The following is a 41,153-nucleotide window of genomic DNA, read 5'->3' on the forward strand; positions in this document are numbered from 1 at the left end:
GTCGGCGTTCATCTCGCCCAGACCCTTGAACCGCTGGACGCCGTCGTGGGACCGCGGGTCGCGCTTGCCCGCCGCGAGACCGGCCTCGATGGTCTGGTCCCGTTCCCGGTCGGAGTAGACGTAGTCGTAGTCCGTGCCGGTCTTGTTCCACTTGATCTTGTACAGCGGCGGCTGGGCCAGGTAGACGTGCCCGGCCTCGACCAGCGGCTTCATGAAGCGGAACAGCAGGGTGAGCAGCAGCGTGCGGATGTGCTGGCCGTCGACGTCGGCGTCGGCCATCAGGATGATCTTGTGATACCGCAGCTTGGTGATGTCGAACTCGTCGTGGATGCCCGAGCCCAGCGCGGTGATCATCGCCTGGACCTCGGCGTTCTTGAGGACCTTGTCGATACGGGCCTTCTCGACGTTCAGGATCTTGCCGCGGATCGGCAGGATGGCCTGGAAGCGGGGGTCGCGGCCGCCCTTGGCCGAGCCGCCGGCCGAGTCGCCCTCGACGATGTAGATCTCGGACTCGCGCGGGTCGGTGGACTGGCAGTCGCTCAGCTTGCCCGGCAGGGACGTCGTCTCCAGCAGGCTCTTGCGCCGGGTGAGGTCGCGCGCCTGGCGCGCGGCGATCCGGGCCCGCGCCGCCTGGGACGACTTGTTGATGATCTCCTTGGCCTCGCCGGGATTGGCGTCGAACCAGTCCTTCAGGAAGTCGTTGCAGGTCTTCTGCACGAACGACTTGGCCTCGGTGTTGCCGAGCTTGGTCTTGGTCTGGCCCTCGAACTGCGGATCGGACAGCTTGATCGAGATGATCGCGGTGAGGCCCTCGCGAACGTCGTCGCCGGTGAGGTTCTCGTCCTTGTCCTTGAGCAGCTTCTGGTCACGCGCGTAGCGGTTGACGATGCTCGTCAGCGCCGACCGGAACCCCTCCTCGTGGGTGCCGCCCTCCGCGGTGTTGATGGTGTTGGCGAAGCTGTGGACGGACTCGGAGTACGCTCCGCTCCACTGCATCGCGATCTCCACCGCGACACCCTGGCCCTCGGCCTCGAAGTAGATGATCGAGTTGTGGACCGGTTCCTTCTTGGCGTTGATGTGCCGGACGAAGTCGGCGATGCCGCCCTCGTAGTAATACGTGACGGTGAAGGGGTCGCCCTCGTCGGTCTCATGACCGGGGCGCTCGTCGATCAGGGTGATGGACAGGCCCTTGTTGAGGAAGGCCATCTCCTGGAAGCGGCGGCTGAGGGTCTCGAAGCTGTACTCGGTCGTCTCGAAGATGGTCTCGTCGGCCCAGAACGTGACGGTGGTGCCCCTCCGCGCCGTCTCCTCGTCCTGCGACAGGGGGGCCAGCGGCACCCCCCGCTCGTACTGCTGCCGCCAGACGTGGCCCTCGGTGTGGACCTCCACCTCCAGGCGGGTGGACAGCGCGTTCACGACGGCCGCGCCGACACCGTGCAGACCGCCGGAGACCGCGTAGGACTGGCTGTCGAACTTGCCGCCGGCGTGCAGGGTGGTGAGCACCAGCTGGACGGCCGGGACCTGCTCGACCGGGTGCAGGCCGACCGGGATGCCGCGGCCCTCGTCCAGGACGCTCACCCCGCCGTCGGCGCGCAGCGTGATCACGATCTTGTCGTTGTGCCCGGCGAGGGCCTCGTCCACGGCGTTGTCCACGATCTCGTAGACCAGGTGGTGCAGTCCTCGTTCACCGGTCGAGCCGATGTACATGCCGGGGCGTTTGCGTACCGCTTCCAGACCTTCGAGAACAGTGATGGAACTAGCGTCATACGACAAAGGGAAGCCTCCTGCCGGGGACACCCACCGTTTGCGCATGCCCCGTAACACGCGATTTTGGTCGAACCACAGGTGAAACACAGGCGGCGAACGCATCATGTCCGATACAGACCGCCACGTTACGGCGCAGTGTCCTGAACCCGGCTTCAGTCTACCGGGTCAGGAGGTGAAAGTTGCCAGTGACCGGCGCTGAGCGCTCATCTGGCGGCCAAACGGACGGGAACACACATCCCCCTACACGGCCCGGGGGGTACTGGCGCGTACGTGGCGCTTGACAAACGCGCTCGGCATCCCCGAAGGGACCTAACGGACACGCCATTGCCCCGGCTTGCGCGCCTGCTGCGGACCGACCACCTTCACCCGCTGGACCGTGCCGTCGCCCAACTCCTCGTTGAGCCTGCGCACCAGCTGCCCGGCCAGCAGCCGCACCTGCTGCGCCCAGGCCGGAGAGTCGCAGGTGACGACCAGCTCGCCGTCCTCGAACGCGCCGGGAGCGGTGTGCTCGGCCAGGTCCCGCCCGACGATGCCCTCCCAGTTGCCGAAGACCCCGCCCACGGCGGCGCGCTCCTCCCAGCCCCGGTCGGCGAGCAGCTTCTTGATGCCCGCCCCGAACAACTGGGGGCCGTCACCGCGCCGCGGATCCCGGGCGGGCCTGGCCGCGCGGGCACGGCGGCGGCCGGGAACGGACTGGCGCTTGGCGGCGTCCGCCCTCGCCTGGGCGAGCGCCTCGCGGGCCAGCTCAATGCCGGTCTTCGGTTTGGCCTCATCCTCCGACACGGCTCACCTCCCCTGCTGCGACGTTATAAGAGGCCCCCGACAGTTCCCCGGGAACGTCCTCGGGCACCGCGGCGGTGATCAGTACCTGCTCGGCGGGGGAGACCATCTCGGCCAGCCGGCGCCTGCGCCCGGAGTCCAGCTCGGCGAAGACGTCGTCGAGGATGAGGATCGGGTCGTCCCCGTCCGAGCGCAACAGCTCGTAGGCGGCCAGGCGCAGCGCCAGCGCGAACGACCAGGACTCGCCATGGCTGGCGTAGCCGCGGGCGGGGAAGTCGCCGAGCTTGAGCAGCAGCTCGTCGCGGTGCGGGCCGACGAGGCTGGTGCCGCGGGCCAGCTCCTGTCTGCGCGCATCGGCCAGACCCGTCAACAGGAGCTCGACGAGTTCTCCACGGTCTGTGGACAGCTCCCCTTCACGGGAGCACCGGTACTCCAGGCCCGCGCCCCCGCTGGGGGCGAGCTCGGCGTAGGCCTTGGCGACCAGCGGAGAGAGCGCGGAGACCAGCTCCAGCCTGGCCCCCAGCAGCTCGGCGCCGACCTGCGCCAGATGGGTGTCCCACACCTCCAGGGTGGCCAGCAGCTCGGCCGAGGCCGGGCGGCGCTGCTGTGCCGCCGATTTCAGCAGGGCGTTGCGCTGCTTGAGCACCCTGTCGTAGTCGGCGCGAACCCCTGCGAACCGGGGGGCGCGGGCCGTCAGCAGCTCGTCCAGGAACCGGCGGCGCTCCCCCGGATCGCCCTTGACCAGCGCCAGGTCCTCCGGCGCGAACAGGACGGTGCGCACCATCCCCAGGATCTCCCGCGGCCTGGGGACGGGCGCGCGGTTCAGCCTGGCCCGGTTGGCCCGGCCCGGGTTGATCTCCAGCTCGATGAGCGCCTCGCGGACGTCCCGCACGACCTTGGCCCGCACGATCGCGCGGGCCGCGCCCTGCCGGACCAGCGGGGCGTCCGTCGCCACCCGGTGGCTGCCGTGGGTGGCGACGTAGTTGACCGCCTCGACGAGGTTGGTCTTGCCCTGCCCGTTGAGCCCCAGGAAGGCGCTGACGCCCGGCTCCATCGCCACCTCGGCGGAGGCGTAGGAGCGGAAGTCGGTGAGGCTCAGATGGGCGACGTACACGGACAGGAGTCTAGGGTCGCGCCCGCCTCACGCGTTCCACAGCCTGTGGACATCCCGGTCCCGCTTCACTGCTTCTTCTCGACGGAGTGGCCGCCGAACTGGTTGCGCAGCGCGGCGACGACCTTCATCGCGGGGGAGTCGTCCTGACGGGAGGCGAACCTGGCGTAGAGGGCCGCGGTGATCGCGGGGAGCGGGACCGCGTGGTCCACCGCCGCCTGGATCGTCCACCGGCCCTCCCCGCTGTCCTGCGCGTAGCCGCGGATGTCGGCGAGCTCGGGGTCCTCCTCCAGCGCCCGGTTGAGCAGGTCGAGCAGCCAGGACCGGATGACCGTGCCCTCCTGCCAGCTGCGGAAGGTCTCCGGCACGTTCTTCACGATGCCGCTGGCCTTGATCAGCTCGTAGCCCTCGGCGAAGGACTGCATCATGCCGTACTCGATGCCGTTGTGGACCATCTTCACGAAGTGGCCGGCGCCGACCTCGCCGCTGTGGACGAAGCCGTACTCGCCCTCCGGCTTGAGCGTGTCGAAGATCGGCTGCGCCCTGGCCACGTCCTCGTCGGCGCCGCCGACCATGAGCGCGTACCCGTTCTCCAGGCCCCAGACCCCGCCGGAGACGCCGCAGTCGACGAAGCCGACGCCCTTGGACCTCAGGTGCGCGGCGTGCTTCTGGTCGTCCGCGTAGTGGGAGTTGCCGCCGTCGACCACGATGTCGCCGGGGGAGAGCAGCTCGCCGAGCCGCTCGACCGTCTCCCGCGTGGGACCGCCGGCCGGGACCATGACCCAGACGACGCGGGGGACGGAGAGCTTGTCCACGAGTTCCTCCAGCGACTTCACGTCGCCGAGGGAGGGATCGCGGTCGTAGCCGATCACGGTGTGGCCGCCGCGGCGCAGCCGCTCGGCCATGTTCCCGCCCATCTTGCCCAGACCTATGAGACCGAGTTCCATTACCGCTCCTTGTGCGGGTATGCGGGTGTGCGGGACCGGGCCTCCGCTCCGGGGAGGACCCGAGGTGCTTCCTTTTGGGAGATCCCTCCAGGCTAGCCGTCCCCGGATCCCCTACCCGGAACTCCGTTCATCGGGCCTCCGTCGGCGACACGGCGGACGTGAGTTCGTCCACACCCTTCGTCCACAGTTCGATCACCCCTGTGGATAACCCGGTTGTCCACAGGGGGACGCGCGCCTACGGCGCACCGCCCGTGGCTGAACGCGCGCCGAACGATCCACAGGGTGGATACGCGCCTGCGGCGCGCTGTCCGCGACCGAGCGATCCGGGATCAGCCGGACAGCCTGACGGGCATGATCAGGTAGCGGTAGCCGGGTGCTCCTCCGTCGTCGAGGGGCTTGCCGGTGAGCACCGCCGGCTTGGTCGGCGTGGTGAACGACAGCCGCGCGATGTCCGAGGCGATCTGAGCGAGCCCGTCGAGCACGTACACGGGGTTGAAGGCGATGTCGATGTCCTCGCCCTCCAGCGTGGCCTCCAGGGCCTCCACGGCCTGCGCCTCGTCGCCGGTGCCCGCCTCCAGGACGACCTCGCCCTGGCGGAACGACAGCCGCACCGGGGTGTTGCGCTCGGCGACCAGCGAGACGCGCTTGAGGGCGTCGACGAACGGGCCGGTCTGGACCTCGGCGTATCCGGCGTACTCGGCGGGGAACAGCGAGCGGTACTTCACGAAGTCGCCGTCCAGCAGGCGCGAGGTGGTCTTACGGCCGCCGCCCTCGAAGCCGATGATGTTCTCCCCCACGCCCGTGTCACCGCCGCCCAGGGAGATCTTCACCTCCGCGCCGGAGGTCAGCGACTTGGCGGTGTCGGCGAGGGTCTTGGCCGGGATGAGCGCGACGCCCGTGCGGTCGGGGCTGTCGGGGTTCCACTTGAGCTCCCGGACGGCCAGCCGGTAGCGGTCGGTGGACGCCAGGGTCACGGTTTCCCCGTCGATCTCCACACGCACGCCGGTGAGCATGGGGATGGTGTCGTCGCGGCCCGCGGCGATGGCCACCTGGGCGACGGCCACGGCGAACTCGTCGCTGCCCACGGTGCCCGCGACGGGCGGCATCGCCGGCAGGGACGGGTAGTCCTCCACAGGCATCGTCTGGAGTGTGAACTTCGCGCTGCCGCACTTGAGCATCACCTTGGCGCCGTCGGTGGTGACGTCCACAGGGTGTGGAGGAAGCGCCCGGCAGATCTCTGCGAGCAGCCGGCCGCTCACGAGGGCCGTACCGGGCTCGTGGCACTCGATCTCGGCCGACACCTGGGCGGAGACCTCGTAGTCGAACGCGGACAGCTTCAGGCGCTCCTCAGAGGCCTCCAGGTGCATTCCCGCGAGCACCGGGACGGGCGGACGGGCCGGGAGGGTGCGGGCCGTCCAGGCCACGGCGTCGGCGAGAGCGTCACGGTCGATGCGGAACTTCATGGACCCGCCTCCTGATCGTCGAGGGTTTCAGGGCTTTCTCAGGGCTGTGGGCGGAGCTCCATGGAGCGCGGATCCGCGGGACCCTGATTGGTACTGATCTTCTTTTCTTTGCTGGATAACTTGTGCAGTCATAGTCATAGGGGCTGTGGAAACCGTGGATAACCCATCCCGCCCCAGCTCAGGAGCCGAGTTTTGTCCACCGCTCCTGTGGGTAGACCTCTGTGGACAACCGGGCGCCCTGTGGACTGCGGAAACCTGTCCACACGACATCCCCAGTTTGATCTCCTGTTGCCCACAGGTTGTCCACAGGTTATCCACACCACCCATATTTCGCGGGGATGAATCGGGCGAAACCAGAGGGAATTGGGTTGTGGGCAACTCCTGCCCCCGACCAAGCTTTCCCCAGGTAATTCACAGGTTCTCCACAGGTTATCCACGAGTTCATCCACAGGGGCCGAGAAACTGCTCAGAAGGCGTCCACAGCGCGTCCACAGGTTTTCCCCATACTGTCCACAGGTTATCCCCAGCTTTATGCACAGTCCGTGTACGGAACGATCTTCGGATGGAGGTCGGCGACCCGGTGGTTCAGCGGCTGCCGCGGGTCTGCTGCTTGATCCGCGAGGTGAGCTCGGTGACCTGGTTGTAGATCGAGCGGCGCTCGGCCATCAGTGAGCGGATCTTGCGGTCGGCGTGCATGACCGTGGTGTGGTCGCGGCCGCCGAACTGCAAGCCGATCTTGGGCAGGGACATGTCGGTGAGCTCGCGGCACAGGTACATGGCGATCTGGCGGGCGGTCACCAGGACCCGGGATCGGGAGGACCCGCACAGGTCGTCGATCTCGATGCCGAAGTAGGTGGCGGTCTGCGCCATGATCATGCCTGCGGTGATCTCGGGGCCGCCGGTGTCGGGGATCAGGTCCTTGAGGACGATCTCGGCCAGCCGCAGGTCGACCGACTGGCGGTTGAGGCTGGCGAACGCGGTGACCCGGATCAGCGCGCCCTCCAGCTCGCGGATGTTGGTGGAGATCTTCGTGGCGATGAACTCCAGCACGTCCGGCGGGGCCGCCAGGCCCTCCTGCACCGCCTTCTTGCGCAGGATCGCGATGCGCGTCTCCAGCTCGGGCGGCTGGACGTCGGTGATCAGGCCCCACTCGAAGCGGTTGCGGAGCCTGTCCTCCAGCGTGACGAGCTGCTTGGGCGCCCGGTCGGAGGAGATGACGATCTGCTTGTTGGCGTTGTGGAGGGTGTTGAAGGTGTGGAAGAACTCCTCCTGCGTCTGCTCCTTGCCCTCCAGGAACTGGATGTCGTCCACGAGGAGGATGTCGACCTCGCGGAAGCGCCGCCGGAAGCTCTCCGCCTTGCCGTCGCGGATGGCGTTGATGAAGTCGTTGGTGAACTCTTCGGAGCTGACGTACCGCACGCGGGCGCCGTCGAAGAGGCTCCGGGCGTAGTGGCCGATGGCGTGGAGGAGATGCGTCTTGCCCAGGCCGGACTCCCCGTAGATGAACAGGGGGTTGTAGGCCTTGGCCGGCGACTCCGCCACCGCGACCGCCGCGGCCTGGGCGAACCGGTTGCTCGCGCCGGTGACGAAGGTCTCGAAGGTGTACTTGGGGTTCAGCCGCGCGGCCTCGATCGTCCCCGTCCCCTTGGCCTGGCCTCCGCTGTTGCCGCCGCCCTGCCAGGGGGCGGGAGAGGAGGCGGCCTCCGGCCGCTCCGGTTCGGCGGGCTGAGGCGACGGGGCGTGGCCGGAAGGGGTGAACGGCTCGGGCTCGGGTCCGCCGAAGGTGTGCCCGACGATGTGGGAAGGACGCACAGGTTGTGGAGGCAGTTGTCCACCGGCCTGTGGATAACTTGCGGAAGCCGAGGTGGGAGGGGTCTCAGCCTGTGGAAGATCTTGTGGACGAACATCCGGCGGGCGGTTGCCGTACCCGCCCTGCGGCCGGTTCTCGTGCCGCTCGAATCCCTGCTGCGGCTCCGGGCGCGGCTCGTACGACGGCTGCTGCGGCACGGAGGGGGCGGAGTAGGTCTGCGGCTGGACGGGCGGGGGCGGCGGCTGCCGGGAGATCTCCGGCTGGACGGTCAGCACCACCCGGATCGGCTGGCCCAGCTCCTGGGAGAGCGTGGTCTCTATGAGAGAGGTCACCCGCTGTTCGAGGGTCTTCTTGGCGAAGTCGTTGGGGACGGCCAGCAGGGCCATGCCGTCGAAGATCCCGATGGGGCGGGTGACGCCGAGCCAGGCGCGCTGGTGGGCGGGGACCTCGGGCAGGGCGTCCACCGAACGGTTCCAGAGGGACTCGAGGTCCTGTCCGTCCACTGTGAAGCCTCCCCCATGCGTATCCTCTACCTCCCGCCCTCCGTCCGCGCGGGGGCTCAAGCCAGAGCTCAGGGGGACCTTTCAGAGCGGGAGTCCCTACTCTCTCACGATCCATCCACAGGTTTGTCCACAAGCTGTGTATAACTCTTCCCATGCAGGTGGGACGGGGGCACCGGTCTCGTCAAGGTGATCGGACACCCGTTCCGTTTGACCCGGTGGGCGGGGAGAACGTAACGTTCTACGGTCGAGTCGCATCGATGGTGGTGACGCGTGCCCGTCAGGCTTCCAAGTGGACGGGCCCCCGCTGCGAGGGACCAAACGTGCCCGCGATGCGATCCTTACGTCAGAGCAGCAGGAGTCAGCATGAGCAAGCGTACGTTCCAGCCGAACAACCGTCGTCGTCACAAGAAGCACGGCTTCCGGCTGCGCATGCGCACCCGTGCCGGCCAGGCGATCCTCGCCGCGCGCCGTCGTAAGGGCCGCGCGCGCGTCGCGGTCTGACGATCGACCCATGCTGCCCTCCGGTCACCGGATGCGGCGGCGCCACGAGTTCACGCTGGCCGTCCGGCGCGGTGACCGCGCCGGACGGCCGTATCTCGTTGCGCACCTCCTACCCGGCGGCAACGACGGCGGGAACTCACTGGCGGGCTTCATCGTCTCCAAGGCGGTGGGCAACTCCGTCGTGCGCGGCAGGGTGCAGCGCCGGCTGAGGCATCTCGTCCGGGACAGGCTGCCCCTTCTGCCTCCGGGTAGCCTGCTTGTGGTGCGTGCCAACCCCAAGGCGGCGTCCGCATCGTCCGAGGAACTGGCCCGGGATCTCGACTCCGCGCTCGGCCGGTTGCTGAAGCAGTCGGGCAAGGGGCAGTGATGAGTCGCAGACCGGGGCCGATCGCGTGGGTGCTGATCGGCTTCGTGCGTTTCTACCGCAAGGTCATCAGCCCGCTGCTGCCGCCGACCTGCCGCTTCGAACCGAGCTGCAGCACCTACGGGCTCAAGGCCCTGCAGACGCACGGCGCCCTCCACGGCTTCTGGCTGACCGTCGCCAGGGTCGCCCGGTGCCATCCCTTTCATCCCGGCGGGTACGATCCGGTGCCTGCACCGCGTACTCGTACCGGCCGTGAGGCGTCCGGCGCCGACCACACGACCCTCGAGCCCTCAGACCCAGACTCGCTAGGAGCAGACCGGTGACGCTTGATCCGCTGTACCGGGCCGTGGCATGGATCCTCGTCCAGATCCACAGCGGCCTGACCTTCCTCGGCATCGACCCCGACAGCGGGTGGGCCTGGGGTGGCTCGATCGTACTGCTCACCGTGCTGATGCGGATCCTGATCTTCCCGCTCTTCGTGAAGCAGATCCAGTCGTCCCGCAAGATGCAGGCGCTCAACCCGCAGATCCAGGCGCTGCGCAAGAAGTACAAGAACGACAAGCAGCGGCTCAACCAGGAGATGATGAAGCTCTACCAGGAGAACGGGGCCAACCCGATCTCCGGGTGCCTCCCGCTGCTGGTGCAGTTCCCGATCTTCATCTCGCTGTTCCAGGTCCTCAACAAGATGGCCCACGCCAAGCCTGGCAACGGGAGCCACGGCATCACGCCCGACCTGGTCGAGAGCGCCAACAACGCCAGCATCTTCGGCGCGAGCATCTCCGACAGCTTCCTCAACGCGTGGGGGGAGTCGATCAGCGGTGTGATCGTCTGCGCGATCGCGGTGATCATCTCCTCGACCACCACCTTCCTCACCATGCGGGCGAGCATGTCCCGCCAGCCGGCCATGGACCCCGACAACCCCATGGCCACCGCGCAGAAGATGATGGTCTGGATGGCGCCGGTCTTCGGTCTGTTCGGCCTGGGCTTCCCCCTCGGCGTGCTGCTGTACTGGGTCACCTCCAACAGCTGGACGCTGGCGCAGTCGCACTACATCTACAAGCGCTACCCGATGCCGACGGCGGAGAACGGCAAGGGCGGCGACGTCAAGAGCACCGCGAAGACCGGCGCCAAGGGCGACGACAAGAAGGCCGAGACCTCCGGCGGCCTGCTGAAGAAGCGCCGCGCCGAGGAGGCCGCCACCGCCGCCGAGATCCGCAAGGAAGGCCCCAAGGCCGTGCGCAAGCAGCCGACGCGGCAGCCCAGGAGCAAGCGAAGCGGCTCCTCCAAGCGTTAGATTGACACTTCCCACCCAGGAAACGGAGACAGCGGTGGCTGAAACCGCAGCAGCCGAGATCGAGGCGCTGGAGCAAGAAGGCGACATCGCCGCCGACTACATCGAGGGCCTGCTCGACATCGCCGACTACGACGGCGACATCGACCTGGACGTCGAGGGCGAGCGCGCGATGGTGTCGGTCGTGGGCAGCGACCTGGACGAGCTGGTCGGCAGGCGGGGTGAGGTCCTGGAGGCCCTGCAGGAGCTGACCAGGCTCGCGGTGCACCGGCAGACCGGCAACCGGACCAGGCTGATGCTGGACGTCGGAGGATACCGGGAGCGCCGGCGCGAGGAACTGAGCAAGCTGGGCCGCGACGTGTGCGAGGAGGTCAAGCGCGGCGGCAAGGCCAAGCCGCTGGCGCCGATGACCCCCTTCGAGCGCAAGATCGTCCATGACGCGATCGCCGCGGCGGGCCTGCGCAGCGAGTCCGAGGGCGAAGAGCCAGAGCGTTATGTGGTCGTCTACCCGAGCTGACGGGAGAACCCGGTTCGCCGGGATCATTCCGGGAGATCGTGGTGAAAGCCCCCGCCGTGCGCGGGGGCTTTTGTTTTGCCGGGATCCCCTCGGAAGAGAGCCGCCGCCGGAAAGATGGCGGCGGAGGCCCTGCGGGTTTCGCGGGCACGCGAGGCATGTGGAACCATCGTTGACTGTGGGGAAGAACCGATGACTGATCAGCCGGAAGCAGTACCGCCGCAGGCGCAGGAGGTCTTCGGCGCGGCCTTGCCCGTGGCTGAACGGTATGTGCGCCTGCTGGCGACCGCCGGAGTGGAGCGCGGGCTTATCGGCCCCCGCGAGGTGGGCCGGCTCTGGGAACGGCACGTGATCAACTGCGCGGTGCTGAGCGAGGCGGTGCCCGAGGGCGCCTCCGTGATCGACATCGGCTCCGGCGCGGGCCTGCCCGGGCTGGTCCTGGCGATCGTCCGCCCCGACCTGGACATCACCCTGCTGGAACCGCTGCTCCGGCGCACCACCTTCCTGGGCGAGGCGGTCGAGGAGCTCGGCCTGGAGAACGTCACCGTCCGGCGGGGACGCGCCGAGGAGGTCGTCAAGGAGTTCTCGGTGGACGTCGTGACGGCCCGGGCGGTCGCCCCGCTCGACCGTCTGGCCAGATGGGGGCTGCCCCTGCTGCGGGCCGGCGGCGAGCTGCTGGCGCTGAAAGGAGAGCGCGCGGCCCAGGAATTGGCCGAGGCCGAGCCGGTTCTGCGCAAGCTGGGAGTGCGTAGGGCTGAACTCCTCCTGGTAGGGCAGGGTAAGGTCGATCCGCCGACGACGCTCGTTCGGCTTGTCGCCGAGCGCGCCCCCGAGCGCGGAGGCAGAAAGAACAAGCGGAAGGGTGACAGGTCGCCGACACGCGGCTGAGTACCCCTCTTCGACTGAAGGAGTCCGCGGTGGAGCCGTCATCAGGCCACGCGTTCAGCATGCAAGGGACAGCCGAGACGGCGTCTGTCGCGCCGCGCATGGAGACGGAGCAAGCCGTGGATTCACGTGAAACCACCGTGCCGCCTCCCGGCCCCGCCAAAGACACGCCGATCACCCGGGCCGCCGCCGCGCGACAGGTGATGGCCCAGCGGGGTGACAAGGAGTGGCCCCGGCCCGCGAAGACCCGGGTGATCACGGTCGCCAACCAGAAGGGCGGGGTGGGCAAGACGACCACCTCGGTCAACCTGGCCGCGGCGCTGGCGATGCACGGGGCCCAGGTCCTCGTCGTCGACCTCGACCCGCAGGGCAACGCCTCCACCGCGCTCGGCATCGACCACCACGCGGACGTTCCGTCCATGTACCACGTGCTGATCGAGGACCGGCCGCTGGCCGAGATCGTCCTGCCCTCTCCGGAACTGCCCAACCTCTTCTGCGCCCCGGCCACCCTGCACCTGGCGGGCGCGGAGATCGAACTGGTCTCCAAGGTCGCCCGCGAGTCCCGGCTGCGCCGCGCTCTGGACGACTACGACAAGAGCCGCTTCGACTACGTGCTGATCGACTGCCCGCCGTCGCTGGGGCTGCTCACCCTGAACGCGCTCGTCGGCGGGGACGAGCTGCTGATCCCGATCCAGTGCGAGTACTACGCGCTGGAGGGGCTCAGCCAGCTGCTCGGCACCGTCGAGCTGGTGACCTCGCACCTCAACCCGACGCTGAACGTCTCGACCATCCTGCTGACGATGTACGACGCCAGGACCAGGCTCGCCTCGCAGGTGGCCGAGGAGGTGCGGTCGCACTTCGGGGACACGGCGTTGAAGACGGTCATCCCCCGCAGCGTCCGGGTGTCGGAGGCACCCAGCTACGGGCAGTCCGTCATGACCTACGACCCCGGTTCCACCGGAGCGCTCGCCTACAGCGAGGCGGCCTCGGAGATCGCCCATCGCTGGGCAGAGGTGGCTTCGTGAGCTTCACTGAGTACGTGCACGTCTACGGGGGTCGAGAATGAGCGCTTCACGTCAGCCGAGGGGCCTGGGCAGGGGCCTTGGCGCGCTGATCCCGACGGCACCCGTCGCCGCGGCCGCGGGTCCCGACCGCGCGGTCGGCGCGGGCGCCGATCTCGAACTGGTGGACGGTGCCCGGTTCGCCGAGCTTCCGGTGAAGTCGATCTCCCCGAACCCGCGTCAGCCCCGCACCCACTTCGACGAGGAGGCGCTGGAGGAGTTGGCCTCCTCCATCTCGATCGTCGGGCTGCTCCAGCCGGTCGTGGTGCGGGAGCTCGGCCCGGAGACTCCCCTGGAATCCGCCCGCTACGAGCTGATCATGGGGGAGCGGCGCTGGCGGGCCTCGCAGCGGGCCGGCCTCGACCGGATCCCGGCCATCATCCGGGACACCTCGGACGACGACCTGCTCCGTGACGCCCTCATGGAGAACCTCCACCGCCAGCAGCTGAACCCCTTGGAGGAGGCGGCCGCCTACCGCCAGCTCCTGGACGACTTCGGCGCCACCCACGAGCAGCTGGCCGCCCGCGTCGGCCGCTCCCGTCCGCACATCAGCAACACCCTGCGTCTGCTCAACCTTCCGCCCGCCGTCCAGCGCAGGGTCGCCGCCAACGTCCTCAGCGCCGGCCACGCCCGCGCGCTCCTGGGCCTGGACTCCCCCGAGGCGATGGAGGCCCTCGCCACCCGCATCGTCGCCGAGGGTCTCTCCGTCCGCGCGGTGGAGGAGATCATCGCCCTGCGCGAGGCGGACGATCCGGTGAAGCCCGTCCGCCGCCCCGTCCGCAAGCCCACGGCCCCCGGCCTGGAGGCTCTCGCCGAACGCCTCAGCGAGCGCTACGAGACCAAGGTCCGCGTCGACCTGGGCGCGCGCAAGGGCAAGATCGTCGTGGAGTTCGCCACCCTCGAGGACCTGGAGCGCATCATCTCCACCATGGCCCCCGACGACGATTCCACCTGATCCCTCCTCCACCCAAGGCCCTCTTCGGAGGGCCTTTCTTTTTGTGCCCTCCATGTTTCACGTGGAACGGAGGATTGCCTGAGGGAGAGGAGTCCACCGAGGGTGTCGCGGAGAGGGCGGCGGGCAGCGAGTCGTCTGCGGAATCGAAGTCGTGAGGCCGGTCCCCGCGCTTCCTTGCGGGAGGCTCTGCCGGTCCTGCCTCCGTCCCGTGCGGAGGCTCGGAGGGTCGGTGCCGGAGCTGGACGGACGACGGAGGCAGGGGTGGACGTCCGACGGGCCGGGGATCTCTTGCCGGTGGTTTCACGTGGAACCAGGAAGTCCGGAGCGGACATTCGCCATCACTCCGGCCATCCCCTACCCGGGGGATCTCATGCGGAGCGGGGAGCCTTGAGTGGACACTCGCCGGTGCTCCCCGGCGGCCGGCCTTGCCGAAGGTTTCACGTGGAACCACAGGCCCGGCCGGACTCCCCGGCTCTGTTTCACATGAAACAGAGCCGGGAGGAGCTCAGAGAGAGGTGAGGATCTGCGGGATGGTCAGGCCGGAGGCGTGGAGGGCCAGCGGGAGGAGGCTGGTCTCGGTCATGCCCGGAGCCACATTGACCTCGAGGAGCTGGGGCACACCTTCGGTGTCGACGATGAGGTCACTGCGCGAGAGGTGGCGTAGGCCCAGGGCGCGGTGGGCGGCCAGGGCGGTCTCCCGGACGCGCTCGGTGACCTCGGGGGAGAGGCGGGCGGGAGTGATGAACTCGGTCTGCCCGGCGGTGTAGCGAGCCGTGTAGTCGTACCGCTCGCCCAGTGGGATGATCTCCACGGCGGGGAGGGCCGTCGGTTCCCCTTCGACCTCCAGGACGCTGACCGCGACCTCGGTTCCGGTGACGAACCGTTCGATGAGCGCGACATCCCCGTAGGAGAAGCAGCCGATCATCGCTGCCGGCAGTTCCTCCGCCTCCCGTACGACCGAAGCGCCCAGCGCGGATCCGCCACGGGTGGGCTTCACGAACAACGGCAGCCCCAGCCTGTCCAGCACCGCCTTCATGACGGCGCTCGCCCCCAGGTCATGGAAGATCGACTTGGGCAGGGTCACCGACTCGGGTGTGGCGAGCCCCGCGTGCCGGAACACCGCTTTCGCCGTCGGCTTGTCCCATGCCAATCGGCAGGCGTCCGGGCGGGCCCCCACGTAGGGGATGCCCAGCAGTCCGAGCACCTCCCGGATGGCTCCGTCCTCCCCCTCGGCCCCGTGCAGCACCGGAAAGACCAGGTCCGGCGGATCCTCCATCAGCAAGGGCAGCAGCGCGGCGTCCGCCTCCCGGATCTCCACCTGCAGCCCTGCCTGCTTCAGCGCGTCCGCCACCCGCCGTCCCGAACTCAACGAGACCTCGCGCTCGTACGACATGCCACCGGCCAACACGATCACCCGTTCCATGGAACAGGACCCTACGCCTCCCCGCCCTCCTCCCTCCTCACCACCTCGACCTCCCGTTCTCCCGAACGGCACCGCCCCGAAGCCAAGACCCCCGGCCACCGATCCCCCGGCCCGTCTTTCCGTACTCCGCTTCCCGCTCCTCGCCGGCCGCCCGTATTCCCCATGGCACGGTCCCTCTACCCTTCCCTCGGCTCCCCGGCCCGGTCTTCCCCGCGTCGGCGGTTTCGTGGTCGGCTCCTCGCGGACCGCCCCGGGCCCGGGTTCCGGGTGCGGGCGGAAGGTGCCGGAAAGAGAGAAGCCGCCCGGGGGCACCGGGCGGCTTCTGGTGGGAAGGCGATCAGCTGAAGGTGTCGCGGAGGGCCAGTTCCTGGTGGATGACGGAGGCCAGGCGCTGGACGCCCTCGCGGATGCGGGCGGGCTCGGGGTAGCAGTAGGAGATGCGCATGTGGCGGTTGCCCTGGCCGTCGGCGTAGAAGCCGGTGCCGGGGACGTAGGCGACGCGGTTGGCGATGGCCAGGGGGGACATGGCCTTGGAGTCCAGTCCCTCGGGGAGGGTCAGCCACACGAAGAAGCCGCCGGCGGGGCGGGTCCAGGTGGTGCCCTCGGGCATCGTCTCCTCCAGCGCCCGGAGCATGGTGTCGCGGCGCTCGCGGTACAGCTCGGCGAAGGACTTCACCTGGTCCCGCCAGGGGTGGGTGTCCATGAACTCGCGGACGGCCAGCTGGGTCAGGTTGCTGTGGGAGAGGATCGCGGACTCGGCGGCCAGGACGAGCTTGGCGCGGACGGCGTGCGGGGCCAGGGCCCAGCCGACCCGCAGGCCGCTGGCGAAGGTCTTGGAGAACGAGCCCAGGTAGATCACGCGCTCGGACTCGTCCGCGCGCAGCGGCCGCGGCGGCGGCGCGTCGAAGCTCAGCAGGCCGTACGGGTTGTCCTCGATGATGAGGAGGTCGAACTCCTCGGCGAGGGCCAGGACCTCGGCGCGGCGGGGGACGGACATCGTCACGCCGGCCGGGTTCTGGAAGGTCGGCACCGTGTAGAGGAACTTCACCCGCCGGTTCTCGGCGCGCAGCCGCGTCAGCGTCTCGCGGAGCGCCTCGGGGATGATGCCCTGGTCGTCCATCGGGACGTGCACGACCTCGGCCTGGTAGGCGGCGAAGGTGCCGAGCGCGCCCACGTAGGAGGGGGACTCGGCCAGCACCACGTCACCCGGATCCACGAAGATCTTGGTGATGAGGTCCAGCGCCTGCTGGGAGCCGACGGTGACGGTGACGTCGTCGGGGCTGGCGACGATGCCCTCCAGGGCCATCACGTCGCAGATGCGCTCGCGGAGCCCGGGGTCGCCCTGGGCGGAGCCGTACTGGAGCGCCTCGGCGCCCCTGGTGGCGACGAGGTGCTGGAGCATCGCGCCCACCGCGTCCAGCGGCAGGGCGTTGATGAACGGCATGCCGCCCGCGAGGGAGACGATCTCCGGCCGGGAGGCCACCGCGAACAGAGCTCGGATCTCGGAGGCCACCATGCCCTGGGCACGGGCGGCGTAACGGTCGAGATGCGAGTCGGTGCGGGTGGTCTCCATTTTCTTCCTCCTGGTGAGGGCACTGGGCCGGGTACCACCGTACGGTACGGGCTACGGTTCCCGGCGCTCGGTATTGGATACGATGCCTGCGGGGTCATTTCGGTTGACTCGATCGATCGAGTGAGCCGGGGAGGCGGCCTGATCGACCGACCACTGACGGAAGGTGTGCGCCCGGTGTCACGTCGCCTTGTGAATGTCACCCTCGACAACGTCGTCGACCTGCCGCGTCGCTGCCGCCACTGCGTGTTCTGGGAACTCGATCCGGTGAGCCGGGAGCGGGCCGTGGAGGCGGGTGCCCCGGAGTTGGAGAAAGAGGCCTGGATCTCGGCGACGCTGCTCGAATGGGGCAGCTGCGGCAAAATCGCTTACGTCGATGATATTCCCGCCGGGTTCGTGCTTTATGCTCCGCCGCTCTACGTTCCGCGCTCGGCGGCGTTCCCGACGAGCCCGGTCTCCGCGGACGCCGTCCTGCTGATGACCGCGCACATCCTCCCGGAGTTCACCGGCGGCGGGCTCGGCCGCATGCTCGTCCAGGGCGTCGCCAAGGACCTGACGCGCCGGGGCGTCAAGGCGATCGAGGCGTTCGGCGACCTGAAGCCCGAGGAGGGCGGCTGCATGGTCCCGGCCGACTACCTGCTGTCCGTGGGCTTCAAGACGATCCGCCCGCACCACCGCTATCCGCGGCTCCGCCTCGACCTGCGTTCCGCCCTGTCGTGGCGTGAGGACGTCGAGGTGGCCCTGGAACGCCTGCTGGGGTCCATGACTCCGGAGGGCGCGCTGCGGCCCGCCTGAGGCCTTCTCAGTGGCTTAACGATTTCGGCAGCCTCTATCCCTTTTCGGACAATGCTCGGTAGGCTCCCCGCACCGATCCCCCACCCCCGAAGAGGTTCCCGCGTGAAAGCACGCCTGACCGCCCTCACCGCCGTCACGGCCCTGTCGATGAGCGTCCTGGCCTCCGCGGCCGCGGCGGAACCGGCGCCCGAGCAGACGACCGCGCGGGCCAAGGCGTCGAAACTCGCCTGGGCGTACGTGTCGAGCGGTCAGCCGAAGAAGTCCTTCTCCCAGAAGAAGGGCGCCGTCCCGGTCGGACGCTCCGGCAAGGCCGTGTACCGCGCCTACTACCGGATCGACCTGTCGGACGCGATGAGCGAGGACGTCGTCAGCTCCGTCCGGCTGCGCGTCCCGGTCAAGGCGCCGAACGCCTGCCGCCGCGGCGGCGCCCCCGCCGTCAGGGTCCAGCAGACCCGGACGGTCCCCGCCAGGCCCACGTGGAAGAAGCAGCCGAAGGTCGTCCGGACGCTGGGCACCTTCAAGCCGAAGTGCTCCGGCAAGGCACTCGACCTGAACCTCACGAAGGCGGCGCTGCGCGTGCTGGACCAGGGCGGCGACAACCTCAGCATCCGTCTGGTCGCCACCGACGAGAAGAAGGCGAAGAACTTCCTCAAGCTCTCCCACTCCGCCAGGCTCACCATCCGGGCCTACAGCAACAACAACGACGACGACGGCGGCGCGTTCGGCGACCCGGGCGCGAACGCGCCGCAGGCCGTCGGCGGCGCCTCCTTCAACAACGGGGGCTGCGCGGTCGGCCCGGACCGTCCGGAGATCGAGGTGGGCAACGCCGCGTTCAGCGGCACGGTCGCCGACGCGGACGGCGGTTTCGTCGGGCTGCGCGTCGAGTGGGAGACGGTCGGGGAGAACGGCACCCAGGACTCCAAGATGCAGTTCTCGAACCCCGGCGAGGGCAGGAACCTCACCGTCGCGCTCCCCGCCGGCACCTTCAAGAAGGACGGGGTCTACCGCTGGCGCCTGCAGGGCTTCGACGACGTCCCGGCCCGCTCCGGCCCGTGGACGGACTGGTGCGAGTTCGCCGTCGACCTGCCCGCCGCTCCCGAGCCCGCCGCTCCCGAGCCCGCCGCTCCCGAGCCCGTCGTCCCCCCCGTCCCCGCTGCGGGGGACGAGGCGAAGCCCGCCTGAGACCGGTCATGCGAAAGGCCCGCCCGGACGGATCCGGGCGGGCCTTCTCGACGCCGGGCGCCTACAGGAACTCGGAGAGCTCCCGCAGCATGACGGCCTTGGGCTTGGCCCCCATGATCTGCTTGACGACCTCACCGTTGCGGTAGACGTTCATCGTCGGAATCTGCATGATCCCGTAGTCCCGCGGGACCTTGGGGTTCTCGTCGATGTTGAGCTTCACGATCAAGATCTTGTCGCCGTGCTCGGCGGCGATCTCCTCGAGGATCGGCGCGACCATCCGGCAAGGGCCGCACCATTCGGCCCAGAAGTCCACGAGGACGGGCTTGTCGTTGTCCAGGACCTCGCTCTGGAAGTCGTCGTCCGTCACTGCCTTCATCGTTCTCAACCCTCCTGAAGGTAACGCTCGGCGTCGATCGCGGCGGAGCAGCCGCTGGCCGCGGCGGTGATGGCCTGACGGTAGACGTGGTCGACCACGTCGCCGCAGGCGAACACGCCGGGCAGGTTCGTCTTGGTGGTCGGGTGCTGCACCTGGAGGTACCCCTCGGCGTCGGCGTCGACCTGCCCCTTGAACAGTTCGCTGCGCGGGTCGTGGCCGATGGCGATGAACAGGCCGGTGACGTCCAGCTCGCCGATCTCGTCCTTCTTGACGTTGCGGACCTTCAGACCGGTGACCCGGTCCTCGCCGAGCACGTCGACGACCTCGCTGTCCCACAGGAAGCTGATCTTCGGGTTGGCCAGTGCCCGCTCCTGCATGATCTTGCTGGCGCGGAGGGTGTCCCGGCGGTGGATCACGGTCACGTGGGCGAACTTGGTGAGGAAGATCGCCTCTTCCATGGCGGTGTCGCCGCCGCCGACCACCGCGATGTTCTGGTCGCGGAAGAAGAAGCCGTCGCAGGTGGCGCACCAGGAGACGCCCCGGCCCGACAGCCGCTTCTCGTTCTCCAGGCCCAGCTCGCGGTAGCCGGAGCCGGTGGCGATGATGACGGCCTTGGCGTAGTGGAATTCGTCGCCCACCTTGACGACCTTGGGGTGCCCGGTGAGGTCGACCTCGGTGACGTCGTCGGTGACGAGCTCGGCGCCGAAGCGCTCGGCCTGCTTGCGCAGGTTGTCCATGAGGTCGGGGCCCATGATGCCGTCGGGGAAACCGGGGAAGTTCTCCACCTCGGTGGTGTTCATGAGAGCACCGCCCGCGGTGACCGATCCCTCGAACAACAGCGGCTTGAGGTCCGCCCGAGCCGCGTAGATCGCCGCCGTGTACCCGGCCGGACCGGATCCGATGATGATCACATTGCGGATGTCGGTGCTCACTGCTGCTCCCTTGATCTGAGGCCGTCTGCCATGCGGCGACAACGAATCCTATGGCCCGCTCATTCCCGGAAGAGGGAGTGCCCTGCCGCCGCATAGGGTAGGGGGCGTGGCGGAGATCCTATTGTTCCACTCGGTGTACGGACTGCGGCCGGCGGTGTCGGAGGCGGCGACGAGGCTACGCGAGGCGGGGCATGTGGTGCACGTGCCCGACCTGTACGAGGGCAGGGTCGCCGAGACCATGGCCGACGCCAAGGTGATCTTCGAGGAGATCGGCCGGGACGCCCTCCTGGAGCGGGCGGTCGAGGCGGCGGCGCCGCACTCGGCGGCGGGGCTGGTCTACGCGGGGTTCTCGCTCGGCGCGGCGATCGCCCAGACGATCGGGCTGGCGGACGAGCACGCCAGAGGGCTGCTGCTCATCCACGGCACGTCGGACCTGGCGGAGGACGCCCAGACGGAGCTCCCGGTGCAGCTCCACGTCGCCGACCCCGACCTGTACGAGACGTCGGACTGGCTGAACAGCTGGTACGTGGAGATGCGCCGGGCCGGCGCGGACGTCGAGATCTTCCGGTACCAGGGGGCTGGGCACCTCTTCACCGACTCCGGGCTGCCGGACTACGACGTCCACTACGCCGAGCAGGCCTGGGCGATCGCCCTGGACTTCCTGGCGGAGGTCGGTTAGACGGCGAAGGCCCGCCCCGGCGGGGCGGGCCTTCGGATCGTTCTTCAGCCCGCGATCCGGACGGTCGAGAAGAGGTCCTGCTCCTGGGCTGAGCACTGCGCCCCGACGGCGTAGGCGACCATGTCGTTCGACGACGGCTCGGTCACGACGATCACCGTGGCCTCGCGCCCGTCGAACCAGGCGTTGTCGACCAGCAGCACCGGAGCCGACGCGCCGGCCACGGACCTCACGCAGTCCAGCAGCCTGCCGGGGACGGTGCCGGGACGGATGTCGGCGGTCTTGCGGAGCTGCTCCTCGACCTGTGCGGCCAGGGTGTGCTTCTTGTACTGGGTGGGGCTGGTGACCAGCGGGAGCTTCTTCGTGGACGCCACCGGCACCGGTTCGCGGTTCTCGAGGACGAGGGCCAGGGTGCCGTTGCCGGCTCCGGTGTCCAGGGCTCCGTTGGCGATGGCCAGTCCCGCTCCGGAGACGACGGTGACGGCCGCCGCCACGGACAGGATGCGCTGCATCCTGATCCTTCTGCGTGCCGCCAGGTCGATGACCGGGGCTCCTTCCTTGGCTTCGGCCAGTATCGCGGCGTCCAGCCGGGCGGCCAGGGACTCCGGCATGGGCGGCATGGGGGCCGAGGCCAGGATCCGGCTGACGCTCGCCAGATCGGCCGAGCGCTCCCGGCACTCCGCACACTCTTCCAGATGCGCACGGACCGATGTCGCGGGCAGCTCTTCCAGCAGCCCTTCGGCGAGATCCGCGAGCACGTCATAGTCGACGTGTTGTCCGCTCACGACGCGCTCCCTCCTTCTTCGAGCACCGATGGCCCAGCCTGGCGGGGTACGGCGGGGACCTGAGAGTCAACGTTCGAAGGTCCGACGTTGTTGCCGTCCGTCCGGTTCCGAAGATGGCGGAGAAGTGGCACCAATCTCGCCCGGCCCCGGGCGCACCGGCTTTTGATCGTTCCCGGGGGCACTTCCAGCACCCGGGCGGCGTCCTCGACGGTGTAGCCCATCATGTCGACGAGGACGAGGGCGGCCCGCTGCTCGTAGGGGATCTGGCGCAGCGCGTCGGCGACGTCGAGGCTGAGTTCGTGCGCGGAGGTCGGGTCGGCGTTCTTGGGGGCGACGGCGTCCAGGACGTCGTCATCGGGGAAGGCCACGGTGGGCCGCGCGGTGCGGCGGCGCAGCCGGTCCAGGCAGGCGTTGACCACGATCCGGTGCAGCCAGGTGGTGACGGCGGACTCGCCGCGGAACTTGCCGGCCGCCCGGTAGGCGGACAGGAAGGCGTCCTGCAGGGCGTCGGCCGCCTCTTCCTGGTCGCCGATGGTGCGCAGGGCCACCGCCCACATCCGGTCGCGGTGCCGGGAGACCAGTTCGGGGAAGGCCCGGGGGTCGCCTTGGGCGTGCTTGGCGAGCAGCTCCTTGTCGGGGATCGTGTCGATCTGCTTGTTTCCGAACAAGAGCATCAATCCGTCCCGTGAACGGTGGCCTCGCCGATCTGGATTTTGCCTGTCGGTGATGTGGTGAACCAGAGCATCACGTACCGGCCGGGAACGGCGGTCCCGGTGATCTCGGTGAGGTCGGGGCCCAGCGCCGTGGTGCCGAACCGGGTCAGCAGCGAACGGTCTCGGGCGTCCCCGACGTAGACCTCCACGCGCGCGCCGGTGCTCGTGGAGGGAGAGTGCAGCACGACCTTGCTGACCTGCTTGGGGCTCCCCAGGTCGAGGATGACGCCCGCGCCCTTCAGCAGGTTGCCGAAGGTGGTCATGTACTGGCCTTTGTAGCCTTCGGTCTCGAAGTACGTGCCGTTCTTCTTGTCCTTGATGAGCGGCGCGGTGGACTCGACCTTGCCGTCCGGGCGGTTGCCGACTCCGGTCTCGAAGATCCCCTCGGCCGAGGCGATGTGCAGTTTCTTCGAGGCGGGGGAGGCGACGGGCGGGGGCACCGCGGTCGTCGCGTTCGGGCCGGAGGGGGTCTTGTCGTCGCCGCCGGTGAACTGCCAGGCGGCGATGCCGATGACGAGGGCGGCCACCGCGGCCGCCGCGGCGACCAGCGGACGGTTGACCGCCAGGCTCCCGGACGGGGGCGCGGACACGGGACCGGCGGACGGCATCGACAGCCGCGCGGTGGCCTGCGGGGGCGCGGGTGCGGGCCGGGTCGCCGCGGGCCGCGGCTGGGGCACGGTCTTGGGCGGGGCCTCGGACGGGCGCGGCCGGTTGATCACCGAGGGCGGCGGGCCCGACTGCAGTCCGGCGAAGAGCGGCAGCGGGGTGCGCGGCACCCGGGTGAGCGCGGCGGCGACCTCGGCGGGGGTGGTCAGCGGCTCCTCGGGCGCGCCGATCTCCATCGCCCGGCAGACGATCTCGTCGACCGCGGCGGGCACCTCCTCGCGCAGCTCGCGCGGCGGGACGTAGTCGCCGTCCCGCTCGGGGGCGGACGGCAGCGACGACTCGCTCGCGGCGCCGGGCCAGTGGCCGGTCAGCGCGGCGTAGAGCATCTGGCCGAGGCCGAGCGCGTCGAGCCGGGCGGGCTCGGTGGAGTTGACCCCGCACAGCACCGCCTCGACGCCCAGGCCGGTGAGCTTGACCGTGCCGCCGGTCGTCCAGACCAGGTGGCGGGCGGTGAGGCACAGGTGGGACATGCCGGACTGGTGCGCGGCGGTGAGGGCCTCGGCCGCCTCGGAGACGAACCGGGCGGCCCGGCCGGGGGCCAGCGGACCGCCGGAGATGATCATCTCTTCGAGGGTCTCGCCGCTGACCCACTCGCTGACGACGTAGGCGAGCTCGCCGTCGTCGTCGGCGTCGAAGACCTGGGTGAGGCGGGGGTCGGTGAGCCGGGAGGCGGTGCGCGCGGCGGTGACGACCTCGGCGGCGCGGGGGAATCCGGGCTCGAAGGTGCGGACGGCGACGGCCCGCGCCAGGATCTCGTCGATCGCCTTCCACAGCGTCGAGCCGTCGGCCTCGCTGACCTTCTCCTCGAGGCGGTACCTGCCGGCGAGCCTGGTCCCGGGCTCAATGACGGACGTGCTCATGACCTCTTCCGCCGCACATCATCGAATCCCATGGTGCCTGACATCGTAGTAGGGAAAGGGGGCCTAGCGCAGACCGGGGATCCGGGAGCCGAGCGTGCTCAGCATCGTCTCCACCTCCGGGACGCGGAGGACCCGGGCGGCGGCCAGGTACAGGATGCCACCCCCGAGCCCACCGAGCACGAGGGCCGCCAGAGAGGGCATGAGACCGGTTCCGGCCCACTTCTCCAGCAGCACGTGGCATCCGAGCGCGAAGGCCGCGAGCGGACCCGCGGCAGCCAGCATCTTGACATGAGAGACGATGATTCGGCCAGCGTCGATCCTGCCGAGGCGGCGGCGCAGGACGATTCCGCACAGGAGCACTCCCACCGTGTTGGTGATCACGAAGGCGCCGGCGATGCCGACGACGATGTCCTCGGTGGGCAGCGTCCGGTAGGCCAGGTAGGCGGTCGTGATGTTGGTCGCGACGGTGCCGATCGCGATGAGCGCGGGCGTCCGGGTGTCCCGGTAGGCGTAGAAGACGCGCAGCATCAGCTGGTAGATCGAGAACGGCACCAGCGCGACGGCGAGCATCTGCATGATCCGCCCGATGACCGCGGCGTCGGCGGGGCTGGTGTTGCCGTGGGCGAACAGCGCGTTGACGATGTCGGGCGCGAGGGCGAGCATGAGGGCCGCGCCGGGGATGACCAGGACGGACGACAGCCGCAGCCCGGAGGAGAAGTCGTCGCGGACCAGGTCGGTGTTGCCCTCGGCGGCGTGACCGCTCATCCGGGGCAGCAGCGCGGTGATGACGGAGACCGCGACGATCGCGTACGGGAGCTGGAAGAACTGGTAGGCCGTCGAGTAGGAGGCGTACCCGTACGCCTCGCTCAGGCCCTCGTCGACGGCCTGGAAGCCCGCGCTGTTGGTGAGGCGCGTGACGATCAGGAAGCCGATCTGGGTGAGCAGGACGTAGAAGAGCGTCCAGCCGGCGGTGCGGCCGACCTGGGAGAGCTCGCCCTTGGCGAAGTTCAGCCGGGGCCGCCACCGGAAGCCGACGCGGCGCAGCGCGGGCCACAGCACGAGCGTTTGCAGCACGATGCCGCCGGTGGTGCCGATCGCCAGCAGGAGGAATTCGGCGTCGGTGAGGGAGGAGGCGTTCGGCTTGCCGCCGCTCTGGATCAGCAGGAACGCGATGCCGACGCCGATGACCACGACGTTGTTGAGGACCGGCGCCCACATCGGGGCGGCGAAGGAGTCTCGCGTGTTGAGGATCGCCCCGGCGAAGGCGCCCACTCCGTAGAAGAAGATCTGGGGGAGGAAGAACATCGCGAACAGGACGGCCAGCCGCAGGTCGTCGCCCTGGAGTTCGGAGCCTCCGTAGGCGCTCATGATGAGCGGGGCGGCCACCACCGCGAGCACCGTGATCACGGCGAGCCCGAGCATCGTGACGGTGAAGAAGCGCTGCTCGTACTGCTTGCCGTATTCGGCGTCGCGCTTCTTGGCCTGGACGATCAGCGGCACGATCACCGAGGTGAGGATCCCGCCGAACAGCAGGTCGTAGACGATGTTCGGGATGGTGTTGGAGAGGTTGTAGATCGAGCCGAGGACGCCGTTGCCCAGCGCGATGATGATCACGGCGCTGCGGACGAACCCGGTGATCCGGGAGGCGATGGTGCCCAGGGCCATGAGGGCGCCCGAGCGCATCAGGCTCGAGGCCGCGCCCCCGGTCTGTTCCTCAGACCGCTGCTCCGTCATGCTGTGCTTCCTCCTCCTTGCGGCGCCGCCGCGCGCGCATTCCACGGAAGCCTACGCCGACGGCCAGCACTGCGAGGGCACCAACGGTGATGAAGAGGCCGATTGAGGAGATCCCGGTCGTTCTGACGAAGACGCTCTGGGTGTTGATCTTCTCGTACTGCTTGTTGTAGATCCTGACCTCGACCTCGATCTTGTTCTGGAACGAGCTTCCCGTGGGCAGCTTCACCGGCACCTGGATGGTGTCCTTCTGGCCGGCCTCGATCGTGCGTTCCAGCCGGTAGACGTCCTGGCCCTTGTCCTCCTCGTCCGGGAAGACCAGCTGGCGCACCGGGTAGGTGGAGATCTCGATGAGGACGTCGACCGGCCCCCTGTCCTGGGTGAAGTCGTTGGCGATGGTGAGCCTCAGCACCCCCGACGAGCCGGCGAGCTGCCGCTCCTTCTCGCCTTTGACCAGGCTGACCTTGTTGACCTCGATCTCATGGTCGTCCGACGCGGCGTCCTGGTAGCGGTAGGCGGCGGTCCTGCGCTTCTCGGTGCCCCGCCAGTAGTTGGAGGCCACCCGCATCGCCGCCCGCTGGAGCGAGGTGTCGGGCTGAGGGAAGATCTTGGAGAAGGCGTAGGCCTGCGTGTTCATCGCCTTCACCGTCTCCAGGTAGTGCCTGCTGAGCTCGCGGTCGCCGTCGGTGTAGGTGACGTACGTGCGGTCGGACGTCCGGTTCGCCGGCTTGGCGATCTCGCGGAGGGAGGTGGGCCTGAGCCAGTTGCTCCTCGCGTCCTTGTGGTTCAGCAGGCTCTCGGCGAAGGCGAGGTCGGGGTTCCAGCGCCGGTCAGGGGAGACGACCAGGGTGCGGCTCAGACTGGGCGCCTCCGCGGTGATCATCGCGGTCTCGGCCAGGTAGCGCTGCTGGGCGCCGAGCGCGGCGCCCGGAGCACGGGTGTCGCCGCTGATGATCTGCTGGATGGTGTCGTCGAAGGCGATGGCGGTCGTGTGCCTGCCCTTGGACGTCTGGACGGTGGTGGCGGCGCTGGGGGTGTAGGGGGTGCTGTTGGCCATCAGCTGGTTGCTGCTCAGCAGGAAGACCTTGCTGCCGAGCTGCTTGTTGGCGACGAGGCGGTCGATCGTCTTCTGGTCGATGGTGCCGCCGTTAGTCCAGGCGAGGGGGTAGGTCTCGTTCTTCTCCAAGAGGTCGAGGCCGAGCTTCTTGTCGGCGTACGCGGCCTTCAGGAGGCTGCTTTGGCCGCCTGCGAGCCGATTGTTGACCAGCGCGACGCTGTCCACGTCGCCGTAGGGCGTCAGGAAGAACGCGCTCTTCGGGTTCTTGACGTGGGTCTTGAGCTTGCTCAGCCAGGCCGACGCGTCCGCGTTCCTGGGCTTCTCCTCCCCCGGATCGTCCTTCTTCCAGCTGCGGATCCGGTAGTTCTCCTGCATCGCCTTCACATCGGTGAGGAGACCCGGGTCGATCGCCAGGGTGACGGATCCGTCTCCGGTGTCCAGCGCGGACAGCAGGCGGCTCAGCCGGCCGCTCTCGTCGATCAAGGAGGCGAGGCCGTCGTCGTAGAACTTGTCGTCCGTGGTGCGGTGGGGGCCGTCGATGAGCGGCCACACGAAGGAGACCTTGGTCGGCCTGATGCTCTTCTTCGCGTCCTTGGCGACGTAGTTGATGTAGGTGTGCACGCCGCCGAGACGTCCGGTGGCCGGTGACGACGCCGTCACGGCCAAGGGGTAGACGGAGAGCTGACCGGGATACCGGGCGAAGGCGTTCACCGCGTTGCTCTTCAGCTCCACCGGTGCGGACGCGCCGGGGGCGAGATCGAACGGTTCTGCGGAGGCCAGCGTCTGAGGGGTGGACTCCTCTGTCTGGCTCTGGGAGAACTCGTTCAGCTGGCTGCGCGTACCGAACCTGTCGCCGTACAGGAGCTGCACCTGCACGCCGGTCAGCGCGCGCGTCCCCCGATTGGTGATCTTCGCCTGGACGGACAGCTTCTTGGTCTTCGGCGTCAGGATCGTCGGTTTGATGGACTCCAGAACGATCGTCACGATGCCCTGGCGCTGCTTCTGGACGGCTGTGGGAGTCCCGGCCGCGGAGGCCGTCGCGGCCGGGAAGAAGGCCGTGACCGCGAAGAGCAGGAAGAGCGCTCCGAGAGCAGCCGTGAAGCGCGCCTTCACTGATACTTCTCTCGCCGCGCTGCCACGCGCTCGATCGTAGTGGCCTCCAGAGGCTGAAATACCGGCGTCCGCGTCCTCTGAACGGCCCGGAGAGCAGGGTTTCTCTCCTCGTGACCCTTCGGTCGCCGAGGGTGAATACTTGTTTTGCGGCGTTCTCGTGAACGCTTACCCTTGGTGGTCGTGTCGAATGAGGAACAGCGCAGGGCCCTGTCCGAGCTCCTGGGGCGGGTGGTGCCCGCCGAGGCCGAAGAACTCGGACGTCTTTTCGCCGAAGCCGGGTACGAACTGGCCATCGTCGGAGGCCCCGTCCGGGACGCGCTCCTCAGGCGGCCGGTGACGGACCTGGACTTCACCACCGACGCCCCGCCGGAACGCGTCCTCGAGGTGGTCGACGGCTGGGCGGACGCGGTCTGGACGATCGGCATCGAGTTCGGCACGGTGGGGCTGCGCAAGGGCGGCCAGCAGCTGGAGGTGACGACCTACCGCAGCGAGACCTACGACCCCAAGTCCCGCAAGCCGGAGGTCTCCTACGGCACCTCCCTGGAGGAGGACCTGCGGCGCCGTGACTTCGCCGTCAACGCCATGGCCGCGCGCCTGCCCGGCCGGGAGTTCGTCGACCCGTTCGGCGGCCTGCGGGATCTGAAGGACAAGGTGCTGCGCACCCCGGGCTCCCCGGAGGACTCCTTCGACGACGACCCGCTGCGCATGATGCGCGCCGCCCGGTTCGTCTCCCAGCTCGGCTTCACCGTCGAGGCGTCCGTCATGGACGCGATGAAGGAGATGGCCGGCCGGATCGAGATCGTCTCGGCCGAGCGGGTGCAGGCGGAGTTGTCCAAGCTGGTCTGCGGGAAGTACCCGCGGGCCGGTCTGGCCGTCCTGGACGCCTCGGGGCTGGCGAAGTACGTCCTGCCGGAACTGCCCGCGCTCCGGCTGGAGATCGACGAGCACCACCGGCACAAGGACGTCTACGAGCACTCGATGATCGTCCTGGACCAGGCGATCGCCCAGGAGGAGGACGGACCCGACCTCGTCCTGCGCCTGGCGGCCCTGCTGCACGACATCGGCAAGCCGAGGACGCGGGCGCACCTTCCGGGCGGCCGGGTGTCCTTCCACCACCACGAACTGGTGGGCGCGAAGATGGCCAAGAAACGGCTCGCCGCGCTGAAGTACCCCAAAGAGGTCATCGCCGATGTCTCGCGGCTGGTCGAGCTGCACCTGCGCTTCCACGGGTACGGCGAAGGCGATTGGACGGACTCCGCGGTCCGGCGCTACGTCCGTGACGCCGGGCACCTCCTGCCGCGCCTGCACAAGCTCACCAGGGCCGACTGCACGACCCGCAACAAACGCAAGGCAGACCGCCTGGCCCGCACCTACGACGCGCTGGAGGCGCGGATCGCCAAGCTGGCGGCCGAGGAGGAGCTGGGCAAGATCCGGCCGGAGCTGAACGGCGATGAGATCCAGGAGGCCCTGGGCATCGCGCCGGGCCCGCTGGTCGGCCGGGCCTACAAGTTCCTGCTGGAACTGCGCCTGGACCAGGGCCCGATCGGCAAGAACGCCGCCCGCGAGGCCCTCCTGGGCTGGGCGCGGGAAGAGGGCCTGCTCGAACCGCAGGGTTAGGCGAGCGTGCGGACGGCCGCGGTCATCGCGGTGGTGATCTGCTCGATCTCCTCCGGGGTGCTGATGTAGGGCGGCATCGTGTAGATCAGGTGGCCGAAGGGCCGCAGCCACACGCCGTGCGCCATGGTGGCCCGCTGGATCGTCGCCGCGTCGACGGGGTCGCTGGTCTGGATGACGCCGATCGCGCCCTTGACCCGCACGTCCGCGACGCCGGGCAGGCCGCGCAGGCCCTCCAGGCCGGCGGTCAGCCCCGCCTCGATGGTCTTGACCTCGGTGCGCCAGTCGCGTTCGGCCAGCAGGCCGAGGGAGGCGCGGGAGACCGCGGCGGCCAGCGGGTTGGCCATGAAGGTGGGCCCGTGCATCAGCGGGGCCTCGCCGGAGGCGCTGATGCCCTCGGCGACCCGGTCGGTGCACAGGGTGGCGGCCATGCTGAGGTAGCCGCCGGTGAGGGCCTTGCCGACGCACATGATGTCGGGCAGGACCCCGGCGTGGTCGGCGCCCCACAGCTCGCCGGAGCGGCCGAAGCCGGTGGCGATCTCGTCGAGGATCAGCAGCAGGCCGTGCTCGTCGGCCAGCGCCCGCAGCGCCCGCAGGTGCGACGGGTCGTAGAAGCGCATGCCGCCCGCGCCCTGGACGATCGGCTCGACGATGATCCCGGCCAGGTCGTGGGCGTGCTCGGCGACGAGCCGCCCCAGAGCCCGGTCGTAGGCCTCGTCCGGGCCGGCCGGGGGTTCGGGGGCGAAGACGTGCGAGGCCAGGACGTCGGTGAACATGTGGTGCATCCCGTTCACCGGGTCGCAGACGGCCATGTCGCCGAAGGTGTCGCCGTGGTAGCCGCCGCGCACGGTCAGCAGGCGCGGCCTGCTGACCCCTTGGGCGCGCCAGTACTGGAGCGCCATCTTGATGGCGACCTCGACGGACACCGAGCCGGAGTCGGCGAAGAAGACCTTGGTGATCCCCTCGGGGGCGAGGTCCAGGAGCGCCTTGGCGAGTTCGACTGCGGGCGGGTGGGTGAGGCCGCCGAACATGACGTGGGCCATCCGGCCGAGCTGGTCGGTGATCGCGGCGTTGAGCACCGGGTGGTTGTGGCCGTGGATGACCGCCCACCAGGACGACATGCCGTCGATCAGCCGGGTGCCGTCGGCCAGGGTGAGATGCACGCCCTGGGCCGAGACGACGGGGTGGAGGGCGTTCACGGCCGGCATGGGGGCGTAGGGGTGCCAGACGTGCTCGCGGTCGAAGGCCAGAAGCTCCTCAGGGGTCATGACCGTCACGGTACGCCAGTGATTTGGGTTACCCGCGGGTAGTTGACCTGCGTAATTAGTCACTTATGTCCGGTACGTGAGCTGTCTCACCTGCGAGAACACATAAGTAGACACTTTGTCACTAGTACTTTGATCGTGCGTACCAGTGGCACACCCCCCGATCTCCTGGAGTCCGCCGTGCGTCTCGCAGCAGCCCTCACCGTGTCCGCCGCGCTACTCTTCGGCACCGCCCAGTCCGTCGCGGCAGCGCCCTCCGCCGACCTCCACTCGCCCGGCACCGTGGTCGTCGGACCCGGCCAGGGCACCTACGTCACCTTCTCCGCCGGCGACGTGCCCGCGTCCGTCCGGGCGATGGACCTCTACCTCTACGGCCCCGGCGACGACCACGCCCTGGTCGACCTGCAGGTCCGCAACCGGCCGGGCATCTGGGAAGGCGAGTACAAGTTCCACCGCTCCGAGGAGTTCGGCCGGTGGAAGGCCGTCCTCACCATGCGCGACCACGCCGGCCGTTCGAGCAAGGGCGAGACCGTCTACTTCCACGTGAAGCGCCGCACCACCCTCTCCACCGCCGGTTCCAAGTCGCGTAGCGGCGGCCTCTCCGGCGTCCTGCGCAAGATGGCCGCCAACGGGAAGTACCAGGCCTACCCCAAGCAGAAGGTGCGCCTGTACCGCTGGAACGGCTCCTGGACGTACGTCACCGCCGACGTGACGGACGCCAAGGGCCGCTACTCCTTCAAGACGGTTTCCGGCAAGCTCCAGCTCCGCTACGCGGGCAACACCATCAACGCGGGCGCGGTCCGGACCGTGAACTGAGTCAGGACGCGGTGCTCGACACCCGCCACCGCGAGGCCAGCGTGTAGTACGCGAACGCGCCCGCCACATAGGCGACGACCATGAAGCCGAGGACGGCGTACGACAACCCGTCCGGCGGGAGCACGACGGCGGCGACGCAGGCGGCGGCCACGAAGGTGGCGTTGAAGAGCATGTCGTAGGCGGCGAAGACCCGGCCGCGGAACTCGTCGTCCACGGACTGCTGGACGATGGTGTCGACGCAGACCTTGACGCCCTGCGCCGCCACCCCGAGGACGAAGCCGCTCGCCACGTAGAGCGGCTCGCGGAACGGGGCGGCCAGGAACAGCAGCCCGGCCGCGGCCACGCCCAGCAGGATCGAGAGCCACAAGGTCTTGCCGATCCTGCGGGTGACGGCAGGGGTGATCACCGCGCCCACGAGGTACCCGGCGCCCGAGACCGCGGTGATGACCGCCACTCCCCCGAACCCCGACGGGAAGTGGTTGCGGTACAGCAGCAGCGTCATGATCAGCCACAGGCCGTACAGGAAGCGGTAGAGCGAGATCACGCCCAGGGCCAGGGCGGCCGGACGGCGGCGGGCGACGTGCCGGGCCCCGGCGACCATGCCGACGACGACGTTCCGCACGGTCTCGCGGTGGACGTCGTCGGGGCCCAGCCCGTTCACGGGCAGCGTGCGTGCGACCAGCGAGGTCGCGAGATAGCAGCACGTGGCCGCCAGCAGAGCGGCCTGGGCGCCCGCGAGCTGGACGACGAAGCCGACCCCCGCACCGAGGAACGAGGCGATCGTCCCCGACGTCACCGAGACCGTGTTGGCCAGCAGCAGGTCCTCCCCGCGCACCACATGGGGCAGCGCGGCCGGCAGCGCGGCAAGAAAGAAGCGGTTGACGCCCAGCACGACCAGCGCCGCGACCAGGAAGGCGTCGGTGTCCAGCAGCATCAGCCCGGTCATCACCAGGACGCACCCAGCCCGTGCCAGAGGGGTGTAGACCAGGATCTGGCGGCGCCGCCAGCGGTCGAGGAGAACACCGGTGAACGGGCCGAGCACCGAGTAGGGGAGCAGCAGGACGGCGAAGGCGACGGCCGCCTTGGCGGCGGTCGTCTGCTGCTCCGGCGAGAAGAAGATGTAGCCGCCCAGCGCGATCTGGACCATGCCGTCCGCGAACTGGGACGTCAGCCGGGTGGCGTAGAGGCGCCGGAAGTCCCGCTCCCGCCAGACTTCACGTATCCCCACGTCAGTCACCATACGCCCGGAAAACGCGGGGGCCCCGGACGGCACTCCGTCCAGGGCCCCCGTGATCGTCCGGCCGTTACCGTTCGACGTCTCCGCGGATGAACGCCTCGACCGCCTCACGGGCCTGGTCGTCGTTGTACTGCTCCGGCGGGGACTTCATGAAGTAGGAGCTGGCCGACAGGATCGGGCCGCCGATGCCGCGGTCCTTGGCGATCTTGGCGGCGCGCACCGCGTCGATGATGACGCCGGCGGAGTTCGGGGAGTCCCAGACCTCCAGCTTGTACTCCAGGTTCAGCGGGGTGTCGCCGAAGGACTTGCCCTCCAGGCGGACGTAGGCCCACTTGCGGTCGTCCAGCCACGGCACGTGGTCCGACGGGCCGATGTGCACGTCGGCCTTGGCCATCTCGTGCGGGATCTGCGAGGTGACCGACTGGGTCTTGGAGATCTTCTTGGACTGCAGGCGCTTGCGCTCCAGCATGTTCATGAAGTCCATGTTCCCGCCGAAGTTGAGCTGGTACGTGCGCAGCAGCTCCACCCCCCGGTCCTCGAACAGCTTGGCCATCACCCGGTGGGTGATGGTCGCGCCGACCTGGGACTTGATGTCGTCGCCGACGATCGGGACACCCGCGTCGGTGAACTTCTGCGCCCACTCGGGGTCGGAGGCGATGAACACCGGCAGGGCGTTCACGAACGCCACCTTGGCGTCGATGCAGGCCTGCGCATAGAAGCGGTCGGCATCCTCCGAACCCACCGGCAGGTAGGACACGAGCACGTCCACCCGCGCGTCCTTGAGGGCCTGCACGACGTCCACGGGCTCGGCGTCGGACTCCTCGACCATGTCGAGGTAGTACTCGCCGAGACCGTCGTGGGTGTGGCCCCGCTGCACGATGACGCCGGTCGGCGGAACCTCCGCGAACTTGATCGTGTTGTTCTCGCTGGCGTGGATGGCGTGCGCGAGGTCCTGTCCGACCTTCTTCGCGTCCACGTCGAACGCCGCGACGAACTCCACGTCACCGACGTGGTAGTCGCCGAACTGAACGTGCATCAGCCCGGGGACCCGCTGGTCGGGTGCCGCGTTCTTATAGAACTCGACACCCTGGACGAGCGAAGAGGCGCAGTTGCCCACTCCAACGATGGCTACGCGCACCGAACCCATCCGGTTGCTCCTTTTCTCTAACCCTGTACGGGGGTCTGATGCGATCCCCAGGCTCTTGGTATGTAAGGAGGCCCCTAGGCGGGGGCATCCAGGTCGTTGCCGTCTGCCGCATCGTGCCGCGGTCTCTCGTCCGCGGCCCGCGCGTGTTCCCGTTCCCGTCCGATCAGCTCGTTGAGCCACCGGACTTCGCGCTCCACCGACTCGAGCCCGTGGTTCTGCAGCTCGAGGGTGTAGCTGTCGACCCGCTCCCTGGTGCGGGTGAGCGCGGTCCGCACATGCTCCAGACGCTCTTCCAGCCGACTGCGCCGGCCTTCGAGAATCCTCAGCCGCACATCCGCCCGCGTCTGGCCGAAGAAGGCGAAATGCACACCGAAGCCCTCGTCCTCCCAAGCCGCGGGACCGGCTTCGGTCAGGAGCCTCTGCAGATGCTCCTTGCCTTCGGCCGTGAGCTTGTAGACGATCTTCGCTCGTTTGCTCTGGAGCGTCCCCGGGACCGTCTCCTGGTCCTCCTCGGTGATCAGCCCCTGTGCGAGGAGCTGCTTGAGGCAGGGGTAGAGCGTTCCGTAGGAGAACGCCCGGAACATGCCGAGCAGGGTGTTGAGCCGTTTGCGCAGCTCATACCCGTGCATCGGGGACTCATGGAGCAGCCCGAGCACGGCGAGCTCGAGCACGCCGCCCCTCTTGCCTGCCATGGCCACCCTCCGCGGTATCTCCACCAGATGTATCGTCCGAATGTATCGGCTCGATACATCGCCAAGATACGTAGTGTTAACCACCTTCGCAAGATGTCCTATTCCGTACGGGTGCGTCGTAACCGTGTGGGTCATCCCACCCTCTGCACGTTGCTCCGCTCGGTACCATGACGCGCTAGACACCTGACGCTGCTGGGCTTCCGCCCCCCGCCACCGCCCTGGCAGTGCCGTCGTACGGGCCTCCCGGCCCGTACCCAGCCGAAGAGGTCTTGTGAGTAATCCGCCTTACGGGCCGGGCCACGGAGCCCCTGGCCAAGAGCCGGAGGACGACTGGTTCAGGCCAGCGCCGCAGGCCCGTGAAGAGATCTATCGCGAGTCGGAGTACGGCAACAGCGCTCCGCAGTTCGAGCCGTACCAGGACGCTCCCTACGACGACCAGGGCCACAACGGTCACGACGCGTACGGCAACGGATACGACGCGTACGACCAGGGCGGGCAACCGTACGGCGACCCCTACGCGGCTCCCAACGGGCAGGGGTACGGGGCCGCGTCTGCGAACGGGGCGGTCGGATACGACGACGACCTCGACCAGACGAGACTCGACGGGATTCCGATCAGGGACACCGACCCGCCCGGGGAAGGGGATGAGAAGGCCTCCAAGAAGAAGGAGGGCTGGAAGAAGTACATCCCCAACTGGAAGATCGTCGCAGGTGTCTGCGTGCTGGGACTGATCGCCTCGGGCACGCTGGTCGGCGTCGGCTACGCCACCACGGACACCCCGGACCTGACCAAGGACGCCAGGCGGACCGCGACGGACCAGGGCTCGAACGTCTATTGGGCCAACAAGAACGCCAAACCGATCTTCCGGGTCGGCCAAGCGCGGGAGAACGTCGAACTCCAGAAGGTCCCGCTGCACGTACGGCAGGCCGTGATGGCGGCCGAACAGCGGCAGTTCGAGACCGAGCCCGGCATATCGCCGCGTGGCTTGGTTCGCGCCGTGTACAACACGGTCACCGGTGGCCAGGTGCAGGGCGGTTCGACGATCACCCAGCAGCTCGCCCGCAACTACCTCAACAACCTGAGCACCGAACGCAGTATCGGGCGAAAGTTCAAGGAGATCTTCGCCTCGCTGAAGATGGAGGACAAGTACTCCAAGGACGAGATCCTTGAGAAGTACCTGAACACCATCCCCTTCGGTCGCCAGGCGGACGGCATCCAGGCCGCCGCCCGCGCGTACTTCCACAAGAACGTCGACCAGCTCACCATCGCCGAGGGCGCGCTGCTGGCGTCGATGATCCAGCAGCCGTACTACTTCTGCACACGGGTGGGTCCTGGGTGCGCAAAAGACTCCGCCAAGTACCAGGGAGTGGTGTTCCGCTGGAACTACGTGCTCGACGGCATGGTCACCGAAGGCTGGTTGAGCAAGGCCGAGCGGGACAAGCAGCAGTTCCCTGTGACCAAGAAGAGCTGGGTGTGGACCTCCGGTGAGGACGAGCAGACCAACCACATCCGGGAACGGATCAACACCGAGCTGGCGAGCATCCCGGACTTCGACGAGGACCTGGTGTACACCGGTGGTTACAAGATCTACACCAGCCTCGACAAGAACCTGATGAAGTACGCCAAGCAGGCTGTCAAGGAGCAGGGTCCCAAGGCGACCTCCAAGAAGATGGCACGGCTCATCCGCGCCGGCCTGGTGGCGGTGAACCCGAAGAACGGGGAGATCGTCGCCTTCTACGGCGGCGATTCGCAGAAGCAGTCCGATGCGGCCCTGGTGGAGCGGCCGCAGGTCGGTTCATCCTTCAAGCCCTATGTGCTGGCAACGGCCCTCTCGCAGAACATCAACGTCCGGTCGTTGATCGAGGGCCGCGGTCTGATCTGCCTGGACGGGGTCACCGGTGACGTCGTGCCGGGCCCGCGCTCTAAGGACCAGTGCAAGGCCCAGAACCCGAACGGCTACTGGATGGACAACCCGCATAACGAGGGGCCGGCCATCACGCTGATCAAGGCCACCGAGCAGTCGATCAACTCCTCGTTCGTCCGGCTCGGCCTCAAGCTCGACATGAACAAAGTCGTCGATATGGCGAAGGCGTTCGGTCTCCCTGAAAGCCAACTGGAGGCCAACGCCAGCCTTCCGCTGGGCACGGTCAACATCACGGCCATGCACCAGGCCGCGGGATACGCGGCTTTTGCCAACGGTGGAACCGCTGTCACCCCGCACATCATCACCAAGATCACAAAGATGGTGGATGGCAAGGAGGTCGAAGCGGTCAGTCTGCCCTGGACCAAGCCGGGTAAGCGGATCCTGACCGAGGACCAGGCCGCACAGGCGACCGTGGCCATGCGCGCGGTGGTCACCCAGGGCACCGGTACCCAGGCCAGGCTCTCCCGCCAGCCGGCGGCCGGCAAGACCGGTACGACCGACAAGGGAGCGGCGACCTGGTTCGTTGGTTATACCCCGCAACTGTCCGCAGCCTCGACCCTCTTCCATCAAGAGAGCCTCTCGATGCAGGACTACATCGGCAACGGCGCCTACGGTGGTGAGTACTCGGCTCGCATCTGGAAGGCCTTCATGGAGAAGGCCCTGGCCAACGCGGACGTCGTGGAGTTCCCGACGACCACCTACTCGGGACAGGCCCAGAAGTTCGACACTCCGAAGCCCAAGCCGACGAAGACCGACGAGTGCAACCCGCTCATGGAGCTGGCGGGCCAGTGCGGGAACAACAACAACCACGGCAACCCGAACCCGCAGGATCTTCCCGGGTGCACCGAGGGCCAGCTGCCGCCGGCCGTGGCCTGCGACCCGAACAAGCCGCCGGCCGGTACCGAGAACAACCCGCCGGGCTGGTGGTGCCCGTGGCACCCCGACTACCCCGCGTGCCAGGCGAACAACAACGGGAACGGGAACCCGAACAACCAGCCCGTCGACAATGACGGGGACGGCATTCCCGCAGACCAGGACCCGAACGACAACGATCCGAACTACCCCAACCCGCAACATCCGTAACGCCCGGGATTTTCTCCGGGCCACATGACGACCCGTGGCCCGGGTCGAAGATCTCCCGCCCATCCGGCGCCGAACGAAGACCCGTACGAACGTTTCGTGCGGGTCTTCGCCCGTTCCGGAGCGGAAAGCGCTTATCAAGGTCATAAGGCGGACGTGGTAGAACGCCTCAGTATGAAGAACCTGATCCCTCAGCGCACCGACCGTGCGGCGCTCGGGACCTGGGTACTCGCTTACCTGGCGGCTGCCTGGTTCTCCATCGTCGTGATCCGGGTGATCCCGCACGCAGGCGATTGGCCGGACTACCTCACCCGATGGAACCAGTGGGACGCCGACCGCTTCTGGTGGCTGGCCACCTACGGCTACGACGGCGGCCCTCCCGGCCGCTACGAGGACTACAGCTGGCCCGCCTTCTTCCCCGGCTACCCCATGGCGATCCGCCTGGTGGGCCTGCTCGTCACCGACTACCGGGCCGCCGGACTCCTCATCTCCTTCCTCGCCGGCCCCCTGGCCGCCCTCGCCCTCTCCCGCCTCACCGACTTCTCCCCCGCTTTTCCTCTCGCGACTCCACGACTCCCCAAAGCCCCACGATCTCCCCGAAGCCCGAAGACGTCACTCCCCCCGAGCCCCTCCCGCACCCCCGAAGACGCCTCTGAGAGCGTCCACGGCCCGATAGACCGCCAGGCCCCGGAAAAAGCCTCAGAAGCCGGAGATTCCGCCGCCCTCCACGAGCTCGAGGCTTCTGAGACCGAGGGGTACTTCCCGGGCTACTCCACGGCTGGTGGGAGTCCTTCGGCCGAAGGAGGCTCCCCGGTCGAGGCGGAGCGTTCGTCGGGGACGGGGGTTCTGGCTCGTCCGGACGCGTCGAATGGATCGGCGGGGCCGGGCGCGGACGCCTCGGAGCGTGAGGATGGGTCGGGACGGGAGGAGCCGTCGGGACGAGAAGCGAGGCGGACCGCGGTTCTGGAGCGATCCGGATCCGAGCTCGGGGAGAGATCGGCTCCTGAGAAGAACGGATCCGAGTCCAAGAAGAACGGGCCAGAGCCCAAGGGGAACGGGTCCGAGCCTGAGGAGAAAGGGCGGTGGAGGAAACCGGGGCCGGGCTTCTACGCGGTGCTGGCGCTCGTCACCAGCCCGTGCGCGGTCTTCCTGTTCGCGGCCTACTCCGAGGCGCTGTTCCTCGCGCTGGCGATCCCCGCCTGGCTGCTGGCCAAGAAGGGGCGCTGGGAACTGGCGGTCCTGTGCGCCGCCGGCGCCTCGATCGTCCGGATCACCGGGCTGTTCCTCGCTCTGGGCCTGATCGTCGAGTTCCTGGTGGGCAAGAACGGCCGCAAGGCCCCGGACGGCTGGCGCAACGCCCCGTACCTGGTCACGCCGTTCCTGTCGATCGGCGCCTACATGGGCTACCAGTGGTACCGCACCGGCGACCCGATGGCCTGGCAGCACGCCCAGGAGCAGGGCTGGAACCGCCACACCGTCTGGCCCTGGGAGGCCTTCAAGACCACCTGGTACAACGCCTTCACCATCCAGACCGAATGGAGCAACGCCTTCCGCGTCGAGATCGTCGCGGCCTTCGTCGGCGTCCTCCTCGTCCTCTGGCTGCTCTACCAGCGCCGGTGGCCCGAGACCGTCTACGTCTCCACCCAGCTCGCCGCGTTCATGACCTCCAGCTTCTACCTCTCCATAGGCCGCGCCACCCTCCTGTGGTTCCCCCTCTGGATGGTCCTCGGCCACCTCATGTACCGCCACCGCTGGTTCACCGGCCTCTACCTGACCCTCTCCCTCCCCCTGGCCGCCGCCTTCGTAGCCTCCTTCACCCAGGGGCAGTGGACCGGCTGACCGGCGGTTCCCCTTCCCGAAGTCGATGGATGGGTTCGGGAAGGGGCCTGCTGGCGGCGCTGGAGCCACGGCACCGACCCGATTGATTCCATGACCAGGGAAGGACCGCTATGGACATCACGCTCAGCGCTGGCGAGAGCCAGCCACGAAGTAAGGCACCACTCGGGCTTCTGGAACCCCGTTCTCCAGCACGAGAGTCGGCCGCCCTGCTGCCACGCCTGCTGAAGAACGGAGTTGGCCGAGTCGCCACGCGCCCCGGCCAATATCATGAGACATCAAGATTTATGCCTGAGTGAACCGTGTCGGAGTTCAACCGGCGCTGTTCTCTTCTGGACTCGCCTGGAAGAGCGGGCTAGCGGTTGCGTACAGGCTCCTGCCGTCGGCGATGCATCGATATAAAAATTGCGAGCACCTGCCGGATCTTTGGGTGAACCTATGGGGGTGGCGGCTACTTGACGGGCCACCTGACTTCCTTGGCGGGGAAGTTCCCCCAAGCGCCCCAGATTTTTGCTCCGTATGAGTATTGGGAGCCGCTCCTCCGTCCCCACATCGTAGTGCGGAATTGATTGCCGGTGGAAGGTGCGGTGTTGTTCCACCAGGTTTCCACGTAAACCCCGTTCGAGTAGCCGGTGCTGCTGAGCCAGGCGCTGACCTCAGAGCTGGTGGTGGGAGTGGCTCTCGCCCAGAAGGCGTAGCAGGCGGCGGAGTAGCGAAGCTCGACCTTGTATCCCTCATAGGTGAACGACGCGTACTTTTTCACGCCGTTTACGGTTGAGTATGCAGTGATCGCGTCAGTTGAACAGCCCTTTGCTGCAGGGTCTTCGCCGTCACACGAGCCCCCCTGGCAACTGGCGGCAAATGCAGGGGAAGAAGGAATCGCCACCCCTCCGAGCGGGACTGCGACAAGGGCTGCAATGCCAATTCGCGTGGCGAGCGCTTTCCGGTTCATAATTCTCCCTCGGTTTTTGTTGAGAGAAAAATAAGGCATGGTTAAATGAGATGTCTATGTGGCGTATGTCATATTGTCATCGTCTTGACGATAGTTGTTTTGCTGTTCGCGGGGCCGAAGCGGGGCTTGGGTGAAGTTCTTCTGCTATTTGAGCTGGACGTTTGCGCATTCTCTGGGTACGTGAAGGAGGCTGATGCTCGGTCGGCTTGCCCTTGGGCGCGTCTTGCCTCGGTCTGGCTACGGGATGGGGGAGTAAAGGCTCATTCCCTTGTACTTCACGTGGAGAAGGCAGAAAGGCGATGGTTTCGTTCGTGTGACTTAAATCTGCTTCCGCATCGTTTGATCGGAATACGAGTTCTAGCCTCGATCTTTCGTGATGTTGGTCGGGTCGTGTGGTGAACCGACCAATGCTGTTTTTCAGCGGTTAGACATGCGTGTCGGCCCAACTGCGTCGCGCTGGGCGGGGTTCCACAGACCCGGGTGGTCTCCCTCCAGGGCTGTTGGGGCGGTTGGATGGGGGGCAGGTGGGTGCGGGCAGTGCCTGCAAGCGGGTGATGGCGGTGGCGATCAAGTCTGCCCAGGGCCAGGTCACGGCGAGGCGGAGCCGTAGACGCCGACCGCCTCGGACCAGGCGGACGGCAGGTGGTCCATGATCACGGGTGTCAGGGTGCTCCGTGGTTGCTCGATGTCCACAGCGGTGTGAGTGCTGTCGGGAGGTCTCGGAGCCGGGGGCCTGCTCCGCGCTCTACCGCTTTCCAG

General features: G+C 68.3%; 34 protein-coding genes (1 of these 34 only partly in view). 15 read left to right on the plus strand and 19 right to left on the minus strand.

Annotated features, from left to right (window positions below; genetic code table 11):
• From gyrB to dnaA, 6 genes are all read right to left on the minus strand, one after another.
• A protein-coding gene (gene gyrB / locus ABGB12_RS23590) for a DNA topoisomerase (ATP-hydrolyzing) subunit B (protein ID WP_347681407.1) crosses the window boundary here: on the minus strand, positions 1–1,773 show its 5' portion. Its footprint begins 171 nt before the window's first position; 1,773 of the gene's 1,944 nt are visible here — the first part of the coding sequence; it begins with the start codon at positions 1,771–1,773; the stop codon falls past the left edge of the window.
• Between the two features lie 303 nt (positions 1,774–2,076).
• A complete protein-coding gene (locus ABGB12_RS23595) occupies positions 2,077–2,550 on the minus strand; it encodes a DUF721 domain-containing protein (RefSeq protein WP_347681409.1) in 474 nt (157 codons plus the stop codon).
• Positions 2,537–3,661, minus strand: a complete 1,125-nt coding sequence (gene recF / locus ABGB12_RS23600; protein WP_347681411.1) for a DNA replication/repair protein RecF — start codon at positions 3,659–3,661, stop codon at positions 2,537–2,539. Before recF ends, ABGB12_RS23595 begins: the two co-directional genes overlap by 14 nt.
• Before the next feature lie 65 nt (positions 3,662–3,726).
• Positions 3,727–4,605, minus strand: a complete 879-nt coding sequence (gnd, locus tag ABGB12_RS23605; RefSeq protein WP_347681413.1) for a phosphogluconate dehydrogenase (NAD(+)-dependent, decarboxylating) — start codon at positions 4,603–4,605, stop codon at positions 3,727–3,729.
• 329 nt (positions 4,606–4,934) lie between these two features.
• Positions 4,935–6,068, minus strand: coding sequence for a DNA polymerase III subunit beta (gene dnaN, locus ABGB12_RS23610; protein ID WP_347681415.1), 1,134 nt, complete (start codon positions 6,066–6,068; stop codon positions 4,935–4,937).
• A 585-nt stretch (positions 6,069–6,653) separates the two neighbouring features.
• Positions 6,654–8,381 carry a chromosomal replication initiator protein DnaA gene (dnaA, locus tag ABGB12_RS23615; RefSeq protein ID WP_347681417.1) on the minus strand — a complete coding sequence of 576 codons (1,728 nt, stop codon included), beginning with the start codon at positions 8,379–8,381 and terminating at the stop codon, positions 6,654–6,656.
• A 363-nt stretch (positions 8,382–8,744) separates the two neighbouring features.
• Between dnaA and rpmH the strand changes: the two genes are divergently transcribed.
• The 8 genes from rpmH (at position 8,745) to ABGB12_RS23655 (ending at position 13,952) form a co-directional block, all read left to right on the plus strand.
• Positions 8,745–8,882: a 50S ribosomal protein L34 gene (rpmH, locus tag ABGB12_RS23620; RefSeq protein WP_106396750.1), complete on the plus strand. Its 138-nt coding sequence runs from the start codon at positions 8,745–8,747 to the stop codon at positions 8,880–8,882.
• Between the two features lie 10 nt (positions 8,883–8,892).
• Positions 8,893–9,249, plus strand: coding sequence for a ribonuclease P protein component (gene rnpA, locus ABGB12_RS23625; RefSeq protein ID WP_347681419.1), 357 nt, complete (start codon positions 8,893–8,895; stop codon positions 9,247–9,249).
• Positions 9,249–9,569 (plus strand): membrane protein insertion efficiency factor YidD, encoded by a 321-nt coding sequence (gene yidD / locus ABGB12_RS23630; protein ID WP_347681421.1) that lies wholly within the window; start codon positions 9,249–9,251, stop codon positions 9,567–9,569. The genes rnpA and yidD overlap by 1 nt, the downstream gene beginning before the upstream one ends.
• Positions 9,566–10,540 carry a membrane protein insertase YidC gene (gene yidC, locus ABGB12_RS23635; RefSeq protein ID WP_347681423.1) on the plus strand — a complete coding sequence of 325 codons (975 nt, stop codon included), beginning with the start codon at positions 9,566–9,568 and terminating at the stop codon, positions 10,538–10,540. The genes yidD and yidC overlap by 4 nt, the downstream gene beginning before the upstream one ends.
• Positions 10,541–10,574: 34 nt before the next feature.
• The gene (locus ABGB12_RS23640; RefSeq protein ID WP_347681425.1) at positions 10,575–11,054 is read left to right on the plus strand and encodes a R3H domain-containing nucleic acid-binding protein; all 480 of its coding nucleotides are present in this window, start codon (positions 10,575–10,577) and stop codon (positions 11,052–11,054) included.
• A 189-nt stretch (positions 11,055–11,243) separates the two neighbouring features.
• Positions 11,244–11,939 (plus strand): 16S rRNA (guanine(527)-N(7))-methyltransferase RsmG, encoded by a 696-nt coding sequence (gene rsmG / locus ABGB12_RS23645; protein WP_347681427.1) that lies wholly within the window; start codon positions 11,244–11,246, stop codon positions 11,937–11,939.
• 170 nt (positions 11,940–12,109) lie between these two features.
• The gene (locus ABGB12_RS23650) at positions 12,110–12,961 is read left to right on the plus strand and encodes a ParA family protein (RefSeq protein WP_347681505.1); all 852 of its coding nucleotides are present in this window, start codon (positions 12,110–12,112) and stop codon (positions 12,959–12,961) included.
• Between the two features lie 37 nt (positions 12,962–12,998).
• A complete protein-coding gene (locus ABGB12_RS23655) occupies positions 12,999–13,952 on the plus strand; it encodes a ParB/RepB/Spo0J family partition protein (RefSeq protein WP_347681429.1) in 954 nt (317 codons plus the stop codon).
• A 505-nt stretch (positions 13,953–14,457) separates the two neighbouring features.
• Here the strand turns inward: ABGB12_RS23655 and ABGB12_RS23660 are convergent.
• Entirely contained in the window at positions 14,458–15,375 is a 918-nt protein-coding gene (locus ABGB12_RS23660) for a D-alanine--D-alanine ligase (RefSeq protein ID WP_347681431.1), read from the minus strand.
• Between the two features lie 337 nt (positions 15,376–15,712).
• Positions 15,713–16,948: a PLP-dependent aminotransferase family protein gene (locus ABGB12_RS23665; RefSeq protein ID WP_347681433.1), complete on the minus strand. Its 1,236-nt coding sequence runs from the start codon at positions 16,946–16,948 to the stop codon at positions 15,713–15,715.
• A 174-nt stretch (positions 16,949–17,122) separates the two neighbouring features.
• On the opposite strand from ABGB12_RS23665, the gene ABGB12_RS23670 reads away from it, so the two are divergent.
• Positions 17,123–17,740, plus strand: a complete 618-nt coding sequence (locus tag ABGB12_RS23670; RefSeq protein ID WP_347681435.1) for a GNAT family N-acetyltransferase — start codon at positions 17,123–17,125, stop codon at positions 17,738–17,740.
• Positions 17,741–17,842: 102 nt separating this feature from the next.
• Positions 17,843–18,922 carry a DNRLRE domain-containing protein gene (locus ABGB12_RS23675; protein ID WP_347681437.1) on the plus strand — a complete coding sequence of 360 codons (1,080 nt, stop codon included), beginning with the start codon at positions 17,843–17,845 and terminating at the stop codon, positions 18,920–18,922.
• 61 nt (positions 18,923–18,983) lie between these two features.
• On the opposite strand, the gene trxA is transcribed toward ABGB12_RS23675, so the two are convergent.
• On the minus strand, positions 18,984–19,307 hold the full coding sequence (trxA, locus tag ABGB12_RS23680) for a thioredoxin (RefSeq protein WP_347681439.1): 324 nt from the start codon (positions 19,305–19,307) through the stop codon (positions 18,984–18,986).
• Complete coding sequence (gene trxB / locus ABGB12_RS23685; protein ID WP_347681441.1) at positions 19,304–20,230, minus strand: thioredoxin-disulfide reductase; 927 nt, start codon at positions 20,228–20,230, stop codon at positions 19,304–19,306. The genes trxA and trxB overlap by 4 nt, the downstream gene beginning before the upstream one ends.
• Positions 20,231–20,336: 106 nt before the next feature.
• On the opposite strand from trxB, the gene ABGB12_RS23690 reads away from it, so the two are divergent.
• The gene (locus ABGB12_RS23690) at positions 20,337–20,909 is read left to right on the plus strand and encodes a dienelactone hydrolase family protein (RefSeq protein ID WP_347681443.1); all 573 of its coding nucleotides are present in this window, start codon (positions 20,337–20,339) and stop codon (positions 20,907–20,909) included.
• 44 nt (positions 20,910–20,953) lie between these two features.
• Here the strand turns inward: ABGB12_RS23690 and ABGB12_RS23695 are convergent, their stop codons facing one another.
• From ABGB12_RS23695 to ABGB12_RS23715, 5 genes are all read right to left on the minus strand, one after another.
• A complete protein-coding gene (locus tag ABGB12_RS23695) occupies positions 20,954–21,691 on the minus strand; it encodes a hypothetical protein (RefSeq protein ID WP_347681445.1) in 738 nt (245 codons plus the stop codon).
• Positions 21,688–22,365, minus strand: a complete 678-nt coding sequence (gene sigM, locus ABGB12_RS23700) for an RNA polymerase sigma factor SigM (RefSeq protein WP_347681447.1) — start codon at positions 22,363–22,365, stop codon at positions 21,688–21,690. Before sigM ends, ABGB12_RS23695 begins: the two co-directional genes overlap by 4 nt.
• On the minus strand, positions 22,365–23,930 hold the full coding sequence (locus ABGB12_RS23705) for an AMP-binding protein (protein WP_347681449.1): 1,566 nt from the start codon (positions 23,928–23,930) through the stop codon (positions 22,365–22,367). Before ABGB12_RS23705 ends, sigM begins: the two co-directional genes overlap by 1 nt.
• Before the next feature lie 63 nt (positions 23,931–23,993).
• A complete protein-coding gene (gene murJ / locus ABGB12_RS23710; protein ID WP_347681451.1) occupies positions 23,994–25,664 on the minus strand; it encodes a murein biosynthesis integral membrane protein MurJ in 1,671 nt (556 codons plus the stop codon).
• Entirely contained in the window at positions 25,645–27,831 is a 2,187-nt protein-coding gene (locus ABGB12_RS23715; RefSeq protein WP_347681453.1) for a DUF6049 family protein, read from the minus strand. The genes murJ and ABGB12_RS23715 overlap by 20 nt, the downstream gene beginning before the upstream one ends.
• Before the next feature lie 174 nt (positions 27,832–28,005).
• Here ABGB12_RS23715 and ABGB12_RS23720 point away from each other — a divergent pair, with 174 nt between their 5' ends.
• Positions 28,006–29,448, plus strand: a complete 1,443-nt coding sequence (locus ABGB12_RS23720) for a CCA tRNA nucleotidyltransferase (RefSeq protein ID WP_347681455.1) — start codon at positions 28,006–28,008, stop codon at positions 29,446–29,448.
• Here ABGB12_RS23720 and ABGB12_RS23725 read toward each other — a convergent pair.
• On the minus strand, positions 29,445–30,713 hold the full coding sequence (locus tag ABGB12_RS23725) for an adenosylmethionine--8-amino-7-oxononanoate transaminase (RefSeq protein ID WP_347681457.1): 1,269 nt from the start codon (positions 30,711–30,713) through the stop codon (positions 29,445–29,447). The genes ABGB12_RS23720 and ABGB12_RS23725 overlap by 4 nt on opposite strands.
• Positions 30,714–30,890: 177 nt before the next feature.
• Here ABGB12_RS23725 and ABGB12_RS23730 point away from each other — a divergent pair, with 177 nt between their 5' ends.
• Positions 30,891–31,526, plus strand: a complete 636-nt coding sequence (locus ABGB12_RS23730; RefSeq protein WP_347681459.1) for a hypothetical protein — start codon at positions 30,891–30,893, stop codon at positions 31,524–31,526.
• A gap of 1 nt (position 31,527) precedes the next feature.
• Here the strand turns inward: ABGB12_RS23730 and ABGB12_RS23735 are convergent, their stop codons facing one another.
• The 3 genes from ABGB12_RS23735 to ABGB12_RS23745 all read right to left on the minus strand — a co-directional run bounded on the left by ABGB12_RS23735 (position 31,528) and on the right by ABGB12_RS23745 (position 34,602).
• Positions 31,528–32,754, minus strand: a complete 1,227-nt coding sequence (locus tag ABGB12_RS23735; RefSeq protein WP_347681461.1) for an MFS transporter — start codon at positions 32,752–32,754, stop codon at positions 31,528–31,530.
• Between the two features lie 76 nt (positions 32,755–32,830).
• A complete protein-coding gene (locus ABGB12_RS23740; protein ID WP_347681463.1) occupies positions 32,831–33,910 on the minus strand; it encodes an inositol-3-phosphate synthase in 1,080 nt (359 codons plus the stop codon).
• Between the two features lie 74 nt (positions 33,911–33,984).
• The gene (locus ABGB12_RS23745; RefSeq protein WP_347681465.1) at positions 33,985–34,602 is read right to left on the minus strand and encodes a PadR family transcriptional regulator; all 618 of its coding nucleotides are present in this window, start codon (positions 34,600–34,602) and stop codon (positions 33,985–33,987) included.
• 271 nt (positions 34,603–34,873) lie between these two features.
• Between ABGB12_RS23745 and ABGB12_RS23750 the strand changes: the two genes are divergently transcribed.
• Positions 34,874–37,609, plus strand: a complete 2,736-nt coding sequence (locus ABGB12_RS23750) for a transglycosylase domain-containing protein (protein ID WP_347681466.1) — start codon at positions 34,874–34,876, stop codon at positions 37,607–37,609.
• Between the two features lie 171 nt (positions 37,610–37,780).
• Positions 37,781–39,445 (plus strand): hypothetical protein, encoded by a 1,665-nt coding sequence (locus ABGB12_RS23755; RefSeq protein WP_347681468.1) that lies wholly within the window; start codon positions 37,781–37,783, stop codon positions 39,443–39,445.
• Positions 39,446–41,153: the final 1,708 nt, after the last annotated feature.

Origin of the sequence: Actinocorallia sp. B10E7 (genome assembly GCF_039871655.1) — a bacterium.
Lineage (GTDB): Bacteria > Actinomycetota > Actinomycetes > Streptosporangiales > Streptosporangiaceae > Actinocorallia.

Bases quoted from the DNA above. Each gene is read 5' to 3' on its own strand.
- ABGB12_RS23725 (WP_347681457.1), bottom strand. From the start codon at position 30,713: ATGACCCCTGAGGAGCTTCTGGCCTTCGACCGCGAGCACGTCTGGCAC.
- rpmH (WP_106396750.1), top strand. From the start codon at position 8,745: ATGAGCAAGCGTACGTTCCAGCCGAACAACCGTCGTCGTCACAAGAAG.
- dnaN (WP_347681415.1), bottom strand. From the start codon at position 6,068: ATGAAGTTCCGCATCGACCGTGACGCTCTCGCCGACGCCGTGGCCTGG.
- rnpA (WP_347681419.1), top strand. From the start codon at position 8,893: ATGCTGCCCTCCGGTCACCGGATGCGGCGGCGCCACGAGTTCACGCTG.
- yidD (WP_347681421.1), top strand. From the start codon at position 9,249: ATGAGTCGCAGACCGGGGCCGATCGCGTGGGTGCTGATCGGCTTCGTG.
- rsmG (WP_347681427.1), top strand. From the start codon at position 11,244: ATGACTGATCAGCCGGAAGCAGTACCGCCGCAGGCGCAGGAGGTCTTC.
- ABGB12_RS23755 (WP_347681468.1), top strand. From the start codon at position 37,781: ATGAAGAACCTGATCCCTCAGCGCACCGACCGTGCGGCGCTCGGGACC.
- ABGB12_RS23705 (WP_347681449.1), bottom strand. From the start codon at position 23,930: ATGAGCACGTCCGTCATTGAGCCCGGGACCAGGCTCGCCGGCAGGTAC.
- gnd (WP_347681413.1), bottom strand. From the start codon at position 4,605: ATGGAACTCGGTCTCATAGGTCTGGGCAAGATGGGCGGGAACATGGCC.
- ABGB12_RS23745 (WP_347681465.1), bottom strand. From the start codon at position 34,602: ATGGCAGGCAAGAGGGGCGGCGTGCTCGAGCTCGCCGTGCTCGGGCTG.
- ABGB12_RS23660 (WP_347681431.1), bottom strand. From the start codon at position 15,375: ATGGAACGGGTGATCGTGTTGGCCGGTGGCATGTCGTACGAGCGCGAG.
- murJ (WP_347681451.1), bottom strand. From the start codon at position 25,664: ATGACGGAGCAGCGGTCTGAGGAACAGACCGGGGGCGCGGCCTCGAGC.
- ABGB12_RS23655 (WP_347681429.1), top strand. From the start codon at position 12,999: ATGAGCGCTTCACGTCAGCCGAGGGGCCTGGGCAGGGGCCTTGGCGCG.
- ABGB12_RS23740 (WP_347681463.1), bottom strand. From the start codon at position 33,910: ATGGGTTCGGTGCGCGTAGCCATCGTTGGAGTGGGCAACTGCGCCTCT.
- sigM (WP_347681447.1), bottom strand. From the start codon at position 22,365: ATGCTCTTGTTCGGAAACAAGCAGATCGACACGATCCCCGACAAGGAG.
- ABGB12_RS23665 (WP_347681433.1), bottom strand. From the start codon at position 16,948: ATGGAGACCACCCGCACCGACTCGCATCTCGACCGTTACGCCGCCCGT.